General features: G+C 61.5%; 48 protein-coding genes and 3 pseudogenes (2 of these 51 only partly in view). 28 read left to right on the forward strand and 23 right to left on the reverse strand.

From position 1 onward, the window contains the following. Positions 1-9, reverse strand: the start of a protein-coding gene (locus tag ACS4RS_RS17060) for an ABC transporter permease subunit (RefSeq protein WP_439010027.1). It extends 798 nt beyond the left edge of the window; the window shows 9 of its 807 coding nt (coding positions 1-9); the start codon lies at positions 7-9; its stop codon lies off the left edge, out of view. Between the two features lie 113 nt (positions 10-122). Next, positions 123-896, reverse strand: a complete 774-nt coding sequence (locus ACS4RS_RS17065; RefSeq protein ID WP_449313747.1) for a transporter substrate-binding domain-containing protein — start codon at positions 894-896, stop codon at positions 123-125. 329 nt (positions 897-1,225) lie between these two features. Between ACS4RS_RS17065 and ACS4RS_RS17070 the strand changes: the two are divergent. Beyond that, positions 1,226-3,453 (forward strand): annotated as a pseudogene (locus tag ACS4RS_RS17070) (OmpA family protein). A 79-nt stretch (positions 3,454-3,532) separates the two neighbouring features. On the opposite strand, the gene ACS4RS_RS17075 reads toward ACS4RS_RS17070, so the two are convergent. Further along, positions 3,533-4,291, reverse strand: a complete 759-nt coding sequence (locus tag ACS4RS_RS17075; protein ID WP_439010024.1) for an alpha/beta fold hydrolase — start codon at positions 4,289-4,291, stop codon at positions 3,533-3,535. Between the two features lie 52 nt (positions 4,292-4,343). Then, positions 4,344-6,113: a redoxin family protein gene (locus ACS4RS_RS17080; RefSeq protein ID WP_439010023.1), complete on the reverse strand. Its 1,770-nt coding sequence runs from the start codon at positions 6,111-6,113 to the stop codon at positions 4,344-4,346. A gap of 327 nt (positions 6,114-6,440) precedes the next feature. Between ACS4RS_RS17080 and ACS4RS_RS17085 the strand changes: the two genes are divergently transcribed. The 5 genes from ACS4RS_RS17085 (at position 6,441) to maiA (ending at position 11,090) form a co-directional block, all read left to right on the forward strand. Continuing rightward, positions 6,441-7,475, forward strand: coding sequence for an alpha/beta fold hydrolase (locus ACS4RS_RS17085; RefSeq protein WP_439010022.1), 1,035 nt, complete (start codon positions 6,441-6,443; stop codon positions 7,473-7,475). A gap of 122 nt (positions 7,476-7,597) precedes the next feature. Beyond that, entirely contained in the window at positions 7,598-8,338 is a 741-nt protein-coding gene (locus ACS4RS_RS17090) for a response regulator (RefSeq protein ID WP_439010021.1), read from the forward strand. Beyond that, positions 8,335-9,654 (forward strand): ATP-binding protein, encoded by a 1,320-nt coding sequence (locus ACS4RS_RS17095; protein ID WP_439010020.1) that lies wholly within the window; start codon positions 8,335-8,337, stop codon positions 9,652-9,654. The genes ACS4RS_RS17090 and ACS4RS_RS17095 overlap by 4 nt, the downstream gene beginning before the upstream one ends. A 196-nt stretch (positions 9,655-9,850) precedes the next feature. Continuing rightward, positions 9,851-10,267: an organic hydroperoxide resistance protein gene (locus ACS4RS_RS17100; protein ID WP_439010019.1), complete on the forward strand. Its 417-nt coding sequence runs from the start codon at positions 9,851-9,853 to the stop codon at positions 10,265-10,267. Positions 10,268-10,454: 187 nt separating this feature from the next. Further along, positions 10,455-11,090: a maleylacetoacetate isomerase gene (maiA, locus tag ACS4RS_RS17105; RefSeq protein ID WP_439010018.1), complete on the forward strand. Its 636-nt coding sequence runs from the start codon at positions 10,455-10,457 to the stop codon at positions 11,088-11,090. 46 nt (positions 11,091-11,136) lie between these two features. Here the strand turns inward: maiA and ACS4RS_RS17110 are convergent, their stop codons facing one another. Then, positions 11,137-12,126, reverse strand: coding sequence for an aldo/keto reductase (locus ACS4RS_RS17110; protein ID WP_449313748.1), 990 nt, complete (start codon positions 12,124-12,126; stop codon positions 11,137-11,139). After that, positions 12,119-12,535: pseudogene (locus ACS4RS_RS17115) on the reverse strand ((R)-mandelonitrile lyase). The gene ACS4RS_RS17110 and the pseudogene ACS4RS_RS17115 overlap by 8 nt, the downstream one beginning before the upstream one ends. 147 nt (positions 12,536-12,682) lie before the next feature. Here ACS4RS_RS17115 and ACS4RS_RS17120 point away from each other — a divergent pair. The 3 genes and pseudogenes from ACS4RS_RS17120 to ACS4RS_RS17130 all read left to right on the forward strand — a co-directional run bounded on the left by ACS4RS_RS17120 (position 12,683) and on the right by ACS4RS_RS17130 (position 17,383). After that, positions 12,683-13,576 (forward strand): LysR substrate-binding domain-containing protein, encoded by an 894-nt coding sequence (locus tag ACS4RS_RS17120; RefSeq protein WP_439010017.1) that lies wholly within the window; start codon positions 12,683-12,685, stop codon positions 13,574-13,576. Between the two features lie 160 nt (positions 13,577-13,736). Further along, positions 13,737-15,248, forward strand: a complete 1,512-nt coding sequence (locus tag ACS4RS_RS17125; protein ID WP_439010016.1) for an ATPase domain-containing protein — start codon at positions 13,737-13,739, stop codon at positions 15,246-15,248. Next, positions 15,241-17,383: pseudogene (locus ACS4RS_RS17130) on the forward strand (ATP-binding protein). The gene ACS4RS_RS17125 and the pseudogene ACS4RS_RS17130 overlap by 8 nt, the downstream one beginning before the upstream one ends. Here the strand turns inward: ACS4RS_RS17130 and mobB are convergent. Genes mobB through ACS4RS_RS17145 form a run of 3 tightly spaced genes read right to left on the reverse strand, consistent with a single transcriptional unit; the run spans position 17,315 to position 19,380 of the window. Further along, positions 17,315-17,836 carry a molybdopterin-guanine dinucleotide biosynthesis protein B gene (gene mobB / locus ACS4RS_RS17135; protein WP_439010015.1) on the reverse strand — a complete coding sequence of 174 codons (522 nt, stop codon included), beginning with the start codon at positions 17,834-17,836 and terminating at the stop codon, positions 17,315-17,317. The pseudogene ACS4RS_RS17130 and the gene mobB overlap by 69 nt on opposite strands. After that, positions 17,833-18,462: a molybdenum cofactor guanylyltransferase MobA gene (mobA, locus tag ACS4RS_RS17140; RefSeq protein ID WP_439010014.1), complete on the reverse strand. Its 630-nt coding sequence runs from the start codon at positions 18,460-18,462 to the stop codon at positions 17,833-17,835. The genes mobB and mobA overlap by 4 nt, the downstream gene beginning before the upstream one ends. A gap of 9 nt (positions 18,463-18,471) precedes the next feature. Beyond that, positions 18,472-19,380, reverse strand: coding sequence for an EamA family transporter (locus ACS4RS_RS17145; protein ID WP_439010013.1), 909 nt, complete (start codon positions 19,378-19,380; stop codon positions 18,472-18,474). A 341-nt stretch (positions 19,381-19,721) separates the two neighbouring features. On the opposite strand from ACS4RS_RS17145, the gene ACS4RS_RS17150 reads away from it, so the two are divergent. After that, positions 19,722-20,489, forward strand: coding sequence for an SDR family oxidoreductase (locus tag ACS4RS_RS17150; protein WP_439010012.1), 768 nt, complete (start codon positions 19,722-19,724; stop codon positions 20,487-20,489). 355 nt (positions 20,490-20,844) lie between these two features. On the opposite strand, the gene ACS4RS_RS17155 is transcribed toward ACS4RS_RS17150, so the two are convergent. The 5 genes from ACS4RS_RS17155 to ACS4RS_RS17175 all read right to left on the reverse strand — a co-directional run bounded on the left by ACS4RS_RS17155 (position 20,845) and on the right by ACS4RS_RS17175 (position 26,196). After that, the gene (locus ACS4RS_RS17155; protein ID WP_439010011.1) at positions 20,845-21,627 is read right to left on the reverse strand and encodes a glucose 1-dehydrogenase; all 783 of its coding nucleotides are present in this window, start codon (positions 21,625-21,627) and stop codon (positions 20,845-20,847) included. A 222-nt stretch (positions 21,628-21,849) separates the two neighbouring features. Beyond that, positions 21,850-22,638 (reverse strand): SDR family oxidoreductase, encoded by a 789-nt coding sequence (locus tag ACS4RS_RS17160; RefSeq protein ID WP_439010010.1) that lies wholly within the window; start codon positions 22,636-22,638, stop codon positions 21,850-21,852. A 22-nt stretch (positions 22,639-22,660) separates the two neighbouring features. After that, positions 22,661-24,139, reverse strand: coding sequence for an ATP-binding cassette domain-containing protein (locus tag ACS4RS_RS17165; RefSeq protein WP_439010009.1), 1,479 nt, complete (start codon positions 24,137-24,139; stop codon positions 22,661-22,663). A gap of 28 nt (positions 24,140-24,167) precedes the next feature. Then, positions 24,168-25,097: a sugar ABC transporter substrate-binding protein gene (locus ACS4RS_RS17170; protein ID WP_003586088.1), complete on the reverse strand. Its 930-nt coding sequence runs from the start codon at positions 25,095-25,097 to the stop codon at positions 24,168-24,170. Positions 25,098-25,215: 118 nt separating this feature from the next. After that, positions 25,216-26,196 carry an ABC transporter permease gene (locus ACS4RS_RS17175; protein WP_012557890.1) on the reverse strand — a complete coding sequence of 327 codons (981 nt, stop codon included), beginning with the start codon at positions 26,194-26,196 and terminating at the stop codon, positions 25,216-25,218. A gap of 214 nt (positions 26,197-26,410) precedes the next feature. Between ACS4RS_RS17175 and ACS4RS_RS17180 the strand changes: the two genes are divergently transcribed. The 4 genes from ACS4RS_RS17180 to ACS4RS_RS17195 all read left to right on the forward strand — a co-directional run bounded on the left by ACS4RS_RS17180 (position 26,411) and on the right by ACS4RS_RS17195 (position 30,683). Then, a complete protein-coding gene (locus tag ACS4RS_RS17180) occupies positions 26,411-27,220 on the forward strand; it encodes a 1-deoxy-D-xylulose-5-phosphate synthase N-terminal domain-containing protein (RefSeq protein ID WP_439010008.1) in 810 nt (269 codons plus the stop codon). Continuing rightward, the gene (locus ACS4RS_RS17185) at positions 27,221-28,177 is read left to right on the forward strand and encodes a transketolase C-terminal domain-containing protein (protein WP_439010007.1); all 957 of its coding nucleotides are present in this window, start codon (positions 27,221-27,223) and stop codon (positions 28,175-28,177) included. Between the two features lie 67 nt (positions 28,178-28,244). Continuing rightward, positions 28,245-29,711 (forward strand): FGGY family carbohydrate kinase, encoded by a 1,467-nt coding sequence (locus tag ACS4RS_RS17190; protein ID WP_439010006.1) that lies wholly within the window; start codon positions 28,245-28,247, stop codon positions 29,709-29,711. A gap of 21 nt (positions 29,712-29,732) precedes the next feature. Then, entirely contained in the window at positions 29,733-30,683 is a 951-nt protein-coding gene (locus tag ACS4RS_RS17195) for a sugar-binding transcriptional regulator (RefSeq protein ID WP_054182988.1), read from the forward strand. 430 nt (positions 30,684-31,113) lie between these two features. Here ACS4RS_RS17195 and moaA read toward each other — a convergent pair whose 3' ends face one another. Beyond that, the gene (gene moaA / locus ACS4RS_RS17200; RefSeq protein ID WP_439010005.1) at positions 31,114-32,160 is read right to left on the reverse strand and encodes a GTP 3',8-cyclase MoaA; all 1,047 of its coding nucleotides are present in this window, start codon (positions 32,158-32,160) and stop codon (positions 31,114-31,116) included. A 182-nt stretch (positions 32,161-32,342) separates the two neighbouring features. Between moaA and ACS4RS_RS17205 the strand changes: the two genes are divergently transcribed. After that, on the forward strand, positions 32,343-32,717 hold the full coding sequence (locus tag ACS4RS_RS17205; RefSeq protein ID WP_439010004.1) for a gamma-butyrobetaine hydroxylase-like domain-containing protein: 375 nt from the start codon (positions 32,343-32,345) through the stop codon (positions 32,715-32,717). Positions 32,718-32,747: 30 nt separating this feature from the next. Then, complete coding sequence (locus ACS4RS_RS17210) at positions 32,748-33,938, forward strand: low temperature requirement protein A (protein ID WP_439010003.1); 1,191 nt, start codon at positions 32,748-32,750, stop codon at positions 33,936-33,938. A gap of 2 nt (positions 33,939-33,940) precedes the next feature. Here ACS4RS_RS17210 and ACS4RS_RS17215 read toward each other — a convergent pair whose 3' ends face one another. Beyond that, positions 33,941-34,411 carry a MarR family winged helix-turn-helix transcriptional regulator gene (locus tag ACS4RS_RS17215; protein WP_003586115.1) on the reverse strand — a complete coding sequence of 157 codons (471 nt, stop codon included), beginning with the start codon at positions 34,409-34,411 and terminating at the stop codon, positions 33,941-33,943. A gap of 47 nt (positions 34,412-34,458) precedes the next feature. Between ACS4RS_RS17215 and ACS4RS_RS17220 the strand changes: the two genes are divergently transcribed. Beyond that, complete coding sequence (locus ACS4RS_RS17220) at positions 34,459-35,439, forward strand: alpha/beta fold hydrolase (RefSeq protein WP_439010002.1); 981 nt, start codon at positions 34,459-34,461, stop codon at positions 35,437-35,439. Between the two features lie 37 nt (positions 35,440-35,476). After that, on the forward strand, positions 35,477-36,088 hold the full coding sequence (locus ACS4RS_RS17225) for a pyridoxamine 5'-phosphate oxidase family protein (protein ID WP_439010001.1): 612 nt from the start codon (positions 35,477-35,479) through the stop codon (positions 36,086-36,088). A 24-nt stretch (positions 36,089-36,112) separates the two neighbouring features. On the opposite strand, the gene ACS4RS_RS17230 is transcribed toward ACS4RS_RS17225, so the two are convergent. Beyond that, positions 36,113-37,180 carry a diguanylate cyclase domain-containing protein gene (locus ACS4RS_RS17230; protein ID WP_439010000.1) on the reverse strand — a complete coding sequence of 356 codons (1,068 nt, stop codon included), beginning with the start codon at positions 37,178-37,180 and terminating at the stop codon, positions 36,113-36,115. Between the two features lie 250 nt (positions 37,181-37,430). Further along, positions 37,431-39,038 (reverse strand): fumarate hydratase, encoded by a 1,608-nt coding sequence (locus tag ACS4RS_RS17235; RefSeq protein WP_449313749.1) that lies wholly within the window; start codon positions 39,036-39,038, stop codon positions 37,431-37,433. Positions 39,039-39,418: 380 nt separating this feature from the next. Between ACS4RS_RS17235 and ACS4RS_RS17240 the strand changes: the two genes are divergently transcribed. The 4 genes from ACS4RS_RS17240 to ACS4RS_RS17255 all read left to right on the forward strand — a co-directional run bounded on the left by ACS4RS_RS17240 (position 39,419) and on the right by ACS4RS_RS17255 (position 43,644). Continuing rightward, positions 39,419-40,279 carry a tyrosine-type recombinase/integrase gene (locus ACS4RS_RS17240; protein WP_439009998.1) on the forward strand — a complete coding sequence of 287 codons (861 nt, stop codon included), beginning with the start codon at positions 39,419-39,421 and terminating at the stop codon, positions 40,277-40,279. Positions 40,280-40,291: 12 nt separating this feature from the next. Further along, entirely contained in the window at positions 40,292-41,467 is a 1,176-nt protein-coding gene (locus ACS4RS_RS17245; RefSeq protein WP_439009997.1) for an IS91 family transposase, read from the forward strand. Between the two features lie 387 nt (positions 41,468-41,854). Then, positions 41,855-42,801, forward strand: a protein-coding gene (locus ACS4RS_RS17250; protein WP_439009996.1) for an IS630 family transposase whose coding sequence is annotated in 2 segments (ribosomal slippage) — positions 41,855-42,193 and positions 42,196-42,801 — 945 coding nt in all. Because the reading frame shifts where the segments join, the coding sequence is not laid out codon by codon here. Positions 42,802-42,816: 15 nt separating this feature from the next. Further along, entirely contained in the window at positions 42,817-43,644 is an 828-nt protein-coding gene (locus ACS4RS_RS17255) for an Ig-like domain-containing protein (RefSeq protein ID WP_439009995.1), read from the forward strand. Positions 43,645-43,905: 261 nt separating this feature from the next. Here the strand turns inward: ACS4RS_RS17255 and fumC are convergent, their stop codons facing one another. Continuing rightward, positions 43,906-45,297 carry a class II fumarate hydratase gene (fumC, locus tag ACS4RS_RS17260; protein WP_449313750.1) on the reverse strand — a complete coding sequence of 464 codons (1,392 nt, stop codon included), beginning with the start codon at positions 45,295-45,297 and terminating at the stop codon, positions 43,906-43,908. 398 nt (positions 45,298-45,695) lie between these two features. On the opposite strand from fumC, the gene ACS4RS_RS17265 reads away from it, so the two are divergent. Next, positions 45,696-47,606 carry a L,D-transpeptidase family protein gene (locus ACS4RS_RS17265; protein WP_439009993.1) on the forward strand — a complete coding sequence of 637 codons (1,911 nt, stop codon included), beginning with the start codon at positions 45,696-45,698 and terminating at the stop codon, positions 47,604-47,606. A 325-nt stretch (positions 47,607-47,931) separates the two neighbouring features. Here ACS4RS_RS17265 and ACS4RS_RS17270 read toward each other — a convergent pair whose 3' ends face one another. Then, positions 47,932-48,642: an HAD-IA family hydrolase gene (locus ACS4RS_RS17270; RefSeq protein ID WP_439009992.1), complete on the reverse strand. Its 711-nt coding sequence runs from the start codon at positions 48,640-48,642 to the stop codon at positions 47,932-47,934. 253 nt (positions 48,643-48,895) lie between these two features. Between ACS4RS_RS17270 and rpiA the strand changes: the two genes are divergently transcribed. The 3 genes from rpiA to ACS4RS_RS17285 all read left to right on the forward strand — a co-directional run bounded on the left by rpiA (position 48,896) and on the right by ACS4RS_RS17285 (position 50,558). Beyond that, the gene (gene rpiA / locus ACS4RS_RS17275; RefSeq protein WP_439009991.1) at positions 48,896-49,594 is read left to right on the forward strand and encodes a ribose-5-phosphate isomerase RpiA; all 699 of its coding nucleotides are present in this window, start codon (positions 48,896-48,898) and stop codon (positions 49,592-49,594) included. Between the two features lie 15 nt (positions 49,595-49,609). Then, positions 49,610-50,179, forward strand: a complete 570-nt coding sequence (locus ACS4RS_RS17280) for a DUF2059 domain-containing protein (protein ID WP_003579679.1) — start codon at positions 49,610-49,612, stop codon at positions 50,177-50,179. Positions 50,180-50,273: 94 nt separating this feature from the next. After that, positions 50,274-50,558 (forward strand): acylphosphatase, encoded by a 285-nt coding sequence (locus ACS4RS_RS17285; protein ID WP_439009990.1) that lies wholly within the window; start codon positions 50,274-50,276, stop codon positions 50,556-50,558. A 45-nt stretch (positions 50,559-50,603) separates the two neighbouring features. Here ACS4RS_RS17285 and ACS4RS_RS17290 read toward each other — a convergent pair whose 3' ends face one another. Then, a complete protein-coding gene (locus ACS4RS_RS17290) occupies positions 50,604-50,822 on the reverse strand; it encodes a hypothetical protein (RefSeq protein ID WP_012557868.1) in 219 nt (72 codons plus the stop codon). Between the two features lie 453 nt (positions 50,823-51,275). Between ACS4RS_RS17290 and gor the strand changes: the two genes are divergently transcribed. Continuing rightward, complete coding sequence (gor, locus tag ACS4RS_RS17295) at positions 51,276-52,661, forward strand: glutathione-disulfide reductase (protein ID WP_439009989.1); 1,386 nt, start codon at positions 51,276-51,278, stop codon at positions 52,659-52,661. A 119-nt stretch (positions 52,662-52,780) separates the two neighbouring features. On the opposite strand, the gene ACS4RS_RS17300 is transcribed toward gor, so the two are convergent. Beyond that, positions 52,781-54,070: a vWA domain-containing protein gene (locus tag ACS4RS_RS17300; protein WP_054183007.1), complete on the reverse strand. Its 1,290-nt coding sequence runs from the start codon at positions 54,068-54,070 to the stop codon at positions 52,781-52,783. Between the two features lie 254 nt (positions 54,071-54,324). Here ACS4RS_RS17300 and ACS4RS_RS17305 point away from each other — a divergent pair, with 254 nt between their 5' ends. Further along, positions 54,325-55,698 (forward strand): class II 3-deoxy-7-phosphoheptulonate synthase, encoded by a 1,374-nt coding sequence (locus tag ACS4RS_RS17305; RefSeq protein ID WP_439009988.1) that lies wholly within the window; start codon positions 54,325-54,327, stop codon positions 55,696-55,698. A 57-nt stretch (positions 55,699-55,755) separates the two neighbouring features. Here ACS4RS_RS17305 and ACS4RS_RS17310 read toward each other — a convergent pair whose 3' ends face one another. Then, positions 55,756-57,213 carry the 3' portion of an ABC transporter transmembrane domain-containing protein gene (locus tag ACS4RS_RS17310; RefSeq protein WP_439009987.1) on the reverse strand. The gene runs 378 nt beyond the window's last position, so only the last 1,458 of its 1,836 coding nucleotides appear in the window; the start codon falls outside the window, past its right edge; its stop codon occupies positions 55,756-55,758.

Raw genomic sequence — 57,213 nt, forward strand, 5'->3', positions numbered from 1 at the left:
TCCGCCCATGCGTGAATTCCCCTCACGGCTTTTGCCGTTTTGATCTTGCCATCTTTGTCAAACAAAAATGGCGGAAGAGCAAGCCTTCCGCCATTACCTTGATTGGCCAGATAGCGAATTTCTTATTCGCCGTAAACGTCGAAGTCGAAGTACTTGTCCTGGATCTTCTTGTATTCACCGCTGGCGCGGATCGCAGCGATTGCCGTGTTCAGCTTTTCCTTGAGCGGATCGCCCTTACGGATGGCAATGCCTGCGCCGTTGCCGTTGATTTCCTTGTCGACCGGCAGAGTCGTCAGGATCTTGCAGCAGGCGCCGGCGTCGGATTTGACCCATTCGGAGAGAACGACGACGTCGTCGATGACGGCGTCGACACGACCGCTGGAGACGTCGAGCTTGTATTCGTCAGCCGTCGGATAAAGCTTGAGCTCAGTATCGGCGAGGTGCTTCTCGGCGTAGTTGGCATGCGTCGTCGAGGTCTGTGCGCCGATCACTTTGCCTTTGAGGCCGGCAACGTCGGTGATCTTCGAATCCTTCGGCACGGCGATGGCAGGCGGGGTGTTGTAGTACTTGTTGGAGAAGTCGACGAGTTTCAAGCGCTCCGGCGTGATCGACATGGAGGAGACGATCATATCGAACTTCTTGGCGTTAAGCGCCGGGATGATTCCGTCCCAGTCGGTGCTGACGAAGGAGCATTCGGCCTTCATCTCTGCACAAAGCGCCTTGGTGATGTCGATGTCGAAACCCTGGATCGTGCCGCTGGCGTCGACGAACTCGAAGGGCGGATAGGTCGAATCGGTGCCGATCACATACTTCTCGCCATCGGCCATGGCCGAGCCGGCGAAAAGGGAGATCGCCGCGATCGAGGCTGCCGCGAAAATACGGGTGGAGATATGCATGAGGATCCTCTCTGTTGGTAGCCGCCGCTCTTTTTCTCGTGGGCTGACGGCTGCAGTTCAACGGTCCTAGACCGCCTTGTGGCGATAATCAGACTTTTTTTCGTGGAATTGCAACACAAATCCCATCGCAATTGGGCGGTGCAAATAGCAGGCGAGATGAACGTCGGCAGACTGCAACATTCACGCGAGGTTAATCCGCAGCTTCCTAGAACCGGAACAAATCGGCGGCTCGGCAATTGCCATTTCGCCGTTTCGCCTCAATGCGACGCTAGGCGCGGAAGCAGGGCCTCTCGGCCTTCAGGAAGCTCAAACAGGATCGAGGAAACCCGATGGGCATGAAATCAAGATTGTTCGCAAGCGCGGCTTTTCCGCTGCTTTCCCTCTCGCTGGCGTTCCAGCCGGCATCGGCAATGGCTGCCGTGCGCGACGTCGCGACGCAGGCACAGGCCGTGCGGCAAGTCGAACAAGGCAGTTTCGAAGTGGCGCAGGACGCGCCTCAAGATGCGCCTTCCGATGAGGAGTTGCTGAAGAAGAAGCGCAAGCAGAAGGAAGAGGCTCCGGCCGAGAAGGCACCGGCCGCCGAGCAGCCGAAGGAGGCGCCCGCCGAAAAGCCGAAGGCCGAGCGCAAGGAGGCACCGGCGCCTGAACCCAAGGAGCCAGAACCCAAGGCAGAGCCAGAACCGCCGAAGGCCGAAGCGCCGAAGGAAAACCCGCGCCGCAGGCCGAAAGCAAACCCGAGCGGAAAGCCAAGCAGGAAGCCCAGCCCGAGGCCAAGCCGGAGGCCGCGCCGCAGCAGGAGCAGCCGGTAACCCAGGAGAAGCCGAGGAAGCCGAAGAAGCAGGCCGAGCCGGAGGCTCAGCCGCAGCCCGAACAGCAGCCGGCGGCAAAGGAAGCGCAGCCGGAGACAGAGCAGGCGCAGCCGGAAGCCAAGCCGGAAGGCGGCAAGCGCGCCAAAGGGCAGGACAAGGCCGAGGGCAAGGATAAAGGCAAGGGCAAGGCCGAGACTGCGGCTCCCGAAGCCGTGACGCCGACCGAGGAGCAGGCCAAACCCGAAGTCAAGCCGGAGGCAAAACCCGCCGCCGAAGCACCGGCAGAGAAGAAGCCGGCAAAGGGCGACGCCTCAGCACCCGCGGAGAAGCCGACCGAAGGCAAGGCAACTGAAGATAAGGCAACTGAAGGCAAGGCGACCGAAGATAAAGCGGCGGCACCAGAGGCGGCACCCGCCGAAAAGCCGAAGGACGGCACCGCGGCAAAGCCTGCCGGCGAACAGCCCGCAGGCGCGCAGCCGGCCGCGCCGGCGGCCGACACTGCTCAGCCGTTGCCGGATGCCAGCGGCGGCCAGAAGGTCGAGCAGGCCATCCCGGCGCGGGAAAAGGTTTCGCCCGAAGAGCTGGAGCGCCGCAAGAAGATTGCCGCGGATCCGGCCAAGAGCAACGAGACCGTCGTGCTGCCGGTCGAGAACGGTGCGGCCGTGCTCGACAGCGACAAGGATGCCGACCGCAGCAAGGGCCGCGAAGGCCGCCGCGACCGCGACAAGATGCGCGCCGAGACCCAGGAGGTGAAGGTACCGACCTCGGATGCCGATGCGCAGGCCGCCAGCGGCGCCAAGGCGCCGCCGACGATCAAGCTTGAAGCGGTGACCAGCGAGAAGGGCAGAAAGCTCGATGCGCGGCCGCAATTCGTCCGTCCCGACGGCGCGCGCGTCGACGATAGCACCGACGACAATCGTGTGATCATCCAGTACGACAATCGGGTGATCGTGCGTGGCGACGACGACAGGCGGTTCCTGCGCGACGGCGAACGGCCGAGCTATGAGGAGCTGTCGGGTGATCGCTACCGCGAGACGATCACGCGGCCGGAGGGTTACCGCATTGTCACGATCCGTAACCGCTACGGCGACATCATTCAGCGGTCGCGCGTCGACGCCCGCGGGCGCGAGCATGTGCTCTATTATTCGCAGGACCTCTATGATGATCCGGACCGCGACTATTTCGAGGATCCGGGCGCCGACCTGCCGCCAATGCGGCTGCGTGTGCCGCTCAACGATTACATCATCGATACTCGCAGTGACCCGGACCGGGATTATTACGAGTTCCTGAGCGAGCCGCCCGTTGAGCCGGTGGAGCGTGTCTACTCGCTTAACGAGGTGAAGTATTCGGCCCGTATCCGCGACAAGGTGCGCCGCATCGACCTCGACACGATCACCTTCGCGACCGGCAGCGCCGATATCCCGATGACGCAGGCGCGCACCCTGCGCAAGGTTGCCGACGCGATCAGTCAGGTGCTGAAAAAGGATCCGAGCGAAACCTTCCTGATTGAGGGTCATACGGATGCCGTCGGAACCGATCAGAGCAACCTGATCCTCTCCGACCAGCGGGCGGAATCGGTCGCGAACGTGCTCTCGGACGTCTACGGCATCCCGCCGGAGAACCTGGCGACCCAGGGCTATGGCGAGCAATATCTGAAGGTCAACACCTCAGGCCCCGAACAGGAAAACCGCCGCGTTACCATCCGCCGCGTGACGGCGCTGGTTCGGCCGGTGGCTGCCAACCAGTAAATATCGTTGCCCCTCTCCATTTTGGGGAGGGGCATTTTATAGCCTTTTCCCTTTATCTGCTGCCCCCATCCCGCCGGTTCTACTCGCCGGCTTTCCTGGCCGCCTTTTCGATGATGTCGGCGACCTTCTCTGCTTGGGATGCGAAGACAGCGTGGCTTGCCTTGATCTCGGTCACCTCGCTGCCGGCTCGTTTTGCCATGTCGCGTTCCAGTTCGGGGTTGATGGCGCGATCCTCCGTGGCGACGATCGACCAGCTGGGTTTTGTCAGCCATGCCGGCTCGGCGATTTTGGCCCCGAACGCCTGCTTCGAGGCGAAGACCTGCGATCGTGCCAGAAAATCGGCTTCGGCTTTCGGCAGGTCGGCGGCAAAATCCGCGGCGAAGGCGCCCGGATCGAGATAGAGATATTTGCCGTCCTTGGTTTCCTTGATGTCCATGCTGCCTGCGGGTTTGGAGCTGGCGAGGCCCAGCAGACTCTCGCCCTTGTCGGGCTGGAAGGCTGCGACATAGACGAGGCCTGCAACCTTGGGGTCGTTGCCGGCTTCGGTAATGACCATGCCGCCATAGCTGTGGCCGACGAGCAGGCTCGGTCCGTCCTGGAGGTCGAGAACCCGCTTCGTCGCCGCCACATCGTCGTCGAATGAGGTGATCGGCTCCTGGACGATGGTGACGTTGAAGCCGCGTTTCTGGAGGATCTCCGTCGCCTTGCGCCATCCCGACCCGTCGGCGAGCGCGCCGTGGACGATGACGATGTTCTTCACCGCCGCAGCCTCTGCTGCGAAGGCGATGGCGGTGGTGGCGAAGGCAAGGGCTGCCGTGAAGAGAAGACGTCTGTTCATGGGTATCACTCCATTGGTGGTTGTCGAGGATCGGAATTGATCAGTCTGCGGGTCAGCCGAAGGTGAAGGCGTAGGCCTGCACCCCGGGATCGAGGAAGCGGATCTGGAAGTTGCGGGCGCCGACCGTGCCGGACTGGCGGACAAGCTGGTAAAGCCTGGTCGCCGTCACCGTACCATTGCCGTCGGCATCGATGTCGGAGCCGTGGTCCGGTCCCGGCGCCTTGCCGTCGACCGTCACCTGGAAGCGGATCGGTTTGCCATCGGCGCCAGGCCCGAGAACGAGATGCAGGTCGCGGGCGCTGAAGCGATAGGTGATGCCGCCGCCGGCCTGATCAAGCCTCGCCTGATCCTTGCCGACAGTCCAGGTTCCGGACAGGCCCCAGCCGTTGAGGCCGGGTTCTGCGATCGAATACTTATGCGGCGCGTCGGCCTGTAGTCCTTCGGGCGAGGCAAAATTCGCCGCCTGTTCGTAGCCGAGATAGGTTTCGCCGGAGCGGATATTGCCAAGGTCGGGACCTGCTTCCACGCCCTTGGCGTCCGGTGCGACCGGCGCACTTGACGTCATCTGGCTGCCGGCTTCGCGCAGCAGGTCCTGGATAGCTTTTTCGGTCCTGCCATAATTGCCTTCGCCGAAATGATGGTAGCGGATCTGGCCCTCGGCATCGATGAGGTAGCCGGCCGGCCAGTAGCTGTTCTCGAAGGCGCGCCAGATTTTGTAGTCATTGTCGATCGCGACGGGATAGCCGATATCAAAGTCACCGACCGCCTTCTTGACGTTGTCGAGCTTCTTCTCGAAGGCAAATTCCGGGGCGTGGACGCCGATCACCACGAGGCCCTGATCGGCGTATTTTTCCGCCCAGGCTTTGACATAGGGGATCGTGCGAATGCAGTTGATGCAGGAATAGGTCCAGAAGTCGACGAGCACCACTTTGCCCCGCAACTGCTCGGTGGTCAGCGGCTTGGAGTTCAGCCATTCGACGGCGCCGTCGAGCGAGGGCGCATAACCTTCGACCGGCAGATCACTGCGGAAGGGTTTCTTGGCGTCTGCGATCATCACGTCGTTGCTGGCGACCTCGGAGGGTGTGCCACCCACGGGCTTGGCATGCAGCCTGTCGAGCACGGCCTGTTCCAGCGATGCGGTGCTCGCATAGGAAAGCCGCGACAGCAGGCTGGTGTCGAGGCCGAGGGCGATGACTGCGACACCCGCGAGCACCGCAGCGCCGAGACCCTGGCGAATCCGGTCGCCGAGGCCGAGCGAACGTTTCATCGCGGCGAATATCCTGCCGCCGACAAGCAAGGCGACGGCAAGCGAGGTTGCAGCACCGGCGGCATAGGCGGCGAGCAGGAAGGTGGTCTGCAGGTTGGCGCCCTGAAGGGCGGCGCCTGTGAGAACAAGGCCGAGGATCGGCCCGGCGCAGGGCGCCCAGAGCAGGCCGGTGGCGACGCCGAGGATGAGGGCGCTCTTGACCGTCGGCGCGGCGCGTCCACCGCCGTTGGCGTTCAGGAGATTGTTGCCGAGATCGACGATCGGCCGGGCAAGGGTGCTTGCGAAGCGCGGCGACAGCAGGCTGGCGCCGAAGAGCGCCAGCAGGACGATTGCGGCGAGGCGGCCATATTCATTGGCGCGGATAGCCCAGCTGCCGCCGACCGCGGCCAGCGTGGCGACGAGGGCGAAGGTGGCAGCCATGCCCGCCAGCATCGGCAGCGTGCTCTTGACGAAAGGCTGTCCGGCGCGGGCGAAAACGAAGGGGAGGATGGGGAGGATGCAGGGGCTGAGGATTGTCAGCGCACCTCCGAGATAGGCAATGATCAGCAGTGTCATCATCGTTTCCTTTGAAACCGATTGATCGGGCTCTGGACGGCGATGGGCCTGAACCAGCAACGGAGGGGATATGGCCGGGTCGACGTATACCGGATGTGTCCGGTTTCGCGGGAAAATGTACCGAACTGTTGCTGATGGTTGATCGTGATACAGAGCGACACAAACCGGCGTCGCAGCGACGGCGAGCGATGAAAACGGCGCGATTGTATCGGAATGTATCCCGGCGGCCGGAAGCTACATCGGCATTCAATAACGATGGCTCGTGACATATCGCTGATACAAGTGGAACGTCTTTTGAGGACGTGATTCATTCGACAGGAGAGACCGATGTCAGAGCAAATCAACCATCACCGCCGCCGGTTCTTCGGCATGACGGCAATCGCGCTTGCCGCCGTCGAATTCGGCGTGACGGGTACGGCGGCCGCCCAGTCGGCGCTGCCGGCCGTAAAGGCCGGAACCAATACGTCTTTCGAAGCGCTGAAACGGGTGAACGCGGGCGTGCTCGATATTGGTTATGCCGAGGCCGGCAGCCCGGATGGTCCCGTTGTTCTGCTGCTGCATGGCTGGCCCTACGATATTTATAGTTTCGTCGATGTTGCGCCGCTGCTGGCCTCAACAGGCTATAGAGTGATCGTGCCCTATCTGCGCGGTTACGGCACGACCCGCTTCCTGGACGACCAGACACCGCGCAACGGTCAGCCGTCGGCGCTGGCTGCCGATATGATTGCGCTGCTCGATGCGCTCGATATCGAGAAGGCGGTCGTTGCCGGCTATGACTGGGGCGGGCGGACGGCCAACATTATGGCGGCATTGTGGCCGAAGCGCTGCAAGGCGATGGTCTCGGTGAGCGGATATCTGATCGGCAGCCAGGAGGCCAACCTGAAGCCGCTGCCGCCGAAGGCGGAACTGGCCTGGTGGTATCAGTTCTATTTTGCAACCGAACGTGGGCGGCTGGGTTACGAGAGCAATACTCATGATTTCGCAAAGCTCATCTGGCAGACGGCTTCGCCGAAGTGGAATTTCGACGATGCGACTTTCGACAGGTCGGCCGCCGCCTTCGACAATCCCGACCATGTCGCGATCGTCATTCACAATTATCGCTGGCGCCTGGGGCTTGTCGAAGGCGAGGCCAAATACGATGCCTATGAGAAGACGCTCGCCGCATTGCCGATGATCTCCGTGCCGACGATCACCATGGAGGGGGATGCAAACGGTGCGCCGCATCCGGAGCCTTCCGCCTATGCCGGAAAATTCTCCGGCCGATACGAGCATCGCACGATTAGCGGCGGCATCGGCCACAACCTGCCGCAGGAAGCGCCGCAAGCCTTTGCGCAGGCGGTCATCGACGTCGACCGCTTCTGATCGATGAGGCCGGCCGCAGAGCCTCGTTGCTTGGGCCGGCGGAATATGCGTAGGTCGCGTCAGCCGCCTCAATATCGAGAAGGAGGGCGCGGCCGCTTCTATCGGTAAGGGTACAGGAACATATGGATCATGTCGATCACATCCTGGTCGTCGACGACGATCGCGAAATCCGCGAGCTGGTTTCGGGCTATCTGCAGAAGAATGGTTTGAGGACCAGCACTGCCGCGGACGGGCGCCAGATGCGCAGCTTTCTCGAAGCCAATGCCGTCGACCTGATCGTGCTCGACGTGATGATGCCTGGCGACGACGGGCTGGTGCTGTGCCGCGAACTGCGCGCCGGCCGGCACAAGGCGATCCCGATCCTGATGCTGACGGCCCGCACCGATGAGATGGACAGGATCCTCGGGCTGGAGATGGGCGCCGACGACTATCTCGCCAAGCCCTTTGCCGCGCGCGAGCTGCTTGCCCGCATCAAGGCGGTGCTCAGGCGCACGCGCATGCTGCCGCCGAACCTGCAGATCAGCGAGGCCGGGCAGTTGCTGAGCTTTGGTGACTGGCGGCTCGATACGGTCGCCCGGCATCTTCTCGACAGGGAGGGGACCGCGATTGCACTCAGCGGTGCCGAGTACCGGCTGCTTCGCGTCTTCATCGATCACCCGCAGCGGGTGCTCAATCGCGACCAGCTTTTGAGCCTGACGCAGGGCCGCGATGCCGATCTCTTCGATCGTTCGATCGATCTCCTGGTCAGCCGCCTGCGCCAGCGGCTGGGAGACGATGCGCGCGAACCGACCTACATCAAGACGGTGCGCAGCGAAGGCTATGTATTTTCCGTTCCGGTCGAAATCACGGAGCTGCGCCAATGAGGGCGATCTCCTGGTTCTCGGGTTTGATGTGGCCGAGGACGTTGCGGTCGCGGATCTTCCTCATCCTGCTGATCGGTCTCGCCCTTGCCTACGGGCTGTCCTTCAGTGTGCTCTATATGGAGCGCACCATGTCGGCCAAGGCGGTGATGCTCGGCACGCTGGAGAATGACGTCGCAACGTCGATCGCCGTTCTCGACCGGCTTCCGCCAGGCAAACGCGGCGATCTCCTCGACCGGCTGAGCCGCGGCAATTACCGTTTCGTTCTCGGGCCCGGACTTCCCGGCGTACCCGACACGTCAAGCAAGGGGGCGGAGATATCGGGCAAGATCGAGGAGGCGACCGGACATCGCTTTCCGATCAGCATCGAACGGATTCCGGGTGAGGTGAACCGATTGCAGGCGCATCTGACGCTAAGCGACGGAAGCCCGCTGACGATCGACGTCACGCCGAAGGGCGTCATGCCGATCGCTGCATGGCTGCCCTATGTCTTCTTCACCCAGATGCTGCTGCTTATCCTCTGTACATGGTTCGCGGTTCGCCAGGCGATCCGGCCGCTCGGTGCGCTTGCTGCCGCAGCCGATGCCCTCGACCCCAACAAGGACGGTCCCGCTTTGAGCGAGGCCGGTCCGAGCGAGGTCGCGCATGCGGTGAGGGCATTCAATGCGATGCGGGAGAGGATCGCCCATTACCTCGAAGAGCGCGTCCAGATACTGGCGGCCATCTCGCACGATCTGCAGACGCCGATCACCCGCATGCGCCTGCGCGCCGATATGGCGGAGGAATCGCCTGAGAAGGACAAGCTGGTGCATGATCTCGGCGAGATCCAGCGCCTCGTCCAGGACGGTATAGCCTATGCGCGCAGCGCCCACGGCAGCGGCGAGAAGAATGCCCGCATCGATCTCGCCTCGTTCATCGACAGCATATCCTACGACTATCAGGACACCGGCAAGGCAGTCACCGTCGTCGGGCTGGTTCAGGGCGCCGCCTTGACCAAGCCACACGCCCTTCGCCGCATCCTGTCGAACTTCATCGACAATGCGTTGAAGTTTGCGGGTGCTGCCGAAATCAGCGTCGAACACAATGCGGAAAACAATGTGGTCATCACCGTGATGGATCGGGGGCCTGGAATTCCTGACGATATGCTTGAAGCCGCCATGCAGCCCTTCTTCCGGCTGGAGCAATCCCGCAACCGGGAGACCGGCGGCACCGGTCTTGGTCTTGCGATCGCCCAGCAGCTGACGGCCAAGATCGGCGGATCGCTCCGGCTCTACAATCGCGCCGGCGGCGGACTGGCGGCGGAAGTCACCCTTCGGTGACGATGGCCGGGATCGCCGGAAAATTTCCGGCGGTTTGTATGGGACAATGTCCTGGATGCCGGATGCTACGTTTTGTGACATTTCGGCCGATTTCGGAAACATGCCGGATATAACAGTCGGTCAAACCACACTCCGTTCAACCCGATCGCCTGAGGCGATCCGGTCGCGAGTAGCGACCCAGACAAGGAGTGTTTCTATGACCAAGATCGACAAGGTTCTTTATACCGGCAGGACCCGCACCACCGGTGGGCGCGACGGCGCTTCGCAGAGCGACGACGGAGAACTCAATATCAAGCTCTCGCCTCCCGGCAGCGCGCGGCCGGGCACCAATCCCGAACAGCTTTTCGCCGCCGGCTGGTCGGCCTGCTTCATCGGCGCGATCGGCATTGCCGCAGGCAAGCTGAAGGTCAGGCTTCCCACGGAGACCGCGGTGAATGCCGAGGTCGACCTCGGAACGACCGACGGCGGCTATTTCCTGCAGGCACGCCTTAAAGTCAGCCTGCCCGGCATCGAAGCCGATGTCGCAAAGGCGCTGGTGGATGAGGCGCACCGGACCTGCCCCTATTCAAAGGCCACGCGCGGCAACATCGATGTCGATTTGATCGTTGTCTGACGGATAACGACCGATCGGCCTCGCCGATGGAGGATTTGATGCGATTGATGATCATCTGCATTTTGGGCGCGACGGTCTTCGCCGCGCCCTGCATTTACGACGTAAGCTCGCGGGAGCCTTCGCCGCTCGCCGGCCTTGTGACGGCGGCGGCCACGGTTTCCTCTTCAGGCCATCAGGGAGAAAGACAGTGAAACTCTATCAGAACGAAATTTCCTCGGCGACCTCAAGAGTCCGGATCGCGCTCGCTCTGAAGGGGCTGACGGCCGAGGCGCTGCCGGTGACCATTCTCGGTGAAGAGGCCGAGAGCCGGCAGGCCGGCTATCGCAGCGTCAATCCGCAAGGGCTGGTGCCGGCCTTGCTGACGGATGACGGCGTTCTCATTACCCAGTCGCTGGCGATCGTCGAATATCTAGACGAAGTCCAGCCGCAACCGCCGCTGCTGCCAGACACGGCGGAGGGCCGGGCGCTAGCGCGGTCGATCGCGCTGGCGATCGCCGCCGAGATCCATGCACTGCTGCCGCCGCGGATCGGCCTGCATCTCAAAACGGTCTTTCACGCCGATGCCGATGCCATTGCCGGCTGGAGCCGCCACTGGGTCGGCGAGGGAATGGCCGCTGTGGAGACGATGATTGCCGGCCGCAGGCAGGGCGCCTTCGCCGTCGGCGATCGGCCTGGCGTTGCCGATATCTTTCTCTTCCCGCAGGCGATCAGCGCCCGACGCATGGGCTTCGATCTCGCCGGGTGGCCAAATATTGCGGAGATTGTCGCCAGGCTCGAGACGATCCCGGCTTTCCAGGAGAATGCGCCGGCGCCGAGACGGTGATGCGACATGAAGAAGCGGCCGCACATGATGCCGGCCGCTTCTATTCTCAGCGGTTGACCCTTGCCTGCAGATGCGCGGGATACCGATCGCCTTCCACCTTGATGGTGGCGAGCGCGCCTTCGATATTGCCGAGATCCTCCGCCGTCAGTTCGACCTCGGCGGCCCGGATGTTCTCCTCCAGGCGATGCAGCTTGGTGGTGCCGGGGATCGGCACGATCCAGGTTTTTTGCGCCAGCAGCCAGGCGAGCGCCACCTGGGCGGAGGTCGCCTGCTTGCGTGTGGCGATCTCTGCGAGGAGATCGACGAGCGCCTGGTTGGCCTTTCGCGCTTCTTTCGAAAAGCGCGGCACGATGTTGCGAAAGTCCTTGCTGTCGAAGCTGGTCGTCTCGTCTATCGCGCCGGTCAGAAAGCCCTTGCCGAGCGGGCTGAACGGCACGAAGCCGATGCCGAGCTCTTCGAGCACCGGCAGGATGTCCTGCTCCGGCTCGCGCCACCAGAGCGAATATTCGCTTTGCAGCGCCGCCACCGGCTGAACGGCATGGGCGCGGCGGATCGCCCGAGCGCCGGCTTCCGAGAGGCCGAAATGCCTCACCTTGCCCTCTGAAATCAGCGCCTTGACCGTGCCAGCGACATCCTCGATCGGAACTTCCGGATCGACGCGATGCTGGTAGAACAGATCGATGACATCAGTCTTCAAGCGCTTCAGCGCCTGGTCGGCAACCGCGCGGATCTGCTCGGGCCGACTGTTCATGCCGCTCTGGCCGCCATTGGCATCGAAGTTGAAGCCGAATTTGGTGGCGATCACCACCTCGCTGCGAAAGGGAGCAAGCGCCTCTCCCAAAAGTTCTTCGTTTCTATAGGGGCCGTAGGCCTCGGCGGTGTCGAAGAAGGTCACGCCGCGTTCGAACGCCTGCCGGATCAGCGCCACGGCTTCCTGGATATCTGTCGCCGGGCCATATCCATAACTCAGCCCCATGCAGCCGAGACCGATGGCCGAGACTTCGAGACCGCTCTTTCCGAGTTCACGCTTATGCATCGCCGTTTCCTTTCCAAGCTTGGTACTGACTGTCGATGACATGCTCCATCCAGTCGACCACCTTGCCGTCGAGCTGTTCCTGGATGGCGATATGGGTCATTGCCGTCGTCGGCGATGCGCCATGCCAATGGCGCTGACCGGGGGAGAACCAGACGACATCGCCGGCGCGGATCTCCTCGACAGGCCCAGCTTCGCGCTGCACGCGACCGCAGCCAGATGTGACGATCAGCGTCTGGCCGAGCGGATGGGTGTGCCAGGCGGTTCGGGCGCCGGGCTCGAAAGTGACGCTGGCGCCAGCCGCGCGGGCCGGGTCGGTCACCTAAAAGAGGGGATCGATGCGCACCGTGCCGGTGAACCAGTCCGCCGGTCCTTTGGCCGAGGGCTGCGAGCCGCTTCGCTTGATTTCCATGATCGTCCTTTCCTGTGCCGAGAGTACGGGATGGTTCGTCCCGCACGCAGCGGAAGTCTTCGTCCTCGGTTGACAGGATATTTAGCGCGTGCCTTTGGCCGGGATTAGATGGTAGTTCTGGCACGGACTTATGAGAGGATTTCATAAATGCCGCGTCCTGCCGTCAATGACCTGATCGCTTTCGTCGCCGTTGCCCGTGCAAAAAGCTTCACGAAGGCGGCGGGGAAGCTCGGTGTGTCGCAATCGGCGCTCAGCCATACCATCCGGGGGCTCGAGGAGCGGCTCGGATTGCGATTGCTGACACGCACGACGCGCAGCGTCTCGCCGACGGAGGCGGGTGAACGCCTGCTTCTCACCATCGGCCCGCGGCTCGACGAAATCGAGACCGAACTGGCCGCCTTGAGTGCGTTTCGGGAAAAGCCGGCCGGTAGCATTCGCATCAATGCCGGCGAGCATGCGGCGGATGCCATCCTCTGGCCCGCCTTGGAAAAGCTCCTGCCTGATTATCCCGATATCAATGTCGAGATCATCGTCGATTACGGCCTCACCGACATCGTCGCCGAACGCTACGATGCGGGTGTGCGGCTGGGGGAGCAGGTGGCCAAGGATATGATTGCGGTACGCATCGGTCCCGACATGCGTATGGCTGTGGTCGGCGCTCCCGGCTATTTCGAAAGACGGACGACGCCGCTAACGCCGCAGGATCTCACCGATCACAACTGCATCAATTTACGCCTGCCGACTTATGGCGGCGTCTATGCCTGGGAGTTCGAGCGGGATGGGCGCGAGTTGAAGGTCCGTGTCGAGGGACAATTGATCTTCAACAATATTGCCCTGCGGCTGAACGCGGCGCTCGCAGGGGCGGGGCTTGCATATCTCCCGGAGGATGCCGTGCAAAGTCATCTTGCCGAGGGACGACTGGTGCGCGTGCTCGAAGACTGGTGTCCGCCGTTTCCCGGCTATCATCTCTATTATCCGAGCCGCCGGCACGCCTCGGCGGCCTTCGTCCTCGTCGTCGGTGCTCTTCGCTATCGAGGATAGCGGCCGACATTCTCAGAGCCCGCCAGCGAGCGGGTATCCACTCCAAAGCTTATTTAAATACTCCGACCGCGGCTTGCCGGGAGCGAAAACACGGCGCGTCGGCGATTTGACATTCCATCACTCGCCACTAATTCACACTTGAAACTGAAGGAAACAATGAATGAATACTGCGCTGCCTGCCACGAAAGCTCGGACCGGAGTGTCCGGTTTGGACACAATTCTGGCGGGGGGACTTTCCACGGGCCACGTGTTTCTCCTTGAGGGAAATCCGGGGGCGGGGAAGACCACCATCGCGTTGCAGTTTCTGATTGAAGGTGCGCGCCTCGGCGAACGGGGACTTTATATCACCCTTTCGGAGACCGAGAGCGAACTGCGCGCCGGCGCCGCCTCGCACGGAATGGTGATCGACGGCAATATCGAGGTGTTCGAGGTCGTGCCTCCGGAAAGTCTGCTGGACGCCGAGCAGCAGCAGAGTTTGCTTTATTCCTCGGATCTCGAACTCGGAGAAACCACCAAGGAAATTTTCGCGGCTTTCGAGCGGATCAGGCCGAGCCGGGTTGTTCTCGACAGCCTGTCCGAAATAAGGCTGCTCGCGCAAAGCTCGCTGCGCTACCGCCGGCAGATCCTTGCGCTCAAACATTATTTTGCCCGACAAGGTGCAACGGTCCTTCTCCTCGATGATCTGACATCTGACATCCTCGACAAGACGGTGCATAGCGTCGTGCACGGAGTCATCCATCTCGACGAGCTGGCGCCGAGTTACGGCGCAGAACGCCGACGCTTGAGGGTGACGAAATACCGGGGACAGGCTTTCCGCGGTGGGTACCATGATTTCACCATTCAAACCGGCGGTGTCGTCGTATTTCCGCGCCTCGTCGCCGCCGAACACAGGTCGAGTTATGTTCGCGACCAGCTTGCCAGCGGCATTGCCGGGCTGGACCTGCTTCTGGGCGGCGGGCTCGAGCGGGGGTCGAGTACGCTGATCCTCGGTCCTGCCGGCACAGGCAAGAGCACCTTTTCTTTTCAATTTGTGATGGCGGCCGTCGCACGCGGCGAAAAGGCGGCTGTTTTCATTTTCGACGAAGAACTCGGCTTGTTGTTCACGCGCCTGAAACAGCTCGGCATGGATATCGAGGCCCTGAGGGATGAAGGTTTAGTGCACATCGAGCAGCTTGATGCCGCCGAGTTATCACCCGGTGAATTTGCCCATCGCGTCTGTGCTTCCGTCGACAGATCGGGCGCGAAAACCGTGATTATCGACAGCATCAACGGTTACCAGGCTTCAATGCCGGATGAGAATTCGTTGATATTGCATATGCACGAGCTGCTGCAATACCTGAACCGGCAAGGAGCGAACACCTTTATCACCGTTGCCCAGCACGGACTGGTGGGTGACATGAAAGCGCCCGTCGACGTGACCTATCTCGCCGATACCGTCATTCTGCTGCGGTATTTCGAAGCTGCGGGAAAGGTGCGGCGGGCGGTCTCGGTGATCAAGAAGAGGACCGGCTTTCACGAGGACACGATACGAGAGTATCGCATAGATGCTAGCGGCTTGCGGTTCGGAGATCCTCTCGTCGGGTTCCAGGGGGTGCTTCGTGGGGTTCCCGAATTCGTCGCAGCATCCGCGCCGCTTTTGCCAACCGACAACAAGGACGGCGGCAATTCCTAATTTCCCGAATCCGAAGGCCCTGATCTACGCACCGGCCGGACGAGATGCCCAGGTCGCCGCATCATTGACCGATCAGACCGGATTACCCTCGATAGCGGTTGCCGATCTGAGACAGTTCGCCGCGTCACTCGATGAGGAAATCGCGGTTGGCGTTCTGACCGAAGAGGCCGTCCGCGGAAATGACCTGAGACCGATTGCTGTCTGGGTTGCCGCCCAACCGAGTTGGTCCGACCTGCCATTCATCGTCCTGACCCAACGCGGCGGGGGACCTGAACGAAACCCCGCCGCCGCCAAGCTTTCCGAGATCCTCGGCAATGTCACCTTTCTGGAAAGACCGTTTCATGCGACGTCCTTCATCAGCGTTGCGCGGACTGCATTAAGGGGGCGCCTGCGTCAGTATGAAGCGCGCGCCCGGCTCGAGGCTTTGGGCGAGGGAGAGCGGCGGTTGCAGACAGCGCTGGCGGCCGGCCGTCTCGGGGCGTGGGAGCTGGAACTATCCTCGATGGCCTTGTCCGCATCGGCGACCTGCAAAGCAGTGTTCGGTCGAGAGCCGGACGTTGAGGTGACGCGCGATGATCTGATTGCCAGCATCCACCCTGACGATCGCGACCTTGTGCTGGCTCGCCTGCGCCAGACGATCGACACCGGACGCGATTATTCGATCGAGCATAGAACGATCTGGCCGGATGGATCAGAGCATTGGACCGAGGTTCATGCCCAGCTTTACACCGACAGATATGGTTCTGCCCGGAAGCTCGTCGGGGTGTGCTCAGATACCACGGCCCGCAAGACCATCGAGGAAAATCTGAGACGGCTCAATGAGAATCTCGAGGAGCGAGTCAGGGAACGGACGAGGGAAGTCAACGCCGCCCACCAGACGTTGCTTGAAGAGGTCGCCCAGCGGGAGAGAGGCTGAAGAGCAACTCCGCCAATCCCAGAAAATGGAAGCGATCGGTCAACTCACAGGCGGCGTTGCCCACGACTTCAACAATCTGCTGATGGTGGTTCTCGGAAATCTGGAGCTGCTCGGCAAGCATGTTGCCGGAGATGGCAAGGCGATGCGGCTGGTCGATGGGGCGCTTCAGGGTGCGCGTCGGGGGGCGGCATTGACACAGCGCCTGCTGGCTTTTGCCAGGCAGCAGGATCTGCAGGTCAAGCCCGTCGATCTGGCCGACCTGGTTTCCGGGATGAACGACCTGCTGCAGCGCTCGGTCGGATCCTCGGTCAGTATCGAGACCACGCTTCCGGCGACATTGCCGCCGGCGCTTGTCGATGCGAACCAGCTCGAACTGGCGCTGCTCAACTTAGCGGTGAATGCCCGCGATGCGATGCCGGATGGCGGAATGTTGTCCATCTCGCTGCGCGAGGAACAGGTCGTCGGCAAAGTCGGCGATCTCGGCGAGGGAGCCTATCTCGTGTTGGCGGTGGCCGACAGCGGCACGGGCATGGATGCCGAGACGCTGAAGAAGGCCGTCGATCCGTTTTTCTCGACCAAGGAACTCGGAAAGGGCACCGGCCTCGGCCTTTCGATGATCCATGGACTTGCCGTTCAGCTTAATGGCGCACTTGTTCTGGCGAGTGAGCCTGGAGCGGGAACGACCGCCGAATTGTGGCTTCCGGCGACCGAACGACGTGCCGAGCGGCCGACGGAGGCCGTGCTCTCCGCTCCGCAGGCTGCATCCCGACTGAAGATCCTTCTGGTCGATGACGACGCCTTGATCGCCATGAGTTCGGTCGACATGCTCGAAGATCTCGGACACGAGGTGGTCGAGGCAAATTCCGGCGCGCAGGCGCTTGACCTGATCAGAAGCGGTCAGCATTTCGATTTGATGATCACCGACTATTCGATGCCCGGCATGACCGGCGCACAGCTCGCTGAAGCGGCGCGGGAGATTAATTCGGCCCTGCCAATCGTGCTGGCAACGGGCTATGCTGATCTTCCTGCCGGCACCGACATCGATCTACCGAGACTGGCGAAGCCCTATAGCCAGACCCAGCTTGCCAGGGAAATCGGCAAGGCGGTGGCAGACGCGCTGCCGCTCGGATTCGATAACCGAACACGAGGCTCAGAGATGAGCCGTCTCAAGACCGACGATGCCGGCGATGAAATCGGCGATGGCGCCTGTGTCGTCTAGATCAAAGACCGGCAGGGTCGTATCCGTGACGGCGTGATCTGCGGCGATCGCGCAGATATGGGGATCGCTCGGCGCCAGCGGCTGGCGATTGGCGGCTTCCAGGCGGCGGGCCTCGATCTTCGGGATTGGCTCGCGCTTGTAGCCTTCGATCAGGACGAGATCGCAGGGCGCCAGACGCGCAAGGATATCCTCGAATTCAGGTTGTGGCGCGCCGCGCAGCTCATGCATGATGGCATAGCGGGTGCCGGAGACGATGGTGACCTCATGGGCGCCGGCCTCGCGGTGGCGGTAGCTGTCGGCGCCGACCTTGTCGATATCGAAATCGTGATGGGCGTGTTTGATCGTCGAGATCTTATAGCCGCGGCGGGTGAACTCCGTCACCAGCCGGACGGCGAGCCCGGTCTTGCCCGAGTTCTTCCAGCCTGCGATACCGAAGATTTTGGGTGCGGTCATGCGCGAAGGGCCTCCAGCCAGCGTTCGGCTTCGACGAGATCATCCGGCGTGTTGATGTTGAAGAAAGGATCGAGCAGGCTGGCGCGGGTCGGATGCAGCGGAAATGATACTTCCGTAACGTCATGCCGCAACAGGAAGTCGCGCACGCGGCGCTTTTCGTCGGTGACGATCCAGGCTTCGAGGTCGGCGGCGAGCGTCACCGGCCAGAGACCGAAGACGGGATGGCTGCGGCCTTCGGAGGCGGCGATGGCGATCTGCGACGGGCGCTCGAGCGTTGCCCCCAGCCGGGCGACGAGATCGGCCGGGAAGAACGGGCAATCCACCGAGACGGTGACGACATGGGTGATCCCGGGAAGGCCGGCAGCATAGACCATCGCCGCATGAATGCCGGCCAATGGCCCGGCCCTGCCGGGAAAACGGTCGGGGACGACAGGCACATCCTCGGCGGCGGCATCGGCATTGACGGCAACGGGAAGGACTTGCTGCGAGAGGCGGGTCAGCACATGGCGTAGCAGGCTTTCGGCCCCGAGCATTGCGCCCGCCTTGTCGCGGCCCATGCGCTGCGAGCGGCCGCCGGCCAGTACGACGCCTGCTATTTCGGATCTGCCGATAGAGAATTCAGTCATCATCCTGCCTCACACCGGTGAGCGCGGCGCAGATTCCTGCGCGATCGGCGGCACGCGGCGCTTGGCCTCACGATAGAACGTATAGAGGCCGGAAGCGATGACGATCGCAGCGCCCACGAGCATCCAGCTGTCTGGCACTTCGGCAAAGAAGAAGAAGCCGAGCAGCGAGGAAAAGATCAGGCTGGTATAGCGGAAAGGCGCGACGAAGGAAATTTCGCCGGTGCGCATGGCGAGGATGACCGACTGGTAGCCGACGAGCACCAGTACCGAGGCAAGCAGGAGATGACCGAGCGACGTGGCGCTGACCGGCTGCCAGCCGCCGAGCACGGGGATGAGCAAAGCACCGAAAAAGGAGATGGAGATGGCGGTGATGACCGTGATCATCAGCGAGGTAATCTCCGGATCGATCGAGCGGGTGGCGAGATCGCGGCCCGCCGTTGTCAGCACCGCGGCGATGCAGAGCAGGGCGGCGGCGGTGAACCCTTCCGGTCCGGGGCGAATGATGATCATCACGCCGACCAGGCCGACGAGGATCGCCGACCAACGCCGCCAGCCGACGGGCTCGTTGAAGAACAGCGCAGCGCCGAAGGTGACGACCAGCGGCAGCGACTGCAGGATCGCCGACGCATTGGCGATCGGCATCATGCCGAGCGCGGTGATGTAGGTGACCGCGGAGAACATCTCGCAGACGATGCGGAGGATGATGATCGGCTTCAGCATCACGCGCCAGGAGCGCAGAGCCCCCATTTTCCAGGCGATCAGATAAACGAGCAGGCTGGTGAAGAGCCCGCGCAGGCACATGATTTCGCCGGCGTTCATAGAAGCGATCACCGATTTGGAGAGAGCGTCGCTCGCGGAAAACCCGGCCATCGCCATGCTCATATAGATGGCGCCCTCAGTATTGCGTGACCGTGGCATGAATAGATTCCCTTACCTGTGCGTCTCTTCTTAGTCGGGAAGATACATGAAGGGAATCGGATGAATGTCACACCCGGGATAAATCGATGATGCAGCGCACAATGGTGCTGACGCCGCGGCGGGTGCGCATGTGGAAGATCCGGCAAGGTGGCGTTTTGCAACGCGAATTTCGGTATTTCCGATGCGGCGATCGGGGCTTCCCCCTCCCCGGCTGCTGGGGGCTGATCGCCCGCCGAAAACATCGGCTGTCGGTGGTTTTCGTTTGTCCGCGCGGGAAACGGGTGGCTGCATCGCCCGATGTTTGAGATTCCGGATGCCTCGACAATTGAGGAGAAACGGACATGACACTTCTGAACGACAAGGTCGCGATCATCACCGGCGCAAGCTCCGGCATCGGCCGCGCCGCGGCGAAACTCTTTGCACGGGAGGGCGCCAAGCTCGTGGTCACCGGGAGGCGACAAGAGGCGCTCCACGCCGTCGTCGCTGAGATCGAGGCGGAGGGCGGGCAGGCCGTCGCCCTATCGGGCGACGTCCGGGACAAGGGGTTGCAGGCAAGGCTTTGTGAAACGGCTGTCTCACGCTTCGGCGGGCTCGACATCGGCTTCAACAATGCCGGCATTCTCGGGGAGATGGGGCCGGTGGCGGAGTTGTCGCCGGAGGGCTGGCGCGAGACCATCGAGACAAATCTCACCGCGGCCTTCTTCGGCGCCAAACATCAGTCGGCAGCGATGAAAAACGGTGGCGGGTCGCTGATCTTCACCTCCACCTTCGTCGGCCACACCGCCGGCATGCCTGGCATGGCCGCCTATGCTGCGAGCAAGGCGGGGCTGATCGGCTTCGTGCAGGTGCTCGCCGCCGAACTCGGGCGGCAGAACATCCGCGTCAACGCCCTGCTGCCCGGCGGCACCGACACGCCGGCCAGCATCACCAATGCGCCGGATGCGACGGCAGAAGTGCTTGCCTTCGTGGAGGGACTGCATGCGCTGAAGCGCATGGCCCAGCCGGAAGAGATCGCCAATGCGGCGCTGTTCCTGGCGTCGGATATGGCGAGCTTTGTGACCGGGACGGCGATGCTGGCGGATGGCGGGGTTTCGATCAGCCGGACGTAGAGTGGGTGAGGGGTGTGTGGTATTGCTGGCCGCGGTGCCGGGTCTTTTGCTCTTCGCTCAGCGCATTCGCGGCTTTGCCGCTCACCCCCTCATCTGCCTGCTGGCATCTTCTCCCCGCCGGGGAGAAGATGAATCGTGGTGATGCCTCGCGCCCTTCGAGATCTCTGCTTGAGAATGACGGCCGTATGTCTCGCTCCCCCTTCTCCCCAGCGGAGAGAAGATGCCCGTCAGGGCGGATGAGGGGGTGAGGAACGTAAGCGACGAACGCCTTGAGCGGCAAGCGAAAGGCAAATGGCCTCAGGACAGCTACTTCCATCCAGCGTTAGTGCCGCCGCCTCTCAATGCCTCATCCCACCTACGACATAATCAACCCGCCATCGACATTGATCGTCTGGCCGGTGATGTAGGCGGCGTCGTCGCTGGCGAGGAAGGTGACCAGGCCGGCGACGTCTTCGCCGGAGCCGGCGCGTTTCATCGGGATGCCATCGACCCATTCCTTCATCAATTCGCCGGGGGCGTAGTTTCCGAGGAGTTTGCCCCAGGCCTGGTCGTTATAGGCCCACATGTCGGTTTCGATGATACCGGGGCAGAAGGCGTTGACGGTGATCTTTTCGGTCGCGACTTCCTTGGCCAGGCTTTGGGTGATGCCGACCACGCCCATTTTCGAGGCGGCATAATGCGGCGTGAAAATGAAGCCGTCGCGGGCCTGGCCGGAGGCGGTGTTGATGATGCGGCCACCGCGCTTGTGCCTTCGCATGCGCGATATCGCCTCCTGGGCGCACAGGAAAACGCCCTTTGTGTTGACGGCCATGACCTTGTCCCACTCGTTCTCGGTCAAGTCCTCGACACGGGCGATGGTGATGACGCCGGCATTCTGGATCGAGACGTCGACAGCGCCGAATTCCTTCTCGGCAGCATCATAGAGGGCGATGACACTCGCCTTGTCGGTGACGTCGCCGATGAAGGAGATCGCCTTGCCGCCTTCGGCCCGGATTTGTTCGGCAACGGCGTGGACCAGGTCCTCGTTCGCGGAGACGACGAGGTTGGCGCCTTCTTTCGCAAACCGCTTGGCGATCGCCGCTCCGATACCGCGGCTAGCCCCGGTAATGACGACAGTCTTTTGCTCAAAGCGTTTCATGCTTTTTCCTTCCGGTATCCGTCGATAAACAGCAAATCCGGGCGTGACCTGCCCAGCAATCATTATTGGAGATCAAGCGACAGCTTGTCCGATCGGCGTGAAGGGCGGGCAGACGGCGATATCGCACGCCGTCTAGCCCGTTGCTCCCTTCAGCCTCGATCTCAGCCAGGGAGGAGGCGAGACCGTTCATTTCGACTTGCCGGCGATGAACGCCGCATCGGTTCACCAGCAGCAGAAACCGCCGTCGACGAGAAGATCGACGCCGGTTACGAAGCTTGCTGCATTCGACAGCAGGAATACGGCCGGACCGACCATCTCGTCGACATCAGCCATGCGCTGCATCGGCGTCTGCTCTTCGAAGAGCTTGGTCTGGTGGACCATCTCCGGACGGGTGTTCATGGGCGTCGCCGTGTATCCGGGGGAAATGGTGTTGACGCGAATGCCGCGGCCGACCCATTCCATGGCCAACGACTTCGACATATGGATGACGCCGGCCTTGGAGGCGTTGTAATGCGCCTGGTTCAGCCCGCGGTTGACGATCACGCCCGACATGGAAGCAATGTTGACGATGGAGCCGCGTCCATTCTTCAGCATGGCGCGAGCCTCGGCCTGGCAGGAAAGGAAGATGCCTTTCAGGTTGATATCCATCAACGTCTGATATTGGTCCTCCTCCATCTCCTCCGCCGGGTTGGCGTTGGCGATGCCTGCAGCGTTGACGGCGAGCGTCAAGGCGCCGAGATCGGCTTCGGTGCGTGCGACCGCATCTCCAAGCGAAGATTTGTTCGTAACGTCAGCCGCGATCTGGATCGAGCGGCGGCCGGCGGCGCTGACATGTTCAGCCGTCTTGGCCAATCCGTCGTCGGTTCGACGGTCGAGCAGGGCCACGTCGGCGCCGCATTGCGCAAGGCCGATGGCAATGCGCTGCCCGATGCCGCTTCCGGCCCCGGTGACGATGGCAACCTGGCCGCTGAGATCGAAAAGCTTCGGGGCGTTCAGAGTGATGTCGGACACCGCTCTTCCTTTCTCTGTCTGTTTAGATGGTAGCTAGCTCCATGACCGAGACGTCATTTGCCTGGTCACGATCGAGGATCCCCGCCTGCTTGCCTTGGGCAAGCACGAGAATGCGGTTGGAGACTCCGAGAACTTCCTCGAGGTCCGAGCTTACGACGATGACCGCCACGCCCTGTTTGGCAAGATTGACGATGATGTCGTAGATGCCTGCGCGAGCGCCGACATCGATGCCTCTCGTCGGTTCGTCGAGCACGACGACCTTGGGATCACGCATGAGCCACTTCGCGATCACGACCTTCTGCTGGTTGCCGCCGGAAAGATCGGAGGCGTACTGCTCGGCACGGCCCTTGACGCCGAACTTGGCAACTGCCTTTTGCGCAAACGAGCGCTTGACGCTCGGCGTAATCCAACCGCCGCCCAGTTTGTCGAGATTGGCGTAGATAATGTTCTCGCTGATCCGGTGCCCGACGACCAGGCCCTGTTCCTTGCGGTCTTCCGGAACCATCACGATGCCCTTGCCGATCGCGTCCGCCGGATCGCGCAGTCTGAGTTCCTCGCCTTCCAGCTTGATCGAACCGGCACTGATCGGATCTGCGCCCGAAATTGCACGCACCAGTTCGGTGCGGCCGGCGCCGACCAATCCGGCGATCCCGAGAATTTCTCCGGCCCGCACCTCGAATGTAACGTCCCGGAACGAGTTGTCGGGCGAACTCAGCCCGGACACCTGGAGGACCGGACGGTCTGTCGGAACGGGCAGGGTGGGGAACAAGCGGTCAAGCGGGCGTCCGACCATGCTCTCGACAATCGTTCGCACCGGCGTCGCGCTGTCCGAGAATTCCTGCACCCGCTCCCCGTCGCGAAGAACGACGATCCGGTTGGTTATCTGTTTGATCTCTTCCATGCGGTGGGAAATGTAGACGATGCCCACGCCCTCCGACCGAAGCTTGCGAACCTGTTCGAAGAGAGCTTCTGTCTCCGCGCCGCCAAGGGCGGCTGTCGGCTCATCAAGGATCAGGAGCTTTGCGTTGAGAGCCAGCGCCTTGGCGATTTCGATGAGCTGCTGATTTGCTGTGGAAAGGCCGCCGACCGTTCGCGTTGCCGGGATGTGAAGGTTCAAACGGGCGAGCTGGTCCTGGGCCCGACGAACCATCTGGGCACGGTCGACGACGCCGTTCTTCATCGGCCAGCGTCCGATGAAGACGTTTTCCGCGATCGATAGCTGCGGCAGAAGCTGAAGCTCCTGATGGATCAGGACAACGCCCTTGTCGATGGCTTCCCTTGGAGTGGCCGGGGCATAAGGCTGCCCCAGCCATGTCATTGATCCTTCGGAGGGCGTGCGTGACCCGGCAATGATGCCCGACAGCGTCGACTTGCCCGCTCCGTTTTCACCGAGAAGTGCAACCACTTCGCCCGCATAAACGTCCAAGCTGACATCCTTCAGAACCTGGAGCGGCCCATACCACTTGGATATGCCCCTCAGGGAAAGAACTGGATCAGTCACGGCACACCTCCTCAAGACGTCGGTTTCATTACGGATGGTTGGCGATGAAGCCTGCGACGTTTTCCTTGGTTGTCAGCGTGGCATCGAGGAGCTGGACCGGGGGCACCTTTTCTCCAGCGACAAGCTTGGCGGCATTTTCAACCGCGTCACGGCCCATCTTCTGCGTCTGCTGCGTCGCAGTGACGTTGAAGACACCCTTGCTGAGGGCTTCGAGGGCCGCGGTGTCGCCATCGAAGCCGCCAACGACGATCTTCTGCGACGGATTGGCGACCTTGATCGCCTGCGCGGCGCCAAGTGCGAGACCGTCGGCCTGTGCGAAGACGATCGAAACGTCCGGGTTTGCCTGCAGCATATTCTGCATGATCTGGAAGCCTTCGTCCTGGCTCCAGATGTTGGAAAACTGCTCGGCGACAACCTTGACGTCCGGATATGCCTTCAGGGATTCAGCGCAGCCCTTCGAGCGATCGACTTCCGGCGTCGTGCCCTTCTGGCCGTGGATGATGACCATCTTACCCTTGCCGCCGGCTTCCTTCAGAATGTAGTCGCATACCGCCTTGGCAGAGGCGACGGAATCGGTTGCAAGGAATGTATCGCCCGGTGCTCCCTCCGCGTTGCGGTCGACGTTTACAACGGGGATGCCGGCGCTCTTCGCGAGCTTGACCGGAACGGTCGCAGCGGCCGCCCCGGCCGGAATGTAGATCAGCGCGTCGATTTTCTGGGTCAGAAGATCCTGGATCTGGTTGACCTGGGTCGGCCCGTCGCCCTTTGCGTCGACCGTGACGACTTCGATGCCGCGCTTCTTGGCTTCGGCTTCGACCGATTGCTTGATCTGGTTGAAGAAGTTTGCCTGAAGGTTGGCAACGGCCAAGCCGAGCTTCTTCAATTCGGCTGCGTGTACGGGCCCGAGCGTGAGGCCGAGCAGTGCAGCAGAAGCGAGCATGGTGCGCGCAATTTTCATTGTATTTCCTCCGTTGTTTGATGGAACCCTCGGGTATGTCCTCCCCCTCGGGGTATTGATCCGCCCCAAACCCTTGGAGCGGAATTTTCGGGCCCGCCGACGCGGCGGACCCCGTTCGTCAAGCGCGACGCCGACGAATAGTCTCCGCGCCGACCGCGAGCACGATGACGATGCCGATGATCACCTGCTGCAGGAACGGCGAGACGTTGAGAAGATTGAGCCCGTTGCGAAGGACGCCGATGATAAGAACACCGATCAATGTTCCTCCGATCCCGCCCGCGCCGCCCGAGAGCGAAGTCCCGCCGATGACGACCGCAGCGATGGTGTCCAACTCATAGCCCAGACCGCTTGATGGTTGGACGGAATCCAGCCTGGCGGCGAGTACGATGCCTGCGAGGCCGGCAAGGACTGAACTTACGACGTAGACGCCAATCGTCACGAGCGGGACGTTGATACCCGCAAGGCGCGCGACTTCCGGATTTCCTCCGACCGCGTAGAGCATGCGACCTTCGGAGCGGAAGTGCAGGAAAAGCCATGCCGCAAGAACCACCGCAAGCATGAGAAACACAGTGGCGGTCAACACGCCGAAATGGCGATCGATTGCCAGCATCATAAACCAGTCGGGGAAGCCGACGATCTGCTGGCCGTCCGTGATCATATTGGCGACGCCGCGAGCCGCGGACATCATCGCAAGAGTGGCAATAAAGGCCGGGACCCTGAACTGCGTCACCAGAAGTCCGACGATCAGCCCCGAAACTCCCGATGCGACCAGAGCAAAAGCGATGGCGACCGGCAGCGGCAGGCCGGCGACATTGGCGGTCCAGCCCATGACCATCATCGCCAGGGCAAGCGCCGAGCCGACGGAGAGATCGATGCCGCCGATCAGGATGACGAAGGTCATTCCGACCGCCATGATGCCGAGAACAGTGATCTGGTCGAGGATATTGAGGCCGTTTCGAACTGAAAGAAACGTGTCGGTGCTCAGGCTCAGAAAGACGCACAGCGCGAGCAGTCCGACGAGCGGGCCGGTTGCTCCCTTGAGCTTGCTCAGCCAGGCTCCGGACGAAAGCCTGTGTTCATTGATGTCGAGCGCCACCATTGCTCCTCCCTATGCCTAGGCTTGTATCCGATATTTGTGCAAGCGAGAATAATTATTCACACCTGTTGGAAAATTCATTAACAAGTTGCTTTCTGGCTGTCAACAAGATTTGCTCAGCGCGTTCGCTGTTGTTGGATTGTATAAGGGGCTTGACTAATCGGCGCCTTGTGCAAAAATATTGATAAGTGAATATTTATGCAGACACGAGGAACCCATGGATACGATTGAACTCGAGCGCATCGCCCGCGAGATCCGATTGCGCGATCTCCAGGCGGTCTTTGAAGCGGGCGCCGGCCATATTGGCGGGGAGATGTCGGTCATCGACATTTTGACGGCGCTCTATTTTCGTGTGCTGAATATCTGGCCGGATCAACCGAAACATCCCGACCGCGACAGGTTCGTCCTGTCAAAGGGACATACGGCATGTGCTCTCTATGTGACGCTGGCAAAACGTGGCTTCATTCCGCAGGAGGAGGTCTCCACCTTCCTGCAGCCGCATTCGAGGCTGAACGGACATCCGAATTGCAACAAGGTTCCCGGCGTCGAAACAAATACCGGTCCGCTGGGCCACGGTCTTCCGGTCGCAGTCGGAATGGCGAAAGCCGCCAAGCTCTCAGGCGCGAAATATCATACCTACGTCGTTACCGGCGACGGTGAGATGCAGGAGGGTTCCAACTGGGAAGCGATCATGGCGGCCGCCCAGTTCAAACTCGACAACTTGACCCTGGTCATCGATCACAACAGGTTCCAGCAGGGTGCGGCGCTCGCCGAAACCAATGATCTCGCTCCGCTTCGTCCGAAGCTCGAGGCCTTCGATTGGGAGGTCACCGAGATCAACGGGAACACGATGAGCGAAGTCGTTCCGGCTCTCGAACGCCGGGGATCAAGACCGCATTGCATCGTCGCCCATACCAACAAGGGCCACGGAATATCGTTCATGCAGGACCGGGTCGACTGGCACCACAAGGTGCCGAACAAGGAACAGTACGAAATTGCATTGGCAGAATTGTCGGAGGCACTCTAAATGAACGCGTCAGTAAACCCACCCAAGCTCTATGATTGCCGCGACGCATTCGCCTCTACGCTTGAACGGTTGGCAGCCGAAAACGACACGATCGTTGCCGTTTGCAACGACTCCGTCGGCTCCTCCAAGCTCGGCGGCTTCAAGGCGAAGTTCGGAGAGCGCCTCGTCAATGTCGGCATAGCCGAGCAGAACATGGTTGGCGTTGCAGCAGGCCTCGCCAACGGCGGACGCCTTCCATTCGTATGCGCCGCTGCTCCGTTTCTGACGGGCCGGTCGCTGGAGCAGATCAAGGCCGATATTTCCTACTCGAATGCCAACGTTAAGCTGGTGGGCATTTCTTCCGGAATGGCATATGGCGAACTCGGTCCGACGCATCACTCGATCGAAGACTTCGCCTGGACGCGGGTCCTGCCCAATCTTCCAGTCATTGCACCATGTGACCGCATCGAAACCGCCGCTGCCGTTGCGTGGGCCGCGACCTATAACGGGCCCTGTTTCCTGCGTCTGTCCCGCGTTGGCGTGCCTGATCTGCTTCCGGAGGGGCACAGGTTCGAACTCGGCAAGGCAAATCTGCTTCGCCAGGGTTCCGACGTCACCCTTATTGCCAACGGCACTTTGACTCATCGCATCGTGAAGGCGGCCGAAATCCTCGCAGACCGCGGCATCAATGCCAGGGTTCTGAACTTTGCGACGGTTCGTCCAATCGACGATGAGGCTATCATCGCCGCGGCGAAGGAAACCGGAGCGATCGTCACGGCCGAAGAGCATTCGATCTTCGGCGGGCTGGGTTCCGCGGTCGCCGAAGTGGTGGTCGACAATGCTCCAGTGCCGATGAAGCGTCTCGGCGTTCCCGGCATCTACGCCCCGACTGGTTCGGCAGAGTTCCTGCTCGACGAGTTCGGGATGGCGCCGGCGGCCATCGCAGATGCCGCGCAGTCGCTGATCAGGCGCAAGTAATTGGGATCATGTGACCGGCGGGGACGCTTTTGTCGTCCCGGCCGTCACCTGATCCGGGGAGGATAGAATGCGGGCAATTCTGGCAATCGACCAGGGCACGACCAATTCAAAGGCCGTTCTCGTTTCCGAAAAGGGAGAAATCGTCGGCAGAGGTTCGGCTCCCGTCGGCATCTCCTATCCGAAGCCGGGCTGGGTCGAACAGGACCCGCGCCGGCTTTACGCATCGGTCTGCGAAGCGATCGACGCCTGCCTGAAGGCCAGCCCCGATGTCGCTATCGAGGCCGTGGCGATTTCCAACCAGCGTGAGTCGGTCACGGCCTGGGACGCCAAAACGGGAGAGGCGCTTGGACCGGTGGTCAGCTGGCAGTGCCGCCGCACGGCGCCGGATTGCGAACGTCTCATTGCCGAAGGTCAGCTTGACCGGGTGCAGGCGCTGACGGGCCTGCCATTGGATCCGATGTTCCCCGGTTCGAAATACCGATGGCTGCTCGACCGTATTCCGGCCGGGCGATCGGTGCGGCTGGGAACGGTCGACAGCTGGCTTGTCCACTGCCTGACGGGCGGGCGCCGGCATGTCTGCGATGCGTCGAATGCCGCCAGGAGCCAGTTGTTCGACCTCCGGGAGCAGAGATGGAGCGAGGAGCTTGGCGCGATCTTCGGCGTCGATATCGCTCTCCTGCCCGAGGTGCTCGACAGTTCTGCCGATTTCGGCAGAACGCAGGGATTGCCGGGGGTGGCGGATGGCACGCCCATCATGGCCGCGATCGGCGACAGCCACGCTGCCCTGTTCGGTCACGGCGCCTTCAAGCCGGGCGACGGCAAGGTGACCTTCGGAACCGGCTCTTCCGTCATGACGACGCTCGCGCAATACATTGCCCCGCGCAACGGCGTCACAACCACCGTCGCATGGCGTATCGGGGGAAAGCCGACCTTCGCTTTCGAAGGCAATATTCTCGTCTGCGCCGCCAGTCTTCCCTGGATGGCTGATATTCTCGGCCTTGCGGACGTAGCGGCGCTTGTGGAACTTGCGGAAAGTGCCGAGCCGGGCGGACCCGGCTTCGTGCCGGCGTTCGTTGGACTGGGCGCCCCATACTGGAATGCCGATGCCCGCGCCCTGTTCTCCCAGATCAACTTCAATACGACGCGGGCGCAAATGGCGCGGTCGGTCACCGATTCCATCGCCTTGCAGGTGCATGACGTGATCGCGGTCATGCGGGCACAGAGCGGCGGTGCGCTCGGTGCGCTCTATGTGGATGGCGGACCGAGCCAGAACCGCTTCCTGATGCAATGTGTCTCCAATCTCATCGACCATCCCGTGATCCAATGCGAAGCCCCCGAGGCATCGGCTTTGGGCGCTGCTTATCTGGCGGGCCTGTCACTCGGCTTGTGGAGCGATCTCAACATGGTCGCGGGGCTGCCGCGAAAGTCGCAAACCATCCAGCCGCAACCCGTGGATCGAGCGGGGCTTCTCGATAGCTGGAATGATGCGCTCGCCCGCTCGACGGCCCGCGAAACAAAGGCTAAAGGTGAATAAAAATTCACTCTGGGATTAGTGATGACTCGCCTCAACGAACTCCGCCTCATTTCAAGGGTCGCCCAGATGTACCATATCGAGGGGCGGCGGCAGGCGGAGATCGCACAGCACCTTCGCCTGTCGCAGGCGACGGTGTCGCGCATGCTCAAGCGTGCCGAGGCTGAAGATATCGTGCGAACCAGCGTGATCCCTCCCGTCGGCACCTACAGCGAACTCGAGAGCGCGCTTCGCGAGAAATACGATCTGCCGGAGGCGATCGTCGTCGAGTGCACGGAAGATCGGGACGGCGCCATCATGGCCCGTATCGGCGAGGCAGCGGCGCATCTGCTGGAGGTGACGCTTGCACCGGGGGAGATCATCGGCGTTTCGAGCTGGAGCCAGACCATTTTCAAGATGGTCGAGAACATTCATCCCCAGAAGAGTGCTCAGGTGAAATATGTCGTCCAGACCCTTGGAGGCATGGGCGATCCTTCCGTGCAGACGCATGCGACGCAGCTGACCACGCGGCTTGCGCGGTTGACCGGCGCCGAGCCGAAGCTGCTCCCCGTGCAGGGCGTGACGTCATCCAGAGAAGCAAAACTTCTGATGCAGGCCGACCCGTATGTCCGCGAGACGATGGACCTGTTCGGCAGCATAACGCTGGCGATCGTCGGTATAGGCGCCGTCGAACCGTCCGAACTTCTCGCCCGGTCCGGCAACATCTTTTCATCCCGCGAACTGTCCGATCTCGCCGAAGCCGGCGCCGTCGGCGATATCTCGCTGCGCTTCTTCGATAAAAACGGCAAGCCGGTGAAGACGCCCCTGGACGACCGGGTCATAGGGCTTCCACTGGAGGATCTCGAAAGGGTGGAGCGAGTTATCGCTCTTGCCGGCGGGTCCAAGAAGACCGACGCTATTGCGGGCGCGCTCCGCGTGGGGGTCATCGATATGCTGGTTACGGACAAGTTTACGGCGCAGCGATTGATTGATTGATGACGTAGGAAGGATCGTGCCGCTGCGTTGCTGCTGGGTTTTTCAGGATGGCTGCGCCTGGGATGGGAGCGCCCGCCGCGTCCTTCGAGGCTTCACCCTATGGGCTACGCAGCTCAGGATGAGGCTCTCTTAGGTGTTGGCACTTCAGGAAGAAGGCTGATCGGTGAGCCGTGCGGCCAACGATTGGTATGCCGTGCTGGTCGTGTGCTTTGCTGGTGAAGCTTCGTTCTACGCTCCGCTCTACGGCATAAAATCTAGCGCAGGTATTAATCCACTCTCCTGTGCTTGTCACTGGAATCCAGTGCGCCCAAGTGTTTGGGCGCAGGAAACTCTTTGCCTGCATGGGAGCCATTCACGGCGCCGACGCGCCGTGGCTGGATTCCTGTGACGATTGAGATGCAAGGGTGGGATGGGCGTTTTCGCCAACCTATCACCCGCCGGTGACACTCATATGCCGTGCCACGGCCGGCCGGTTATGCATGCGGTCGATGATGAAGTCGTGACCCTTCGGTTTGCGGGTGATGGCTTCGTCAATGGCGGCTTGAAGGAGGGCGTCGTCTTTGGTGGCGCGCAGTGCGGCACGCAAATCGGCGGCGTCGTTCTGGCCGAGGCACATATAGAGCGTTCCGGTGCAGGTGAGGCGGACGCGGTTGCAGCTCTCGCAGAAATTATGGGTCATCGGCGTGATGAAGCCGAGGCGGCCGCCGGTCTCTGTGACCCTGACGTAACGGGCCGGGCCGCCGGTCTGGTAGTCGATATCCGTCAAAGTGAACCGCTTCTCCAGATCTGCGCGCAGTTCGGAGAGCGGCAGGTACTGGTCGGTGCGATCCTCGTCGATTTCGCCCATCGGCATGGTTTCGATGACGGTGAGATCCATGCCGCGGCCATGGGCGAAGCGCAGGAGATCGGGCATCTCCGCATCGTTGAAATCTTTCAACGCCACGGCGTTGAGCTTGATGCTGATGCCGGCTTTCTGAGCGGCGTCAATGCCTTCCATCACCTTGGCAAAATCGCCCCAGCGGGTGATCTTGCGGAATTTGTCGGGATCGAGCGTATCGACCGAGACGTTGATGCGGCGCACGCCGCAATCATAGAGCTCCTCGGCATGGCGGGAGAGCTGCGAGCCGTTGGTGGTCAGCGTCAGCTCGTCGAGGCCGGAACCGATCTTTTCGCCGAGCTGGCGGACCAGATACATGATGTTCTTGCGCACCAGGGGCTCGCCGCCGGTGAGCCTGATCTTCTTCACGCCCTTGGCGACAAAGGCAGAACAGAGACGATCCAGCTCTTCCAGCGTCAACAGGTCCTTTTTCGGCAGGAAGGTCATATTCTCCGCCATGCAATAGGTGCAGCGGAAATCGCAGCGATCGGTGACGGAGACGCGGAGATAGGTGACTGCCCGGCCGAAAGGGTCGATCATCGGATGTGCATCCGCCGTGAGCGGCGATGCGTTGCCTATCGTTCCGACTCTCGTATTCACCAATTCCTCCGCGAGCGGACTGAAGCGCGCCAGACCTGATGCCTGCCTGTTTTCAAGCGATGTCTTCCTATGTGTGCATATGTGATTGCGCCGTCAAGGGAAACGGATTTCGCACACGCTAATTTGCGCTTGCCTCGAAAAAGGCGAACGCCTACTGCTCCAGAGGAAAGAGGGTGATAGAGATGAGCGATATCTGGCCGAGCGAACTTCGCGTTTCGAAAGACCGGCAGCGGCTGGCGATAACCTTTGACGACGGCCAGAGCTTCGACCTGGCGGCCGAACTCTTGCGCGTGCTGTCGCCGTCGGCTGAGGTGCAGGGCCACGGGCCGGGGCAGAGGGTGACGGTGCCGGGCAAGCGCAACGTTGCAATCATCTCGATGACGCCGACCGGCAATTATGCCGTCAGGATCGGCTTCGACGACATGCACGATACGGGCATCTACACCTGGACCTATCTGCGCGAACTCGGCGAACGGGGCGCCGAGCTGTTTTCGGCCTATGAGGACGAACTCAGGGAAAAGGGCATGAACCGCGACACGGCGGAAAAGCCGCGCTGAAATTCACATAACCAGCCATCGGGGGGCCATATGGCGAAAACGAACCGCAAGAACTGGTTGCGCGCCAAGGGGAGTGCGGCCGGCAACAAGGTGACCTTCCTCGAACTGTTCTTCGATCTGGTCTTCGTCTTTTCGATCTCGCAGCTTTCGCATGCGCTTGCCGCCCATTACACACCGCTCGGTGCCGCCGAAGCGGCGCTGATGACCTTTGCCGTCTGGTGGGTTTGGATTTTCACCGCCTGGGTGACCAACTGGCTGGATCCCGACAAGATGCCGGTGCGCGGCATGCTGGTGGCGCTGATGATGCTCGGGCTGCTGCTGTCGGCCTCCATTCCCGAGGCCTTTGGCGACAAGGGGCTGCTGTTTGCCGGCGCCTATGTGGCGATGCAGGTCGGGCGCTCGCTGTTTACCACCTATGCGATGACACGCGTCGACCGCGCCAACACGCTGAATTTCGTCCGCATCACCACCTGGCTCGTGGTGGCCGCCGTCTTCTGGATCGCCGGCGGGCTGCTCGAGCATGAAGCCCGGCTGATCGCCTGGGTGATCGCGCTGGCGATCGAATATGCCGGCCCGGCCGCGGGCTTTGCCGTGCCTGGTCTCGGCCGCTCGAAGCCGAGCGACTGGGACGTTTCCGGCGCCCATATGGCCGAGCGCTGCGCGCTCTTCGTCATCATCTGCCTCGGCGAGGCGATCCTGGTTTCCGGCCGCACCTTTTCGGAGTTGCCGGTTTCGGGGCTGACCGGCATCGTCTTCGTCACCGGTTTCATCGGCACCGTCGCCATGTGGTGGCTTTATTTTCGCTTCGGGCACGGGCGTGCCGCCCACCGCATCGAGCATGAGGCGACGCCGGGGGCGTTGGCGCGGCTCGCCTTCACCTATGGGCATATCCCGATCCTTGCCGGCATCATCGTGCATGCGGTGGCCGTCGAATTCATGTTCTCGCATCCGCATGAGACGGGCGACCTCGGCATCGCTGCGGCGGTGCTCGGCGGCTCCGGCCTGTTCCTGATCGGCAATCTCTGGTTCAAGGGCGCGACCAGCGGGCAGCTGCCGCTGTCGCATCTTGCCGGTCTGGTGTTGCTGATCCTGCTTGCCTTCGCGGCACCCCTCATCGAGATCTATCTGCTGGGCATTCTGGCGACGCTGGTGCTGATCGTCGTTGCCGCCTGGGAATACCGCTCGCTGAGCGGTACATCGCCGGCGCCGACGCTGCATTGAGATCAATCGTCGTCGTCGCGCAGATCCTTGAGCAGCGTGGTGATGATGCGCTCCATCGAGGTGGCGGTCGCCATGCATTGTTCGATCGGCTCGTCAGAGAGCGTTCGTTCGATGAGGTCGGTCTGGATCGCCATCGCCGCCTCGGTCAGCCTGCGGCCTTCGCCGGTGAGGTGGAGGCGCAGCACGCGCTTGTCGCGTTCGTCGCCGCGCCGCTCGATCAGCCCACGTTTTTCCATCTGCGGTAAGAGCATGCTCATATTGGAGCGGCCGACCAGCAGCTTGCGCGCCAGCTCCTGCTGCGAAATGCCTTCGAAACGGTAGAGATTGACGAGAATGTCGAGATGCGGCGGCTTGATGTCGAGATCGGCAAGCGAGCGCGTCAGCGACTGCTGCATCAGCTGGCAGGCGCGCGCCACCGCGATCCAGCTGCGAAAACGCGGATGATCCCAGGGAAGGGATTGATTTTTGTTCATCGTTGTACTTTATTGTTCAGTGTTGAACAGTCTTTTGGATTCTCACTATGGCAAATTTTGCGCTTGAGGTCACCCGCCTGGGTTTTTCGGCTCTGCAGGCGATTTCGCCTCATCTGGCGGGCAGGACAGCGTTCCGGCTGTTCTGCCGAACACCGTCGCCGCGGCCGAAGGGAGCAAGGGCAAAGGCAGCGCATGCCGCGGGCGCGGCCCGGCTCGGCGGTGCCGAACGCTTCACCCTCGAGCTTGCCGGCGGGGCGAAAGCGCATGCCTATCGGCTGAATGGCGGCGCGCGGGGAAAACGCCAGCGTTTGCTGGTGACGCATGGTTGGGGCTCGAGCGCCGAATATATGGCTGAGTTGGTTTCGATGCTTGCGGCGACCGGTGCAGAGGTGGTGGCGCTCGATTTTCCCGGTCACGGACGCGCCGGCGGGCGTTTCCTGCATATGGGGCTCGCGGTCAAGGCGATTGCGGCTGCCGAGGCGCGCTTCGGCGGCTTCGATGCGGTTATCGGCCATTCCTTCGGCGGCGCGGCGCTGATAGTCTCAGCGGCGGGCCTGCTACCCGGCGTGGCGCCTTTGGCCTGCGGGCGGCTGGTGCTGATCGGCGCGCCAAGCGAGATGGGCTGGCTGTTTACCGATTTCGGCCGGCTGATCGGCCTTCGCCCGGCCGCGCAAGCGGCGCTGGAGACCGAAGTCCAGCGCGTCACCGGCCGGAGACTCAGGGAGTTCGACGCGGGCAATGCCGCAAGCGGCATCGGCCGGCCGGTGCTCGTCATCCATGCCGAGGACGACAAGGAGGTGTCGCCGACCCATGCCAGGCGCTATCAGGCTGCCGGGAAGGACGTCCGGCTGCTCTGGGCGAACGGCTTCGGCCATCGGCGCATCGTCGGCGCGGCGCCGGTCCTTGCCGCGATCGCGGCATTTCTCGAAGGCGATCGGGGCGAAGACGGTGTTACCGACGAAAGCATCAAAAAAGATGCGGAAATCATTCCGTTTTTTGAGCTTCCGGCGCGGCGCGCGGCATTGTAGCGTCCGTCGCAACGATCAAGCCGCGGCAGGACGCCTCATGAAAATCATCAGCAGCATCGAAGAGCTCAATACGATTTATGGCGCCGGGCTGTCACAGGCCTCCGTCGACAAGGTGACCAAGCGGCTGACGCCGCTCTATCGGGAGATGATCGATATCTCGCCCTTCGCAGCACTTGCGACCGTCGGGCCGGAAGGGCTCGACTGTTCGCCGCGCGGCGATCTCGGCGGCGTGGTGCGCGTCGTCGACGACGAGACGCTACATCTGCCGGACTGGCGCGGCAACAATCGCGTCGATTCACTCTCCAATATCGTGCGTGATCCCAGGCTTGCGCTGATGTTCCTGATCCCCGGCTCGAACACGACGATGCGCATCAACGGCCGCGGCATCGTCTCTGATGACGAGGCGTTGCTTGCAAGCTTCGAGATGGACGGCAAACATCCGCGCACCGTCGTCGTCATCGCGATCGACGAGGTCTATTTCCAGTGCGCACGCGCCGTGATGCGGGCCGAGCTGTGGAACGCCGAGCGTTTCGCCGATCCCGCAAGGCTGCCCACTCCCGGCCAGATGCTGAAGTCCGCGGTCGGCGATTTCGACCAGGAAACCTACGACCGGGAATGGCCGGGCCGTGCGGCCAAGACGATGTGGTAAAACCGCCGTGGCGCGGAACGGCCGTCAGGTCTTGTAGATCAGCCAGCTCTTGGTGAAATCCTTCTGCATGCCGTCCTGATAGAGGATGGTGCAGTTGCGGCCGGCATTCTTGGCGCCGTATAGGGCGATGTCGGTCTTGCTGTAGAGTTCGCCGGCATCCTCGGCGCTGGAGGCCATGCAGATGCCGATCGAGACGGTGATCGGCCCGTAATTGACCCGCGTGCGGGAATTCTTGAAGGGTGTCGTTTCCAGCGTGCGACGGATGCGCTCGGCGATTGCCGTGATTTCCTCAGGTGTATTGCCGTCGATGATGAGGGCGAATTCCTCCCCGCCGGCACGGGCGACGAAGACGTCGCGCCGGACGTTGCTGCGGATGACGGAGGCGACGGTGGCAAGGATCTTGTCGCCGACGGGATGGCCGTAGGTGTCGTTGATCTTCTTGAAGTTGTCGATGTCGGCAAGCAGCAGGGCCGTCACCGGCCGCATGCCGGGGTTGTTGAAGACGGCGGCGAGGCGCTCGTCGAAGGCGCGGCGGTTGGACAGCCGCGTCAGCGAATCGGTGTTGGCGATCCGCTTATATTCATCGAGTTCCTTGCGGACCTGGTCCATCTCCTGCGAGCGCTGGACGACGTCCTCGACGGTGCGTTCGCCATGCGCCATGGTGTCGCCGGTCGCCTGGCTCAAAAGTTCGATGGCATTTTCGATCAGCTCGACGCTGGCATTGCTCTTGGAAGTGATGCGCTTATGGGTCTCGCCGAGCAGCCTGGTATAGCTTTCGAGCGAACTCTGCTCCTGCTTCAGGATCCGCAAGAGGCCGTCGAGTTCGCCTGATATGCGGGTATGGGCGTCATCGACGACGCGGGCCGGGCTGCCGGTGAAATATTGCGCGCCGAGCGCGTCGAGCTCGGCTTGCGTCGCCTGGGCGCCGAGCGCCGCGAGCTCGCGGGTGAGCGCCGGATTGGAGCCGATATAGGCCTCGTAGAACAGTTCGTAATTGCGCGGTATCGGCGCAACGCCCATCGAGCGCATGGCATAGGTGATCTGGCCCGCGACATCGGGAACCTGCACCTTAGGCGCGACAGCCGTATTCATCCGGCGAACTCCTCATCTATTCAAAGGCAATATTCTATTTGGTAGCTTAAATTTCTTGGGAAAAGATTAAAGCGGAATATACCAAATACTACATACGACAATTGCCCTATAGGTCAATACTTCTGGCAGGCCTATGATTCTGCACGCAAAAACGTATCTTTGGCGAGACAGTGCATACTCGTTGTGTGGGGGCGGTGTCTGAAAAACTTACAGTTCTTCTCTGCCGGAGATCGTATTCGACTTGTCGATATCACCCGAGATTCAATTCCTGGAAGAAATCATTGCCCTTGTCGTCGATGACAATAAAGGCGGGGAAGTCTTCGACCTCGATCTTCCACACCGCTTCCATGCCGAGTTCGGCATATTCGTAGACTTCGACCTTGCGGATGCAGTCTTGAGCAAGACGGGCGGCAGGGCCGCCGATAGAGCCGAGGTAGAAGCCGCCATGTTTCTTGCAGGCCTCGCGGACCGCTCGTGAACGATTGCCCTTGGCGAGCATCACCATCGAGCCGCCGAAAGACTGGAACTGGTCGACGTAGCTGTCCATGCGACCCGCCGTCGTCGGGCCGAAGGAGCCGGAGGCGTAACCGGCGGGCGTCTTGGCGGGACCGGCATAGTAGACCGGGTGGTTTTTCAGGTAATCGGGCATGCCTTCGCCGTTTTCCAGCCGCTCGCGGATCTTGGCATGCGCCAGGTCGCGGGCGACGATGATCGTCCCGGTCAAGGACAGGCGCGTCTTGACGGGATGTCGCGACAGTTCGGCAAGAACCTCGGCCATCGGCCGGTTGAGGTCGATGTGGACGGTCGACTCGGACAGTTTCGCCTCATCGATCTCGGGCATGTATTTCGACGGATCGGTTTCGAGCTGCTCGATGAAGATGCCGTCGCGGGTGATTTTGCCCTTGGCCTGGCGGTCGGCGGAACAGGAGACGCCGAGGCCGATCGGCAGCGAAGCGCCATGGCGGGGCAGGCGGATGACACGCACGTCATGACAGAAATACTTGCCGCCGAACTGGGCGCCGACGCCCATCTGCTGTGTCAGTCTGTGGATTTCCTTCTCCATCTCGAGATCGCGGAAGGCGTGGCCGCTTTCGGACCCTTCGGTCGGCAACTCGTCGAGATAGCGGGTCGAGGCGAGCTTGACGGTTTTCAGGTTCATCTCGGCCGAGGTGCCGCCGATGACGATCGCCAGATGGTAGGGCGGACAGGCTGCCGTGCCTAACGTCAGGATCTTTTCCTTAAGGAAATCGATCATCCGGTCATGCGTCAGCAGCGAGGGCGTGCCCTGGTAGAGAAAGGTTTTGTTGGCCGAGCCGCCGCCCTTGGCGACGAAGAGGAATTCGTAGGCGTCGGTGCCTTCCTCGTAGATGTCGATCTGGGCCGGCAAGTTATTGCGGGTGTTCTTCTCCTCGAACATTTTCACCGGCGCGAGCTGCGAATAACGCAGGTTCTTCTTCTCATAGGCATCCATGACGCCGCGGGCGAGTGCAGCGCGATCCCCGCCCTCGGTCCACACCCGGCGGCCCTTCTTGCCCATGATGATCGCCGTGCCGGTATCCTGGCACATGGGCAGCACGCCGCCGGCGGCGATATTGGCATTCTTCAACAGGTCGTAAGCGACGAAGCGGTCATTGTCGGTCGCTTCGGGGTCATCGAGGATCGAGGCGAGCTGCTTCAGGTGGCCGGGGCGCAGCAGGTGGTTGATGTCGGCAAAGGCGGCTTCGGCAAGCAGGCGGATACCTTCCGGCTCGACGGTCAAGATCTCCTGGCCCTTGAAGCTGTCGACCGAGACATGATCGCCGCTGATCTTGCGATAGGGGGTGGTGTCGTTGCCGAGCGGGAAGAGATCGTCAGCCATCGAAGTGACCTTTCTGGTGTGCGCCGCTAATTTGGAACCGGTCTAAATCCGCCGCGGGGCAAAAGCAATCTGGATGCGGCCGGACTCTGGAGAGGAGCCATGTCGTGCCGCGGTATGCAGTCGGCACGCTACACGCGGTAGGCGAGTTGGGAAAAAGGTGAAATCGAGGCTGACGACTTCAGGTTGCTTTCCGTTCGGGCCAAGTTCATATTCCCGCCAGCGTTAACCTGCCGGGGCTTCTAGAGCGGGATGATTTTAGGTGGAATCGCAATTGGGATTGAACGAAGCCGCTTTCGCGGCATTTGGAGGATCTGATTGCATGAAGCGCTCCTGATTGAAGGAATGGGCTGTTTTGCCCAACCTTCAATCAGGAGATGACGATGACGGAGATGAGCCCTCTACGCCGGCGCATGATCGATGACATGACGATCCGCAATCTTTCGCCAGCAACGCAACGATCGTATTTACATGCGGTAACGAAGTTCTCGCGCTATTTCGGGCGATCGCCAGACCGTCTTGGACTGGAAGACGTGCGCGCGTTTCAGGTGCATCTGGTTTCTTCGGGCCTATCATGGCCAGCCTTGAACCAGACAGTTTGTGCCCTGCGGTTCTTCTTTGGCGTCACGCTTGGTCATGGCGAGATACCGGAGCGCATTTCCTATGCCCGGACACCGGCCAAGCTGCCGACGATCCTCAACGGCGACGAGATCGTGCGGTTTCTGGAAGCCGTTCCAAGCCTGAGGACCCGTACCGCACTGACGACAGCGTATGCGGCGGGGCTGCGCGCCTCGGAAGCTGTCCATCTCAAGGTCCGCAACATTGATGGCGAACGCGGCATCATCCGCGTCGAGCATGGCAAGGGCGGAAAGGATCGCAACGTCATGCTGTCAGCGCAGTTGCTCGCGATCCTGCGGGTCTATTGGCGGCTGGCGAGACCCGAGGTCTGGCTGTTTCCGGGTCGGGACGAGACCAAGCCCATCGACGTCCAGGTTCTGTATTCTGCCTGCCGTTCGGCGTGCGCCGCGGCCGGCATCGACAAAAGGGTAACGGTGCATACGCTGCGCCACAGCTTTGCCACCCATCTTTTGGAAAGCGGAACCGACATCCGCATCATCCAAGTTTTGCTCGGCCACAACAATCTGTCCACCACGGCACGCTACACGAAGGTTTCCAATACCCTGATCCGCAGCACGACCAGCCCGCTCGACCGACTGACGCTGGAGGTGGTGCCGCCAAGCTGAGCAAGTTTCGCCATGGCGGCGGGACTGGAGGTGGCGGATATTTTTCGCCGCAACGGGGAAAGATATCGTCAAGCCCACGACACCCATCTCGGGCGTGTCGAACGCCGGGTCATGAGTGCGGTCGAGATGTGCCGGACCGCTCGCCTGGGCGGGCATGTCCAGCAATGTCAGGACTGCGCGGCGTTCCGCATCGCCTATAATTCCTGTCGCAACCGGCATTGCCCAAAGTGCCAGGGACAGGCGAGCCGTGACTGGCTTGCTGCCCGACAGGCCGACCTTCTGCCTGTCGGCTATTTCCACGTGGTCTTCACCCTACCGCAGCAGATCGCCGCAATTGCCTTCCAGAACAAAAATGCCGTTTACACGATCCTGTTTCGCGCCGTCGCCGAGACGTTGCGCAAGCTTGCTGCCGATCCCAGGCATCTGGGTGCAGAGATCGGCTTCATCGCGGTGCTGCACTCCTGGGGACAGAACCTCCATTTTCACCCTCATATCCACTGCATCGTGCCGGGCGGCGGATTGTCGGCGGACCAGTCCCGTTGGGTTCCCTGCCGGGCAAACTTCTTCCTGCCCGTGCGCGTTCTGTCATCCCTGTTCAGGCGGTTGTTTCTTGAAGAGCTGAAGCAGGCCTACGACCTGGACCAGCTTCGGTTCTTTGGCGATATCGCCGGCCTGGCCAATCCGGCGGCGTTCAATCACATTGTCAAAGAAACGCGGCGTGTCGCCTGGGTGGTCTATGCCAAGCCGCCATTTGCCGGACCCGAACAGGTGCTGGCCTATCTCGGGCGCTATACCCATCGCATTGCCATCTCCAATTCCCGCCTCGTCAGCATCGATGGCGATCGAGTCACATTCCGATGGAAGGACTATCGAACGGGCGGCAGGCAAAAGGTAATGACGCTCGATGCCCACGAGTTCATCCGCCGTTTCCTGCTTCACACCGTTCCGGACGGCTTTCACCGCATTCGTCATTATGGCCTGCTTGCCAATGGCCATCGGCAACTGAAGCTGGACCTGTGCCGAAGCCTGCTCGACGTCCCGCCGCCGGAACACCCGGTCGAAGAACCGGACACAAAGCCACCACCTTTGCTGCACCGCTGCTCCTGTTGCGGCGGAACCATGACGATCATCGGCGCGTGGACCCCGCTCCAGCCGGTACGTCGGCCAGCATGGAACGACAGTTCATGATCATATTACGCGCGGCATCATTGCAACGATCAGCGTCGGCATGCCGAAGAGCCGCGGTGCGAGTGCTTTGGCCAATCGTGCCCGAGCGACGTTTCGGTCGATGCAAACCAGCCGACAGGCGCGTCAAAGACACCGCAAATACCGGCAAGAATCTCCTTCCATACCTGTCCACGGGCTCCGGCAAGGCTCAACCCTGCAAAACGCCATCCACCGCTTCGGCTAAATCCCCATAGCGCCAAACAACCCGCGCCTTCGCTCAATCCGGCTTCAATGAGGTCCGATCAGTGAATGCCGCACGCACAGCGCCCGGACCTCACAGAACCCTCCAGATTCCCTTTTGGACACAAATCAGATTCACCCTTCTGGCCGGTAAGGAGGCCGGTCTGGATGGCGAGACCTTTTTCGAATGATCTGCGAGAGCGTGTTGTCGGGGCGGTGACGCAGGAGGGGCTGTCGTGCCGGGCTGCGGCCAAACGGTTCGGCATTGGCATCAGCACCGCGATCGATTGGGTGCGGCGGTTCCACGCAACGGGCAGCGCAGCACCCGGCCAGATGGGCGGCCACAAGCCGCGGGCAATCTGCGGTGGCCACCGGGAATGGCTTGTCGAACGCTGCCGCGCGAGTGCGTTCACGCTGCGTGGGCTGGTCGCGGAATTGGCGGAGCGGGGTCTGGACGTGGATTACCGGTCCGTCTGGGCCTTCGTCCAGGATGAAGGGCTGAGTTATAAAAAAAGACGCTGGTCGCCAGCGAACGGGAGCGACCCGACGTCGCCGCCAGGCGGGCGCGCTGGCTGAAGCATCGCCATCGCATCGATCCGGCCCGCCTTCTCTTCATCGACGAAACCTGGACGAAGACGAACATGGCGCCGCTCAGAGGCTGGGCGCCGCGTGGCGAGCGGCTCTTGGGCAAAGCTCCTTTCGGCCATTGGAATACGATGACCTTCATCGCCGCGCTTCGAACCGACCGCGTCAGCGCACCATGGATCATTGATGGCCCCATCAACGCCGAACGCTTTCTCATCTACGTTGAAAAGGTGCTGGTGCCAGAACTCAAACCTGGCGACATCGTCGTGATGGACAATCTCGGCTCGCATAAAGCCAAGGCGATCCGGGTCGCCATCCGCAGGGCCGGCGCCCGACTATTCTTTCTGCCGCAATACTCCCCAGATCTCAATCCGATCGAGAAGCTCTTCGCCAAGATCAAACACGGGCTGCGACAGGCACAAGCCAGAACCCGCAACGCCATCGACGACGCGCTTGCAGCTATCCTCCAAACCGTCTCGCCAAAAGAGTGCCTAAACTACTTCAAGGAAGCCGGATATGAACGGACGTAAAATCATCCCGCTCTAATGACAAATGCAAAGCCAACTGCTGTCGACGACCTTCTCGTTTTTTTCGAACATGATTGGCTCAGGGGCGATCTGCTGCGCCTCGCCAGCGATCCCGAGGGAGCGGAGATCTATGCCCGCTTCGTCAATGGCGTGCTTATCGACGCCAAACATGGGCCTGACCATGAAACGATCATTGAGGGCAAGTACGGAACCTTCAAGGTGAAACCTGACGGTCACTTCACGTACGAGTTGGACTACACACTCGACGTGGTGAAGAATTTTGGGAAATACGATCAGCTCATCGAGACACTAAGCTACAAGATGTCCGATGGCTCAGGGGGCACGGACTTCGGCGTGCTGACGCTCGCGATCGACGGGGTCAGCGAAGGCGAAAAATACCAGGAGGTCCTGGATTTCGACGACATGGGCGTCACGTCGAGGGCGGATAATTTCTTCCTTCCCGACTATCGGGGCTTTGCGCTCTCCGTGAACGGCAGTCAGGAGCTGACGCTTCTGAACGGTATCGTCTACGATACCATCCCGGGCGTTGACGCCATCACCGAGGACGGCTTCAGCGATACCGTCCTATCCCCTGGTTCGACGCCCGTGACGTTGAAGATGGTCGATGGCGGGGATTTCACCTTTCAGGGTGTTTCGATTGCCGAACTGTCCGCATCGCCCTTTCACCTGACGCTGACTGCGATGAATGACGGCCAGATCGTCTATCAGCAGGAGCTTGAGGTCACTGGCCCCAATCTTGTGGTCGAGATCAAAGACATCGATGAGGTCAGCTTCGACTTCATGGGCAATTCGGTGGTGATGGACAATATTTCGCTGTTGGTTTGACGTTTATCGGGGCTGTGGGTTGTGCTGGCGGCAGGCGGATGGGGGGGTGTCCGCGTCGGCTGGAAAATCCAGCGAGAACGGCTACGCCAACCTCCCTCATTCCTGTGCTCGTCACAGGAATTCAGTGCGCCCAAGTCCTTGGGCGCGAACACTCTTTCCCTGATATTTTGCTTCATTCACGGCGCGGACGCGCCGTGGCTGGATTCCTGTGACGAGCACAGGAATGAGGGAGGAGAGGTGGAGCATACCACCCCAACTAACCTATTTCGGGCCGATCATCGTTTCCGGGCGGACTATCGCATCGTAATCCTCCGCCGAGACGAGTCCACTCGCAAGCGCCTCTTCCTTCAGCGTCGTGCCGTTCTTGTGCGCGGTCTTGGCGATCTTGGCGGCTGCGTCGTAGCCGATCTTCGGCGCAAGGGCGGTCACCAGCATCAGCGAGCGGTCGAGGCCGGCCTTGATGTTGTCTTCGCGGGCCTCGATGCCGACGACGCAGTTGTCGGTGAAGGAGACGGCGGCGTCGGCCAGCAGCTGCACCGATTGCAGGAAATTATAGGCCATCATCGGATTGTAGACGTTGAGCTCGAAGTGGCCCTGGCTGTCGGCGAAGGTCAGCGCGGCATGATTGCCGAAGATGTGGATGCAGACCTGCGTCAGCGCCTCGCATTGGGTCGGGTTAACCTTGCCGGGCATGATCGAGGAACCTGGCTCGTTTTCCGGCAGCGCCAGTTCGCCGAGGCCGGCGCGCGGGCCGGAGCCGAGCAGGCGGATGTCGTTGGCGATCTTGAAGAGGGCGGCAGCCGCTGCATTGATGGCGCCATGGGAAAAGACCATGCTGTCATGCGAGGCGAGCGCTTCGAACTTGTTCGGCGCGGTCACGAAGGGCAGGGCCGTAATGGCGGCGATTTCTTCGGCGACCTTCTCCGCGAAACCGATTGGCGCGTTGAGGCCGGTGCCGACGGCGGTGCCGCCCTGGGCGAGTTCGCAGAGACCGGGCAGGGTCATTTCGATGCGCTTGATGGCGGAGCCGACCTGGGCGGCATAACCCGAAAATTCCTGGCCGAGCGTCAGCGGTGTGGCGTCCTGGGTGTGGGTGCGGCCGATCTTGATGATGTGGCTGAATTCGGTGACCTTCATGTCGAGAGCGGCATGCAGGTGCTTCAGGGATGGCAGCAGGTGATGGGCGATCCGTTCGGCGCAGGCGATGTGCATCGCCGTCGGGTAGGTGTCGTTCGACGACTGGCTCATATTGACGTGATCGTTCGGATGCACCGGCTTCTTGGAACCCATGACGCCGCCAAGCATTTCTATAGCGCGATTGGAGATCACCTCATTGGCATTCATGTTGGACTGCGTGCCCGAACCGGTCTGCCAGACGACAAGCGGAAAATGCTCGTCGAGCTTGCCGTCGATCACTTCCTGCGCAGCATCGACGATGGCCTGGCCAAGCGCAGGATCGAGCTCGCCGAGCGACATGTTGGCGCGGGCAGCAGCCTGCTTGACGATGCCGAGCGCACGCACGATCGACAGCGGTTGCTTTTCCCAGCCGATCTTGAAATTACCGAGCGAACGCTCAGCCTGGGCGCCCCAATATCGGTCAGCGGCGACCTCGATCGAGCCAAAAGTATCGGATTCGGTGCGTGTTGCGGTCATCGGCTTAGCCTTCCCTTTACATGCTGTTTTCGGTCATCTGAGAGAGATCAGGTCTTATAGGTTGGAACGTCCGACAAGAAAACCGGACCCGATGCGGAATATTGAAATCGAGAGTCATGTTTGCATGGGTTGTAGGGCGTGCTTTTTAGGCCACTTTGAAAATTTTATGCGTCTGGACGTTTTCGTCCCACTGGCCCGGATGCGAAAATTCGGTAAAAAATTAACTAATAATTTCATAATTTTGTGTGAACTTCTGCGCGGCGCCGCGCAGGACCTCCGTCACACAAAATTGAGTCCGCCGGCGCTGGCGGCGCAGGCCGGTTTCTGATCAATGAGCCGGACGCTGAGTTTCGCGGGATTTGAGCTGAGAACAGCATGACACCGGGACTGGAAGATATATGACGTTCGTTTTGAAAAGCGCGGCATCCGCATTGGCGATTTCCTGCGGCGTGGCGGTTATGACTGCCGCACCCGCGCATGCTTATACATTGATGGACATGCTGCGCGGCGACAGGCAGCGGACCCAGAGCACTATCTTCATGGATCAGGTGCCCGGTCGGCCCGTGCCGCGCGGTGCTGTTGGCGGGTCACTCGGCGGGCTCGATCCTGAGGCGCCGCTGCCGAAGGTGAGCAGCCCGCGTTATTACACCTACAAAGCCGAGACGTTGCAGTTCGTCGATACCGGTAAGTTCGCCGATCCCGTCGTCACCGGCGCGGTCGCGGATGTTTCCCCGACCGGCGATGCCAGCGCCGAACCCGCAGTCCAGCGCCGCTTCCTGGCGCAGGCCAAGGTGCGCGCCAACGCGGACGGCGCAAAGGTGCTCGAAGCCTATTACGGCGACAGCCGCAATCCGCTCGTCTGGGTCGATGGCAACCAGATCAACGACCGCGCCAAGTCGGCGATGGCGACACTTGCCGATGCGGCCTCCGTCGGTCTCGACCCTGCCGATTACGCGGTCCAGGCGCCAGCGATTGACCCAGCCAATCCCGATCCCGCCTTCCGCGACCGGGCGCTGACGCAGTTCGAACTCGAACTCTCCGCCAAGGTGCTGGCTTTCGTGCAGGATACCGTGCGTGGGCGAATCGATCCGAACAAGATCTCCGGCTATCATGACTTTCAGCGCAAGGCGGTCAATCTGACGTCGGTGCTGAAGCTTGCCCGCATGAGCCCCGATGTCGGCGCCTACATCGCCAGCCGCTCGCCCGATGGTCCTCAGTTTGAGGCACTGAAGGCAGAGCTTGCCAAGCTTCGCGCCGCCGACGGTGGCAACGAGGAGCGAATCGTCGTTTCGCTCGACAAGCTGCTGAGGCCTGGCGACAGCTCTCCTGAGATCGCCAATATCGTCAAGGCGATCGGAAAGCATGGGTCCGAAACGCTGAAGACCGATCACGCGGCAACGCTTGCCGCTTACGCAGGCAACAGCGACTATTCGCCCGATATCGTCTCGCTGGTCGAAGCCTTCCAGCAGGAGCGCGGACTCAAGGCCGATGGCGTCATCGGCCAGGCGACCGTGCGCGCCATGACCGGCGGCGATACCAATGCCTCGAAGATCGACAAGCTGGTCGTCGCCATGGAGCAGGCGCGCTGGCTCCCGGAGGATCTCGGCTCCCGCTACGTGATGATCAACCAGCCCGCCTTCATGGTCTATTACCACAATGACGGCAAGGAACAGCTGTCGATGCGGGTCGTTGTCGGTGGCAAGAACAATCAGACCTATTTCTTCGACGACGAGATCGAGACAGTGGAGTTCAACCCGTTCTGGGGCGTGCCGCAGTCGATCATCATCAACGAGATGTTGCCGAAGCTGCGTTCGGATCCGAACTATCTCGACCAGCTCGGCTATGAAGTCGAGGTGAACGGCCATGCCGTCGCCTCGTCGAGCGTCGATTGGTATGGTTCCACCAATAACGTTTCGGTCCGCCAGCCGCCAAGCAGCGACAATGCGCTCGGTGAACTGAAGATCCTGTTCCCGAACAGCCACGCGATCTACATGCACGACACGCCGTCGAAGAGCTTCTTCAAGCGTGACATGCGGGCTTTGAGCCACGGCTGCGTGCGCCTTGCCAATCCGCGTGCGATGGCAGCCGCCGTTCTCGGCACGACTGTCGACGACGTCGCTAAGCAGATTGCCACCGGGCAGAACCATGCCGTGAAGGTGCCGCAGAAGATCCCGGTCTACGTCTCCTATTTCACTGCCTGGCCGAACAAGGACGGCGTGGTGGAATATTTCGACGACGTCTATGGCCGCGACGGCTATGTCGACAAGGCCTTTGACGCGACGACAAAGGCGCGCGGCGCGCAGATCTGACGCAGATTTTATTGGATTATCGAGCGAGCGGTCTTCGGGCCGCCCGTTTTGTTTTTGGGGTGAGTAGAGGACTGTTGCGTTTGGCAGACTGGCGCCACAAATTCGTCCCTCATTCCTGTGCTCGTCACAGGATCCAGCAGCCGCGTGTCTACGCGGCGGGGAATGCGGCCCCATCGATAAATGGTGCATTGCAGGAGCAATGTCCTCTTCAAGTGACGGATGCTGGTCTCAATTTAAGAGTCTTTTCGGCTTGCGGACGCAAGCCGGCTGGATTCCTGCGACAAGCACAGGAATGAGGGACGGATAGGAGAAATGAGCGAACTCCTCAGACCGCGACCTTCCCCGCGTATTCCCGCAGCAGCCTCTCCACCAGTTCCGACGTCAGCTCGTCGTAGTGGGTGATGATCATATCCGGATCCAGGTCGGAAACCGGCACGTCAGAATAGCCAAAAGGCACGGCGATCGACGGCACGCCGGCATTCCTGGCCACGGCGATATCGTTGATGCTGTCGCCGATCATCACGGCTCGGGCGATGTCGCCGCCGGCGCGTTCGATGGTGCCGGCGAGGTGGCGGGCGTCGGGCTTGCGCACGGCGAAGCTGTCGCCACCGGTGATGGCGTCGAAATAGCTGACGAGGTCGAGTTTCTCGAGCAGACCGAGTGCCAGGCTTTCCATCTTGTTGGTGCAGACGGCGAGGCGGTAACCGGCAGATCTAAGCCGGTCCATCGCGGCGACGAGGCCGGGATAGGGTTCGGTACGGCCGGGCATGTTGCCGGCATAATGGGCGACGAAGCGCTCGACCAGTGGCGGCAGGGCGTCGCTCTCGAGCGGATGGCCGCGCAGGCGGCAGGCGCGCTCGATCATCACGCGCGCGCCGTGGCCGACGAGATGGGTGAGGTCGTCATAGCTGACCGGGTCGAGGCCAAGGGCTGCGATCGTATGGTTGAGGCTCTCGACGAGATCCGTATGGGTGTCGAGAAGGGTACCGTCGAGATCGAAGACGATGAGTGCCGGGCGGGCGTGGGAATGGGTCAAGGGTTTGTCTCTTTGCGCAATGAGTCGTTCTGGAGAGCGACAAGTCGTCCTGAGGCACGACAGGTCGCCTCTGGAACGATAGATCATGCCTGAGGTAGGCGATCGCGTGGCGGAAAGCAACGTCGGGATATGTGCCGGGAAGGCGGCAGGCATTTGTTTCGGCTTTTCATTTTCCGTGATGATTTTGACTTTCGTTTGCCAGGCGAGCCGTGTAAACAGCACATCCAACGCAATAATTCGGAGCTGGCGGCGCATGGATGCCCGCGAAATGAAGATCAAGGCCGCCGCGGCGGCACTTGCCCATGTCGAAGACGGAATGCGCCTCGGCATCGGCACCGGCAGCACCGCGGAAGAATTCGTTCGTCTGTTGGCGGAGAAAGTCGCAAGCGGCTTCAAGGTCGAAGGCGTTCCGACGTCGGAAAGAACGGCGCGGCTTTGCGTCGAACTCGGCGTGCCGCTGAAGTCGCTCGATGAACTGCCGGCACTCGACCTGACGATCGACGGCGCCGACGAGGTTGATCCGGCGCTCCGATTGATCAAGGGCGGCGGCGGCGCGTTGCTGCGCGAAAAGATTGTCGCGGCCGCTTCCGAGCGGATGATCGTCATTGCCGACGAGAGCAAGCTGGTCGACACGCTCGGCGCCTACCCGCTGCCGATCGAGGTCAATCCGTTCGGGCTCGTCTCGACACGGATCGCGATCGAGAAGGTCGCGGCCCGGCTCGGCCTTTCAGGCGAACTCAGCCTGCGCCAATCCGGTGACGGAGAGTTTACCACGGATGGCGGCCATCACATTATCGATGCATCTTTTGGCCGCATTCCTGATGCAGAGGCGCTTTCGAGCGAGCTGAATTCCATACCCGGCGTCGTCGAACACGGGCTCTTTATCAATATGGCGGCACTTGCGATCATTGCCGGTCCTGCGGGTGCGCGCATACTGCAGGCAAACAGATAACAGGAGCGTACACACATGATGAACATTGCAGGTCTTGGCCGTTTTGCCGCTGCGACCATCGTTCTTTCAGGGCTTGCCTTCGGCTCCGCCGTCAAGGCGCAGGAGGTCTCCGAGGAGCAGTTGAAGGCCTCTCGCGCGGCGATCGACGCCATCGGCGCCACCGCCCAGTTCGACAACATCCTGCCCGGTCTTGCCGAGCGCCTGAAGGCCGGCCTGATCCAAGATTCGCCGAACTATCAGGACATCATCTCGTCGACAGTCGATGCGCAAGCGCTGGCGCTGGCGCCCCGCCGCGGCGATCTGGAGAAGGAGGCGGCGCTCACCTATGCCAAGACCTTCACCGCCGATGAACTGAAGGCGATCGCCGACTTCTATAATTCCGACGTCGGCAAGAAGCTGCTGCGCGACGGCCCGGTCGCCTCGCGCGAGACGGCGAAGGCTGCCGACATCTGGGCGCAGGGCATTTCCCGCGACCTGGAAAAGCAGAGCAATGCCGAACTCTCCAAGGTCATCAAGGCGCCACCGCCGGCAACCGACAGCCCGGTGGCTCCGGCACCCGCTCCCGCGCCGGCCGCCCAGAAGTAAGGACCGCCTCCGCAGATTTGCAAAAGCCCGGCATCGTCCGGGCTTTTTTGCTATGATCGATGCCGCAATACCGATGAGGCTTTGGCGAGGCAACATGTCTGCTCATTACGAGGCTGTGCGAGTGCGGGTATCAGGCAGGGTGCAAGGGGTCGGGTTTCGCATATGGACGCGCGAAGAGGCGTTGCGGCTCGGGCTCACAGGTTGGGTTCGCAATGAAGTGGACGGATCGGTCGCCGCTTTGATCGCAGGATCCGATATCGCCATCTCGACAATGATCGAGCGTTTCAGCCGCGGACCTGCGGGAGCAACGGTTTCCGGCGTCGAGACGGAAGCGACCCAGCTTGCGGAAATGCCGACGGATTTCCGCATCACCGCTTGAATGCGGCAAACCGCCAGGAGATGGCGCTCTCTGATCGCCGGACCCTCAGCCCCAATCTTTCGAGCTCTTGGCCAATTGCCATACGCCCGTTTCATCCGGCTCGACGCGCTTGTTGCCGCGGTAGAAGATCGGCAGTCCTGATTTCTTGTCCATTGCGAAGCGGCTCGGCGCGTATTTTTCGTTCTCATGGCCCTGGATGGCGAGGCCGAGCGCCTCCTTGAATTTGCCAGCCTTGCACAGGTTGGCGAAGAGAGTTTGATCCATTTTTTGCTCCGGCTTCTTTTTTACTGCGTGGATTTGCCTGCCAGCCTCAGGCGACCGGGTCAACCGTTTGCCGGGAAGATTCGGCGAGGGCAACGGGATGATGCAGGAGTGGGTTTTTGTTTTCGGGGCGATCGCCCCTAGAGCCTTTCCTGGTTGGATTGAAGCATTCTGTTGGCTCAAACGGAGTCGGACGGTCGACCGGCCGGCGCGCGTCGTAGCAAAGCTCTACGGCCAAGCCGGCCGGTCGATCAGACGGCCCGTTTCAGCCAACCCGAAGGGCCGGGCATCTTTCCGCCAGGATCAGAGGCGATCGGCTCGGACGTACCAAGGGGTATGCCCGTCGCCAATCGCCTTTGCCCTGACGAAAACCTGCTCCGGCAGAATGCTTCAATCTAACCAGGAAAGGCTCTATATCAGGAACATCCTTCCTGCGATTCCCTTCCGGAGCTCCTCATGTCTTCCTACGACTACGACCTTTTCGTCATTGGCGGCGGTTCCGGAGGCGTGCGTGGCGCGCGTGTCGCCGCCTCGCTCGGCAAAAGAGTGGCGATCGCCGAAGAATACCGCTACGGCGGCACATGCGTCATCCGCGGCTGCGTGCCGAAGAAGCTCTTCGTCTATGCTTCGCAGTTCCATGAGCATTTCGAGGATGCGGCCGGCTTCGGCTGGACGGTCGGCGAAAGCAGCTTCGACTGGAAGAAGCTGGTGGCGGCCAAGGATGCCGAGATCGCCCGGCTGGAAGGCCTCTACAAGAAGGGCCTCGCCGGCGCCAATGCCGAGATCCTGGAAACGCGCGCCGAGCTCGTCGATGCCCATACGGTGCGCCTAACGAAAACCGGGCAGACGGTGACGGCGAAGACGATCGTGATCGCGACCGGCGGCCGGCCGAACCCGCATGTCGCGCTCCCCGGTCACGAGCTTTGCATCTCCTCCAATGAGGCTTTTCATCTCGAGGAGCTGCCGAAATCGATCGTCATCGCCGGCGGCGGTTACATCGCCGTCGAATTCGCCAACATCTTCCACGGTCTGGGCGTCGAGACGACGCTGATCTATCGCGGCGCAGAGATACTGTCGCGCTTCGACGAAGATCTGCGGCGCGGGCTGCACGAGGCGATGGTCGCCAAGGGCATCCGCATTCTCTGCCATGATACGCTGCAGAAGGTTTCGAAGGGCGAGGGCGGGCTCGTTCTGGAGACGCTGAACAGCGGCACGCTGCAGGCCGACGTCGTCATGCTGGCGCTCGGGCGGGATCCGAACACTGAAGGCCTCGGCCTTGAGGCGGCCGGCGTTGCGATCGACGAGCGCGGCGCGATTATCGTCGACGACTATTCCCGCACCAATGTCGAAAACATCTACGCGCTCGGCGATGTCACCAATCGGGTACAGCTGACGCCGGTGGCGATCCACGAGGCGATGTGCTTCATCGAAACCGAGTACAAGAACAATCCGACCCGGCCGGACTACGAGCTGATCCCGACGGCCGTCTTCTCGCAACCGGAGATCGGCACCGTCGGTCTTTCGGAAGAAGAGGCGGGCAAGCGTTACGGTGAGCTCGAGGTGTATCGGGCTCAGTTCCGGCCGCTGAAGGCGACGCTTTCCGGCCGGGCCGAGCGGATGATCATGAAGCTGATCGTCGATGCGGCAAGCCGCAAGGTAGTGGGCGCCCATATCCTTGGCCACGATGCCGGCGAGATGGCGCAGCTGCTCGGCGTCACGCTGAAAGCCGGCTGCACCAAGGACGATTTCGACCAGACCATGGCGCTGCACCCGACGGCGGCCGAAGAGCTCGTCACCATGTATGCGCCGAGCTATAGGGTCCGTGACGGGCAGCGCGTCTGAGTCATCCGTGTGCGCTAAAAGCGCGTCGCATCAAACTTGATTCATGCGACGCGCTTTAGCTCTTTGTTTTGATGTATGTCGGTATCCCGGAACCGCTGTACACTTCCGGGCGACATGCATTAGCTGGTAATGCGCGGCGCGCGGATGGCCTTGAGGAAGAGGGCCTTCATCGCATCGGCGATACCTTCGGTCGGCGTCACCTCGAAATAGAGGCCGGGCGAGGCGCATTCCTGCATCTTCGTCGGGATCTGGCTCTGGAAGGGGCTGATCCACGTATTGTACCAGCTGTTCTTCGGCAGAGGCAGGTACGTGGTGTAGAGCACCGCAATCCTGATGCCCTTGTCCTTCAGCGGTTTGCAGAAGGAAGTGTCGATCGGCTCCTGGCAGCGGTTGCCGGTCAGTTTCTTGGTGCAGCCCTTCGGCTTTTCGCTGTCGCCGACGCCGTCCGAGACGAAGAACAGGATCTTTTGCGGCGTCGTGGCGGTGCTGCCGTCGCCGGGGGTGGTGATAATGTCTTTCATCTGCGTCAGCGCGTTGTCGAAGCTCGTCTGCTGGTCGTTATTGTAGCCCTGCTTCGGGATAGTCATCAGATCGACCGCGTCAGTGTAGGTGCCTACCTTGTCGAGGTCGTCCGTTGGGTCCGATATGGTGGTCAGATTGGCGTCTTCGGCTTTGGTGCCGAAGGTATAGACGCCCATGCGGAACTGATTGGTGGAAACGCGCGTGGACTTTGCGGTCAGCGTCAGCTCCTTGGTTGCCTGGCGCACGACGTCAATGCGCATGCTGACACCGAGCTTCTTGGCAAGGTTGTAGTAGTTGTTTTTGTTTTCCGTTTCGTGACAGGCGAAAGCACAGCTATCGCTGGTGTTCTTTTCCATCGTCGCGACGTCTTTCGCGGTGGCGCCGACGCCCATCGATGGCGTGTTGTCGAGCAGGATGTAGAAATCCATGAACGACGCGGTCAGATATTCGGCCGTTGCCGTGCCGGAGATGGTGATCGAATCCTTGCCGAGAACGCGCATGAAGGTGGTCGGCACGACCGCGGTGAACGAAACCTGCGAATTCAGCTTGTTGGCGGTCTTGGTAACGTCGATGCCGAGATCGACATTAACATCCGCCAGTTCTCCCGATACTTGCGACAGGAAGATGCTGCGGGCGTCGGTCTTGCCGAGCGAGATCGTTCCGTTGCCGCTCATTGTCATGGCTGCGGCGACCGCGCCGGATTTTTCGGCGATCGAGCCGACGGCGGCAGCATCGGCGGCGGCAAAGAGCTGTGTGCGCAGGCTCATAGCGTGAGCGAAATCCACCGCCATGCCCGCCATACCGAGCAGCGGCACCATCAGCAATGCGGTCATGATGCCGAAATTGCCTGAACGATCCGATATGAATCCCGGCGGAAGGATCGCCATGATGTGTCCCCGATGTTGAAACTCTTTCCGGTTCTACATTCAAAGTCTAAAATATAGGGAAACCGACGTGGTATATGCCTGTTTAACGATGGAAACGGGGATTTTTGCCACCTATATGCGAGCTTCGGCCGATGGCGACGGCACGGCGTGGAGCTTCGGGCGATTGGCCTTTGCAAGCCTGATCTAAAGGTCTATAAGCCGCCGCAATCAAGGATAGGTGCATCCCAGGGACGGATGTGAATGAGGTGAGTGAGATGGCAGAGAATTGGACCCCGAGCAGCTGGCGGCAAAAGCCCATCCTGCAGGTTCCCGAATATCCGGATGCGGCCGCACTGGCAGCAACGGAGGCTCAGCTCGCCAGCTATCCGCCGCTCGTTTTCGCCGGCGAGGCGCGCCGCCTGAAGAAGCATCTCGCCAATGTCGCAGACGGCAACGGCTTCCTGCTGCAGGGCGGCGATTGCGCCGAAAGCTTTGCCGAGCACGGCGCCGACAATATTCGCGACTTCTTCCGCGCCTTCCTGCAGATGGCCGTCGTGCTGACCTTCGGCGCGCAGCTTCCGGTCGTCAAGGTCGGCCGCATCGCCGGCCAGTTTGCCAAGCCGCGTTCGTCGAATGTCGAGAAGCAGGGCGACGTGACGCTGCCGGCCTATCGCGGCGATATCATCAACGGCATCGAGTTCACCGAAGAGTCGCGCATTCCGAACCCGGAGCGTCAGGCCATGGCTTACCGCCAGTCGGCCGCAACGCTTAACCTTTTGCGCGCCTTCGCGATGGGCGGTTACGCCAATCTCGAAAACGTTCATCAGTGGATGCTCGGCTTCGTCAAGGACAGCCCGCAGGGCGAGCGTTACCGCAAGCTTGCCGACCGCATCAGCGAAACCATGGATTTCATGACGGCGATCGGCATCACCTCGGAAAACCACCCGAGCCTGCGTGAGACCGATTTCTTCACCAGCCATGAGGCGCTGCTGCTCGGCTACGAGGAGGCGCTGACCCGCGTCGATTCCACTTCCGGCGACTGGTATGCCACATCAGGCCATATGATCTGGATCGGCGACCGCACGCGCCAGGCCGATCATGCGCATATCGAATATTGCCGCGGCATCAAGAACCCGATCGGCCTGAAATGCGGCCCGTCGCTGCAGGCGGATGATCTGCTGCAGCTGATCGACATCCTGAATCCGGCGAACGAAGCCGGGCGCCTGACGCTGATTTGCCGCTTCGGCCATGAGAAGGTCGCCGAAAACCTGCCGCGTCTCATTCGCGCCGTCGAGCGCGAGGGTCGCAAGGTCGTCTGGTCCTGTGACCCGATGCACGGCAACACGATCACGCTCAACAACTACAAGACCCGGCCTTTCGAGCGGATCCTGTCGGAAGTCGAAAGCTTCTTCCAGATCCATCGCGCCGAAGGCACACATCCCGGCGGCATCCATGTCGAAATGACCGGCAAGGACGTGACGGAATGCACCGGTGGCGCCCGCGCCGTCACCGCCGACGATCTGCAGGACCGCTACCACACTCATTGCGATCCGCGCCTCAATTCCGACCAGGCACTCGAGCTTGCCTTCCTGCTCGCTGAGCGCATGAAGGGCGGCCGCGATGAAAAGCGCATGGTCGCCAACGGCTGAGACCAGCCCGATACGGATGAAGAAAAACCCGGCGCGATGCCGGGTTTTTTATTGCCGTCAAATGCTCGCTTGGACGCTGTGGAGATTGGCATAGACGCCATCTTGCGCCATGAGCTGGTTATGGGTGCCCTGTTCGACGATGCCGTCTGCCGTCAGAACCAGGATGCGGTTCGCATGGCGGACGGTCGACAGGCGATGGGCGATGACCAGGGTGGTTCTGCCGTTCGCCAGGCTCAGCAGCGCCTGCTGCACCGCCCGTTCGCTTTCATTGTCGAGCGCGCTGGTCGCCTCGTCGAAGATCAGAATCTCCGGATCCTTGAGGAAGGCGCGGGCGATGGTCAGGCGCTGGCGCTGACCGCCGGAGAGCTTGACGCCACGCTGGCCGATATCGGTGTCATAGCCCTCGGGCAGGGCCATGATGAAGTCGTGCGCATTGGCGGCGCGGGCGGCCGCTTCCAGCTCCGCATTGCCGGCATCGGGCCTGCCGTAGCGCAGGTTCTCCGCCACGGTGCCGGCAAAGAGATAGACATCCTGCTGCACAACCCCGACATGGCGCCGCAGCGAGGCCAGCGTCACGTCGCGGATATCAGTGCCGTCAATGCGGATCGCCCCGGCCTCGACATCGTAGAAGCGTGGGATGAGCGCACAAAGCGTGCTCTTGCCGACGCCTGAAGGACCGACGAGGGCAACGAACTCGCCGGGCGCGATGGTGAGGGAAAGCCGCTCCAGCACGCGCGGGCCATCGACCTCGTAACCGAAGGCGACGTTGGAGAAACTGATCTCTCCCCTTGGCGCCGGCATCGGCCGGGCGGCAGGCCGATCGGTGATATCAGGGTCGATCTCCAGGATTTCCATCGCCCGGATGAAACCGGTGTAGCCTTCCTGCCAGAGACGCACGAAGTTGGCGAGCCGCTGGACGGGATCGACCAGGACGGCAACGCAGAGCAGGAAGGTCAGCATATCGGGGACGGTCAGGTCCGCCGTCAGGATACGCAGGCCTCCGACGACGATCACGAGTATGGTGACGAGCTGGGCGAAGGTTTCGGTACCGACCGAAAACCACGCCTCGCTGCGGTAGCCGTCGGCGCGGCTTTGCAGGAAGCGGCGGTTCTGCTCGGCGAAGCGTTCCCTTTCCAGCGCCTCGTTGGCGAAGGACTGAACGACGCGGATGCCGGCGAGTGCATCCTCCACGCGCTCGTTGACGGCGGCGATCTGATGCTTGCTGGCTTCCAGTGCACGGTTCATGCGTCGGTTGAAATACAGCGCATAGATCACCGCGACAGGGGTCAGCATCAGGATGAGGCCGGCCAGCGGCGGATCGATGAAGAACAACACCAGCATGGCGCCGCCGTATTTCAGCACGGCGATGGAAAGGTCCTCGGGCCCGTGATGGAAGAGCTCGCCCAGCCAGAGGGAGTCATTGGTGATACGGCTCATCAGCTGGCCGGTGCGCTGGCGATCGTAGAAGCTGAAGGAGAGCTTCTGGCAGTGTTCGAAGAGTTCCTGCCGCACCGT

It is taken from the genome of Rhizobium sp. F40D2 (assembly GCF_051810745.2).
GTDB lineage: Bacteria > Pseudomonadota > Alphaproteobacteria > Rhizobiales > Rhizobiaceae > Rhizobium.

What these genes read in the sequence shown, in the direction of transcription:
- ACS4RS_RS17155 (WP_439010011.1), bottom strand. Translation starts at nt 21,627, where the DNA reads ATGAAACGCTTTGAGCAAAAGACTGTCGTCATTACCGGGGCTAGCCGC.
- ACS4RS_RS17215 (WP_003586115.1), bottom strand. Translation starts at nt 34,411, where the DNA reads ATGAACAAAAATCAATCCCTTCCCTGGGATCATCCGCGTTTTCGCAGC.
- mobB (WP_439010015.1), bottom strand. Translation starts at nt 17,836, where the DNA reads ATGACCGCACCCAAAATCTTCGGTATCGCAGGCTGGAAGAACTCGGGC.
- mobA (WP_439010014.1), bottom strand. Translation starts at nt 18,462, where the DNA reads ATGACTGAATTCTCTATCGGCAGATCCGAAATAGCAGGCGTCGTACTG.
- ACS4RS_RS17185 (WP_439010007.1), top strand. Translation starts at nt 27,221, where the DNA reads ATGAACGCGTCAGTAAACCCACCCAAGCTCTATGATTGCCGCGACGCA.
- fumC (WP_449313750.1), bottom strand. Translation starts at nt 45,297, where the DNA reads ATGACCGCAACACGCACCGAATCCGATACTTTTGGCTCGATCGAGGTC.
- ACS4RS_RS17265 (WP_439009993.1), top strand. Translation starts at nt 45,696, where the DNA reads ATGACGTTCGTTTTGAAAAGCGCGGCATCCGCATTGGCGATTTCCTGC.
- ACS4RS_RS17305 (WP_439009988.1), top strand. Translation starts at nt 54,325, where the DNA reads ATGGCAGAGAATTGGACCCCGAGCAGCTGGCGGCAAAAGCCCATCCTG.
- ACS4RS_RS17245 (WP_439009997.1), top strand. Translation starts at nt 40,292, where the DNA reads ATGGCGGCGGGACTGGAGGTGGCGGATATTTTTCGCCGCAACGGGGAA.
- gor (WP_439009989.1), top strand. Translation starts at nt 51,276, where the DNA reads ATGTCTTCCTACGACTACGACCTTTTCGTCATTGGCGGCGGTTCCGGA.
- ACS4RS_RS17220 (WP_439010002.1), top strand. Translation starts at nt 34,459, where the DNA reads ATGGCAAATTTTGCGCTTGAGGTCACCCGCCTGGGTTTTTCGGCTCTG.
- ACS4RS_RS17100 (WP_439010019.1), top strand. Translation starts at nt 9,851, where the DNA reads ATGACCAAGATCGACAAGGTTCTTTATACCGGCAGGACCCGCACCACC.
- ACS4RS_RS17210 (WP_439010003.1), top strand. Translation starts at nt 32,748, where the DNA reads ATGGCGAAAACGAACCGCAAGAACTGGTTGCGCGCCAAGGGGAGTGCG.
- ACS4RS_RS17145 (WP_439010013.1), bottom strand. Translation starts at nt 19,380, where the DNA reads ATGCCACGGTCACGCAATACTGAGGGCGCCATCTATATGAGCATGGCG.
- ACS4RS_RS17225 (WP_439010001.1), top strand. Translation starts at nt 35,477, where the DNA reads ATGAAAATCATCAGCAGCATCGAAGAGCTCAATACGATTTATGGCGCC.
- ACS4RS_RS17235 (WP_449313749.1), bottom strand. Translation starts at nt 39,038, where the DNA reads ATGGCTGACGATCTCTTCCCGCTCGGCAACGACACCACCCCCTATCGC.
- ACS4RS_RS17125 (WP_439010016.1), top strand. Translation starts at nt 13,737, where the DNA reads ATGAATACTGCGCTGCCTGCCACGAAAGCTCGGACCGGAGTGTCCGGT.
- ACS4RS_RS17150 (WP_439010012.1), top strand. Translation starts at nt 19,722, where the DNA reads ATGACACTTCTGAACGACAAGGTCGCGATCATCACCGGCGCAAGCTCC.
- ACS4RS_RS17240 (WP_439009998.1), top strand. Translation starts at nt 39,419, where the DNA reads ATGACGGAGATGAGCCCTCTACGCCGGCGCATGATCGATGACATGACG.
- ACS4RS_RS17090 (WP_439010021.1), top strand. Translation starts at nt 7,598, where the DNA reads ATGGATCATGTCGATCACATCCTGGTCGTCGACGACGATCGCGAAATC.
- ACS4RS_RS17175 (WP_012557890.1), bottom strand. Translation starts at nt 26,196, where the DNA reads ATGGTGGCGCTCGACATCAATGAACACAGGCTTTCGTCCGGAGCCTGG.
- rpiA (WP_439009991.1), top strand. Translation starts at nt 48,896, where the DNA reads ATGGATGCCCGCGAAATGAAGATCAAGGCCGCCGCGGCGGCACTTGCC.
- ACS4RS_RS17230 (WP_439010000.1), bottom strand. Translation starts at nt 37,180, where the DNA reads ATGAATACGGCTGTCGCGCCTAAGGTGCAGGTTCCCGATGTCGCGGGC.
- ACS4RS_RS17285 (WP_439009990.1), top strand. Translation starts at nt 50,274, where the DNA reads ATGTCTGCTCATTACGAGGCTGTGCGAGTGCGGGTATCAGGCAGGGTG.
- ACS4RS_RS17085 (WP_439010022.1), top strand. Translation starts at nt 6,441, where the DNA reads ATGTCAGAGCAAATCAACCATCACCGCCGCCGGTTCTTCGGCATGACG.
- ACS4RS_RS17110 (WP_449313748.1), bottom strand. Translation starts at nt 12,126, where the DNA reads ATGCATAAGCGTGAACTCGGAAAGAGCGGTCTCGAAGTCTCGGCCATC.
- ACS4RS_RS17170 (WP_003586088.1), bottom strand. Translation starts at nt 25,097, where the DNA reads ATGAAAATTGCGCGCACCATGCTCGCTTCTGCTGCACTGCTCGGCCTC.
- ACS4RS_RS17095 (WP_439010020.1), top strand. Translation starts at nt 8,335, where the DNA reads ATGAGGGCGATCTCCTGGTTCTCGGGTTTGATGTGGCCGAGGACGTTG.
- ACS4RS_RS17255 (WP_439009995.1), top strand. Translation starts at nt 42,817, where the DNA reads ATGACAAATGCAAAGCCAACTGCTGTCGACGACCTTCTCGTTTTTTTC.
- ACS4RS_RS17180 (WP_439010008.1), top strand. Translation starts at nt 26,411, where the DNA reads ATGGATACGATTGAACTCGAGCGCATCGCCCGCGAGATCCGATTGCGC.
- ACS4RS_RS17080 (WP_439010023.1), bottom strand. Translation starts at nt 6,113, where the DNA reads ATGACACTGCTGATCATTGCCTATCTCGGAGGTGCGCTGACAATCCTC.
- ACS4RS_RS17280 (WP_003579679.1), top strand. Translation starts at nt 49,610, where the DNA reads ATGATGAACATTGCAGGTCTTGGCCGTTTTGCCGCTGCGACCATCGTT.
- ACS4RS_RS17290 (WP_012557868.1), bottom strand. Translation starts at nt 50,822, where the DNA reads ATGGATCAAACTCTCTTCGCCAACCTGTGCAAGGCTGGCAAATTCAAG.
- ACS4RS_RS17075 (WP_439010024.1), bottom strand. Translation starts at nt 4,291, where the DNA reads ATGAACAGACGTCTTCTCTTCACGGCAGCCCTTGCCTTCGCCACCACC.
- ACS4RS_RS17065 (WP_449313747.1), bottom strand. Translation starts at nt 896, where the DNA reads ATGCATATCTCCACCCGTATTTTCGCGGCAGCCTCGATCGCGGCGATC.
- ACS4RS_RS17205 (WP_439010004.1), top strand. Translation starts at nt 32,343, where the DNA reads ATGAGCGATATCTGGCCGAGCGAACTTCGCGTTTCGAAAGACCGGCAG.
- ACS4RS_RS17195 (WP_054182988.1), top strand. Translation starts at nt 29,733, where the DNA reads ATGACTCGCCTCAACGAACTCCGCCTCATTTCAAGGGTCGCCCAGATG.
- ACS4RS_RS17190 (WP_439010006.1), top strand. Translation starts at nt 28,245, where the DNA reads ATGCGGGCAATTCTGGCAATCGACCAGGGCACGACCAATTCAAAGGCC.
- ACS4RS_RS17120 (WP_439010017.1), top strand. Translation starts at nt 12,683, where the DNA reads ATGCCGCGTCCTGCCGTCAATGACCTGATCGCTTTCGTCGCCGTTGCC.
- ACS4RS_RS17300 (WP_054183007.1), bottom strand. Translation starts at nt 54,070, where the DNA reads ATGGCGATCCTTCCGCCGGGATTCATATCGGATCGTTCAGGCAATTTC.